51 protein-coding genes, 1 tRNA gene and 2 pseudogenes (1 of these 54 running past the window's edge) are annotated in these 57,671 nt (G+C 50.4%); 33 read left to right on the top strand and 21 right to left on the bottom strand.

What is annotated here, in order from left to right:
* From JK216_RS12020 to JK216_RS11985, 8 genes are all read left to right on the top strand, one after another.
* Nucleotides 1-1,893 carry the 3' portion of a glycosyltransferase gene (locus tag JK216_RS12020; protein ID WP_212711701.1) on the top strand. It extends 555 nt beyond the left edge of the window, so the window shows 1,893 of its 2,448 coding nt (coding positions 556-2,448); its start codon lies beyond the left edge, outside the window; its stop codon occupies nt 1,891-1,893.
* A gap of 13 nt (nt 1,894-1,906) precedes the next feature.
* A complete protein-coding gene (locus tag JK216_RS12015; protein WP_212711702.1) occupies nt 1,907-2,935 on the top strand; it encodes a dehydrogenase in 1,029 nt (342 codons plus the stop codon).
* Nucleotides 2,932-3,513, top strand: a complete 582-nt coding sequence (locus JK216_RS12010; protein ID WP_249213110.1) for a D-sedoheptulose 7-phosphate isomerase — start codon at nt 2,932-2,934, stop codon at nt 3,511-3,513. Before JK216_RS12015 ends, JK216_RS12010 begins: the two co-directional genes overlap by 4 nt.
* Nucleotides 3,514-3,517: 4 nt before the next feature.
* Complete coding sequence (locus tag JK216_RS12005; protein ID WP_212711704.1) at nt 3,518-4,198, top strand: nucleotidyltransferase family protein; 681 nt, start codon at nt 3,518-3,520, stop codon at nt 4,196-4,198.
* Nucleotides 4,161-4,748, top strand: coding sequence for a D-glycero-beta-D-manno-heptose 1,7-bisphosphate 7-phosphatase (gene gmhB / locus JK216_RS12000; RefSeq protein ID WP_343876664.1), 588 nt, complete (start codon nt 4,161-4,163; stop codon nt 4,746-4,748). Before JK216_RS12005 ends, gmhB begins: the two co-directional genes overlap by 38 nt.
* Nucleotides 4,749-4,826: 78 nt before the next feature.
* Nucleotides 4,827-5,663: a glycosyltransferase family 2 protein gene (locus tag JK216_RS11995; protein ID WP_212711705.1), complete on the top strand. Its 837-nt coding sequence runs from the start codon at nt 4,827-4,829 to the stop codon at nt 5,661-5,663.
* A 370-nt stretch (nt 5,664-6,033) separates the two neighbouring features.
* Nucleotides 6,034-8,823 (top strand): flavocytochrome c, encoded by a 2,790-nt coding sequence (locus JK216_RS11990; RefSeq protein ID WP_212710668.1) that lies wholly within the window; start codon nt 6,034-6,036, stop codon nt 8,821-8,823.
* A 37-nt stretch (nt 8,824-8,860) separates the two neighbouring features.
* Nucleotides 8,861-9,817 (top strand): FAD:protein FMN transferase, encoded by a 957-nt coding sequence (locus JK216_RS11985; protein ID WP_212708622.1) that lies wholly within the window; start codon nt 8,861-8,863, stop codon nt 9,815-9,817.
* Nucleotides 9,818-9,924: 107 nt separating this feature from the next.
* On the opposite strand, the gene JK216_RS11980 is transcribed toward JK216_RS11985, so the two are convergent.
* The 4 genes from JK216_RS11980 to JK216_RS11965 all read right to left on the bottom strand — a co-directional run bounded on the left by JK216_RS11980 (nt 9,925) and on the right by JK216_RS11965 (nt 13,455).
* Nucleotides 9,925-10,140, bottom strand: coding sequence for a DUF6500 family protein (locus tag JK216_RS11980; RefSeq protein WP_212708621.1), 216 nt, complete (start codon nt 10,138-10,140; stop codon nt 9,925-9,927).
* A gap of 61 nt (nt 10,141-10,201) precedes the next feature.
* Nucleotides 10,202-10,663: a hypothetical protein gene (locus JK216_RS11975; RefSeq protein ID WP_212708620.1), complete on the bottom strand. Its 462-nt coding sequence runs from the start codon at nt 10,661-10,663 to the stop codon at nt 10,202-10,204.
* Nucleotides 10,664-10,763: 100 nt separating this feature from the next.
* Nucleotides 10,764-11,876 (bottom strand): metallophosphoesterase, encoded by a 1,113-nt coding sequence (locus tag JK216_RS11970; RefSeq protein ID WP_343876666.1) that lies wholly within the window; start codon nt 11,874-11,876, stop codon nt 10,764-10,766.
* Between the two features lie 343 nt (nt 11,877-12,219).
* Nucleotides 12,220-13,455: a chloride channel protein gene (locus JK216_RS11965; protein ID WP_212708619.1), complete on the bottom strand. Its 1,236-nt coding sequence runs from the start codon at nt 13,453-13,455 to the stop codon at nt 12,220-12,222.
* Between the two features lie 541 nt (nt 13,456-13,996).
* Between JK216_RS11965 and lpxP the strand changes: the two genes are divergently transcribed.
* Complete coding sequence (gene lpxP, locus JK216_RS11960) at nt 13,997-14,917, top strand: kdo(2)-lipid IV(A) palmitoleoyltransferase (RefSeq protein WP_212708618.1); 921 nt, start codon at nt 13,997-13,999, stop codon at nt 14,915-14,917.
* Between the two features lie 223 nt (nt 14,918-15,140).
* Here lpxP and JK216_RS11955 read toward each other — a convergent pair whose 3' ends face one another.
* From JK216_RS11955 to JK216_RS11940, 4 genes are all read right to left on the bottom strand, one after another.
* Nucleotides 15,141-15,350: a hypothetical protein gene (locus JK216_RS11955; RefSeq protein ID WP_212711706.1), complete on the bottom strand. Its 210-nt coding sequence runs from the start codon at nt 15,348-15,350 to the stop codon at nt 15,141-15,143.
* Between the two features lie 28 nt (nt 15,351-15,378).
* Entirely contained in the window at nt 15,379-16,638 is a 1,260-nt protein-coding gene (locus JK216_RS11950) for a glycoside hydrolase family 68 protein (protein WP_212710670.1), read from the bottom strand.
* A 1,008-nt stretch (nt 16,639-17,646) separates the two neighbouring features.
* Nucleotides 17,647-17,946, bottom strand: coding sequence for a phage holin, lambda family (locus JK216_RS11945; RefSeq protein WP_212708616.1), 300 nt, complete (start codon nt 17,944-17,946; stop codon nt 17,647-17,649).
* Nucleotides 17,947-17,994: 48 nt separating this feature from the next.
* On the bottom strand, nt 17,995-19,242 hold the full coding sequence (locus tag JK216_RS11940; RefSeq protein ID WP_212708615.1) for a glycoside hydrolase family 68 protein: 1,248 nt from the start codon (nt 19,240-19,242) through the stop codon (nt 17,995-17,997).
* Between the two features lie 292 nt (nt 19,243-19,534).
* Between JK216_RS11940 and JK216_RS11935 the strand changes: the two genes are divergently transcribed.
* From JK216_RS11935 to JK216_RS11910, 6 genes are all read left to right on the top strand, one after another.
* Entirely contained in the window at nt 19,535-19,729 is a 195-nt protein-coding gene (locus tag JK216_RS11935) for an ogr/Delta-like zinc finger family protein (RefSeq protein ID WP_212708614.1), read from the top strand.
* A gap of 561 nt (nt 19,730-20,290) precedes the next feature.
* Entirely contained in the window at nt 20,291-22,645 is a 2,355-nt protein-coding gene (locus tag JK216_RS11930; protein WP_212711707.1) for a TonB-dependent receptor, read from the top strand.
* A gap of 64 nt (nt 22,646-22,709) precedes the next feature.
* Nucleotides 22,710-23,738 (top strand): ChuX/HutX family heme-like substrate-binding protein, encoded by a 1,029-nt coding sequence (locus tag JK216_RS11925; protein ID WP_212711708.1) that lies wholly within the window; start codon nt 22,710-22,712, stop codon nt 23,736-23,738.
* Entirely contained in the window at nt 23,735-24,556 is an 822-nt protein-coding gene (locus JK216_RS11920) for an ABC transporter substrate-binding protein (RefSeq protein ID WP_212711709.1), read from the top strand. The genes JK216_RS11925 and JK216_RS11920 overlap by 4 nt, the downstream gene beginning before the upstream one ends.
* The gene (locus JK216_RS11915) at nt 24,546-25,553 is read left to right on the top strand and encodes an iron chelate uptake ABC transporter family permease subunit (RefSeq protein ID WP_212708610.1); all 1,008 of its coding nucleotides are present in this window, start codon (nt 24,546-24,548) and stop codon (nt 25,551-25,553) included. The genes JK216_RS11920 and JK216_RS11915 overlap by 11 nt, the downstream gene beginning before the upstream one ends.
* Nucleotides 25,546-26,328, top strand: a complete 783-nt coding sequence (locus JK216_RS11910; RefSeq protein ID WP_212708609.1) for a heme ABC transporter ATP-binding protein — start codon at nt 25,546-25,548, stop codon at nt 26,326-26,328. Before JK216_RS11915 ends, JK216_RS11910 begins: the two co-directional genes overlap by 8 nt.
* A 53-nt stretch (nt 26,329-26,381) precedes the next feature.
* On the opposite strand, the gene JK216_RS11905 is transcribed toward JK216_RS11910, so the two are convergent.
* On the bottom strand, nt 26,382-26,537 hold the full coding sequence (locus tag JK216_RS11905) for a hypothetical protein (RefSeq protein WP_212710672.1): 156 nt from the start codon (nt 26,535-26,537) through the stop codon (nt 26,382-26,384).
* A 173-nt stretch (nt 26,538-26,710) separates the two neighbouring features.
* On the opposite strand from JK216_RS11905, the gene JK216_RS11900 reads away from it, so the two are divergent.
* Nucleotides 26,711-27,694, top strand: a complete 984-nt coding sequence (locus JK216_RS11900; RefSeq protein ID WP_212711710.1) for a Gfo/Idh/MocA family oxidoreductase — start codon at nt 26,711-26,713, stop codon at nt 27,692-27,694.
* A 30-nt stretch (nt 27,695-27,724) separates the two neighbouring features.
* On the opposite strand, the gene JK216_RS11895 is transcribed toward JK216_RS11900, so the two are convergent.
* Nucleotides 27,725-28,681 carry a LysR substrate-binding domain-containing protein gene (locus JK216_RS11895; RefSeq protein ID WP_212708606.1) on the bottom strand — a complete coding sequence of 319 codons (957 nt, stop codon included), beginning with the start codon at nt 28,679-28,681 and terminating at the stop codon, nt 27,725-27,727.
* A 303-nt stretch (nt 28,682-28,984) separates the two neighbouring features.
* On the opposite strand from JK216_RS11895, the gene JK216_RS11890 reads away from it, so the two are divergent.
* From JK216_RS11890 to JK216_RS11860, 7 genes are all read left to right on the top strand, one after another.
* A complete protein-coding gene (locus JK216_RS11890; RefSeq protein WP_212710673.1) occupies nt 28,985-30,616 on the top strand; it encodes a TIGR04028 family ABC transporter substrate-binding protein in 1,632 nt (543 codons plus the stop codon).
* 15 nt (nt 30,617-30,631) lie between these two features.
* Complete coding sequence (locus tag JK216_RS11885) at nt 30,632-31,576, top strand: ABC transporter permease (RefSeq protein ID WP_212708604.1); 945 nt, start codon at nt 30,632-30,634, stop codon at nt 31,574-31,576.
* 2 nt (nt 31,577-31,578) lie between these two features.
* The gene (locus tag JK216_RS11880; RefSeq protein ID WP_249213115.1) at nt 31,579-32,418 is read left to right on the top strand and encodes an ABC transporter permease; all 840 of its coding nucleotides are present in this window, start codon (nt 31,579-31,581) and stop codon (nt 32,416-32,418) included.
* A gap of 11 nt (nt 32,419-32,429) precedes the next feature.
* Nucleotides 32,430-34,040 (top strand): ABC transporter ATP-binding protein, encoded by a 1,611-nt coding sequence (locus JK216_RS11875; protein ID WP_212711726.1) that lies wholly within the window; start codon nt 32,430-32,432, stop codon nt 34,038-34,040.
* Nucleotides 34,037-35,062 (top strand): putative FMN-dependent luciferase-like monooxygenase, encoded by a 1,026-nt coding sequence (locus tag JK216_RS11870; protein WP_212711711.1) that lies wholly within the window; start codon nt 34,037-34,039, stop codon nt 35,060-35,062. The genes JK216_RS11875 and JK216_RS11870 overlap by 4 nt, the downstream gene beginning before the upstream one ends.
* Complete coding sequence (locus tag JK216_RS11865; protein WP_212711712.1) at nt 35,059-36,186, top strand: alkylhydroperoxidase domain protein; 1,128 nt, start codon at nt 35,059-35,061, stop codon at nt 36,184-36,186. The genes JK216_RS11870 and JK216_RS11865 overlap by 4 nt, the downstream gene beginning before the upstream one ends.
* A gap of 100 nt (nt 36,187-36,286) precedes the next feature.
* Entirely contained in the window at nt 36,287-36,844 is a 558-nt protein-coding gene (locus JK216_RS11860; protein WP_212711713.1) for a YceI family protein, read from the top strand.
* A gap of 86 nt (nt 36,845-36,930) precedes the next feature.
* On the opposite strand, the gene JK216_RS11855 is transcribed toward JK216_RS11860, so the two are convergent.
* The 10 genes from JK216_RS11855 to JK216_RS11810 all read right to left on the bottom strand — a co-directional run bounded on the left by JK216_RS11855 (nt 36,931) and on the right by JK216_RS11810 (nt 50,085).
* Nucleotides 36,931-38,535, bottom strand: coding sequence for a bifunctional aspartate transaminase/aspartate 4-decarboxylase (locus tag JK216_RS11855; protein WP_212711714.1), 1,605 nt, complete (start codon nt 38,533-38,535; stop codon nt 36,931-36,933).
* A gap of 58 nt (nt 38,536-38,593) precedes the next feature.
* A complete protein-coding gene (aspT, locus tag JK216_RS11850; RefSeq protein WP_212708598.1) occupies nt 38,594-40,285 on the bottom strand; it encodes an aspartate-alanine antiporter in 1,692 nt (563 codons plus the stop codon).
* A 702-nt stretch (nt 40,286-40,987) separates the two neighbouring features.
* Complete coding sequence (gsiD, locus tag JK216_RS11845; RefSeq protein ID WP_212711715.1) at nt 40,988-41,899, bottom strand: glutathione ABC transporter permease GsiD; 912 nt, start codon at nt 41,897-41,899, stop codon at nt 40,988-40,990.
* Nucleotides 41,900-41,908: 9 nt separating this feature from the next.
* On the bottom strand, nt 41,909-42,829 hold the full coding sequence (gene gsiC, locus JK216_RS11840) for a glutathione ABC transporter permease GsiC (RefSeq protein ID WP_212708596.1): 921 nt from the start codon (nt 42,827-42,829) through the stop codon (nt 41,909-41,911).
* A 46-nt stretch (nt 42,830-42,875) separates the two neighbouring features.
* Nucleotides 42,876-44,414, bottom strand: a complete 1,539-nt coding sequence (gsiB, locus tag JK216_RS11835) for a glutathione ABC transporter substrate-binding protein GsiB (RefSeq protein WP_212708595.1) — start codon at nt 44,412-44,414, stop codon at nt 42,876-42,878.
* 72 nt (nt 44,415-44,486) lie between these two features.
* On the bottom strand, nt 44,487-46,346 hold the full coding sequence (locus tag JK216_RS11830) for a dipeptide ABC transporter ATP-binding protein (RefSeq protein WP_212711716.1): 1,860 nt from the start codon (nt 46,344-46,346) through the stop codon (nt 44,487-44,489).
* A 9-nt stretch (nt 46,347-46,355) separates the two neighbouring features.
* Nucleotides 46,356-47,318 (bottom strand): isoaspartyl peptidase/L-asparaginase, encoded by a 963-nt coding sequence (locus JK216_RS11825; protein ID WP_212708593.1) that lies wholly within the window; start codon nt 47,316-47,318, stop codon nt 46,356-46,358.
* A 515-nt stretch (nt 47,319-47,833) separates the two neighbouring features.
* The gene (locus JK216_RS11820) at nt 47,834-48,628 is read right to left on the bottom strand and encodes a deaminated glutathione amidase (RefSeq protein ID WP_212711717.1); all 795 of its coding nucleotides are present in this window, start codon (nt 48,626-48,628) and stop codon (nt 47,834-47,836) included.
* A gap of 93 nt (nt 48,629-48,721) precedes the next feature.
* Complete coding sequence (gene deoR / locus JK216_RS11815) at nt 48,722-49,513, bottom strand: DNA-binding transcriptional repressor DeoR (RefSeq protein ID WP_212711718.1); 792 nt, start codon at nt 49,511-49,513, stop codon at nt 48,722-48,724.
* Nucleotides 49,514-49,692: 179 nt separating this feature from the next.
* Nucleotides 49,693-50,085, bottom strand: a complete 393-nt coding sequence (locus JK216_RS11810; RefSeq protein ID WP_212710676.1) for a phosphate-starvation-inducible PsiE family protein — start codon at nt 50,083-50,085, stop codon at nt 49,693-49,695.
* Between the two features lie 241 nt (nt 50,086-50,326).
* Here JK216_RS11810 and JK216_RS11805 point away from each other — a divergent pair.
* A tRNA-Ile gene (locus tag JK216_RS11805) sits at nt 50,327-50,402 on the top strand.
* Between the two features lie 132 nt (nt 50,403-50,534).
* Here JK216_RS11805 and JK216_RS11800 read toward each other — a convergent pair.
* A pseudogene (locus JK216_RS11800) lies at nt 50,535-51,619 on the bottom strand (transposase).
* A gap of 331 nt (nt 51,620-51,950) precedes the next feature.
* Between JK216_RS11800 and JK216_RS11795 the strand changes: the two are divergent.
* The 9 genes and pseudogenes from JK216_RS11795 to JK216_RS17045 form a co-directional block, all read left to right on the top strand.
* The gene (locus JK216_RS11795; RefSeq protein WP_212711719.1) at nt 51,951-52,187 is read left to right on the top strand and encodes a hypothetical protein; all 237 of its coding nucleotides are present in this window, start codon (nt 51,951-51,953) and stop codon (nt 52,185-52,187) included.
* Nucleotides 52,187-53,764, top strand: coding sequence for an S-type pyocin domain-containing protein (locus tag JK216_RS11790; protein WP_212711720.1), 1,578 nt, complete (start codon nt 52,187-52,189; stop codon nt 53,762-53,764). The genes JK216_RS11795 and JK216_RS11790 overlap by 1 nt, the downstream gene beginning before the upstream one ends.
* A complete protein-coding gene (locus JK216_RS11785; RefSeq protein ID WP_212711721.1) occupies nt 53,761-54,015 on the top strand; it encodes a hypothetical protein in 255 nt (84 codons plus the stop codon). The genes JK216_RS11790 and JK216_RS11785 overlap by 4 nt, the downstream gene beginning before the upstream one ends.
* Nucleotides 54,016-54,135: 120 nt before the next feature.
* On the top strand, nt 54,136-55,740 hold the full coding sequence (locus tag JK216_RS11780) for an S-type pyocin domain-containing protein (RefSeq protein WP_212711722.1): 1,605 nt from the start codon (nt 54,136-54,138) through the stop codon (nt 55,738-55,740).
* An 8-nt stretch (nt 55,741-55,748) separates the two neighbouring features.
* The gene (locus tag JK216_RS11775; RefSeq protein WP_212711723.1) at nt 55,749-55,994 is read left to right on the top strand and encodes a colicin E3-like toxin immunity protein; all 246 of its coding nucleotides are present in this window, start codon (nt 55,749-55,751) and stop codon (nt 55,992-55,994) included.
* Between the two features lie 111 nt (nt 55,995-56,105).
* On the top strand, nt 56,106-56,729 hold the full coding sequence (locus JK216_RS11770) for a hypothetical protein (RefSeq protein ID WP_212711728.1): 624 nt from the start codon (nt 56,106-56,108) through the stop codon (nt 56,727-56,729).
* Complete coding sequence (locus JK216_RS11765; protein WP_249213112.1) at nt 56,680-57,126, top strand: colicin E3/pyocin S6 family cytotoxin; 447 nt, start codon at nt 56,680-56,682, stop codon at nt 57,124-57,126. The genes JK216_RS11770 and JK216_RS11765 overlap by 50 nt, the downstream gene beginning before the upstream one ends.
* On the top strand, nt 57,123-57,377 hold the full coding sequence (locus JK216_RS11760) for a pyocin S6 family toxin immunity protein (RefSeq protein ID WP_212711724.1): 255 nt from the start codon (nt 57,123-57,125) through the stop codon (nt 57,375-57,377). Before JK216_RS11765 ends, JK216_RS11760 begins: the two co-directional genes overlap by 4 nt.
* Before the next feature lie 127 nt (nt 57,378-57,504).
* Nucleotides 57,505-57,671: pseudogene (locus tag JK216_RS17045) on the top strand (IS3 family transposase); the annotation flags it as partial.

The following is a 57,671-nucleotide window of genomic DNA, read 5'->3' as shown; positions in this document are numbered from 1 at the left end:
ATTCCTACCTATGGTAATCTTGAATTAACATTGAAATGTGTAAACTCCATTGCTAATAATCAGCCGAAGTGTCCGTTTGAGGTTATTGTAGTTGAAGACTGCTCGGGTGACAACGAGATAGATAAGCTTGAAAAAGTCGAAGGGCTTATTTATAAAAAAAATGAAAAAAATCTTGGATTTTTATTATCTTGTAACAATTCAGTAGACTATGCACGCGGCGAGTTTTTCTATCTTTTAAATAATGATACGTTAGTTACTGAAAACTGGCTTGACGCAATGCTGAAAGTTTTCGAAACACATGCAGACTGCGGTATGGTAGGGTCAAAACTGGTGTATCCGGATGGACGCCTACAAGAAGCTGGCGGGATCATGTGGCAGGACGGCTCAGCGTGGAATTTCGGGAGGCTTTCAGACCCGAATTTACCTGAATTCAATTATCTCAGAGAAGTTGACTACTGTTCCGGAGCCTCAATTCTGCTAAAAACGGCAGTATTCAAAGAGCTTGGACGTTTTGATAAACGTTATTTACCGGCTTATTGTGAAGACAGTGACCTTGCATTTAGTATCAGGAATGCCGGACTCAAAGTTTTTTATCAGCCAGAGTCAGTGATTATCCATTTCGAAGGATTATCTCATGGTACTGATACCGGAACGGGGATCAAATCTTACCAGATTGATAATCAGAAAAAATTTCGTGAAAAGTGGTCTGAGCAGCTTGCCAGTGAGCACTTTAAAAATGCTGAGCATGTTTTCCAGGCTCGTGATCGTAGCAGAAGTAAAAAAACAATTTTAGTTATTGATCATTATGTACCGCAGCCTGATAAAGATGCGGGGTCACGTACAATGATACATATGATAAAAATGTTTCTTTCCCAGGGATTAAATGTCAAATTCTGGCCACAAAATCTCTGGTATGATCCCGTTTATACACCACAATTACAGGCGATGGGGGTTGAAGTATTCTACGGATTTGAATTCGTGGGTAAGTTTGAATCATGGGTTGAAAATAATAAAGATTATCTTGACTTTGTTTTGCTTTCACGACCTTATGTTGCTCTGGAATTTATTGATGCGATCAAACGTCACTCAGAGGCTGAACTGCTTTATTATGGACATGATATGCATCATCTGCGTATTCAGGATCAGATGAAGTTTGAAGGAAAAACAGATAAGCTGGTCGCCGACTATAAAAAGATGTATAAGATGGAAACCAAAGTGTGGGAAATGGTAGATATTATTTACTATCCTTCACCGTCGGAAACCGAAGTGGTCAAAAATTACCTTGCTAAAAATAACCTCTCCGGGCAGGCGATGACGACCCCGATGAATGCTTTCGCCAATTTTACGGAAAATGCTTCGGAAAATCTATCTTTACGCAGAGATATTTTGTTTGTCGCTGGTTTTGGTCATCCACCTAACCAGGATGGCGCGTTATGGTTTGTAGATAATGTCTGGCCATCAGTGAAAAATGAAAATCCCGATATAAGGTTATTATTAGTAGGTTCAAACCCGACAGAAAAAGTACTGAATTTAGCCAGTGACAGTATCCTGGTTACCGGGTTTGTCTCTGATTTAGAACTTGAGAATTATTATAGTTGCTCACGGGTTGCAGTTGCACCATTACTGTATGGTGCCGGAGTTAAAGGTAAAGTCGTAGAAGCGATGAAGTTCGGTATTCCAATAGTGACGACAAGTGTCGGTATACAGGGCTTAACTCAGGATAAAGATATTATTTGTTTTGAAGATGACCCTGCTATGTTCGCCCGACGTATCAACCAGATAATTCGGGAAGATATAATATGGGAAAAATATTCGCAGAATCAGACTCTCTACGTTAAAGAGAATTTCTCTGAGGAAGCTATGAATAAAGCCTTTTCTATTTTAACTCAGTAACGGGTCATGACTTATGAAGATCAGGACAAAAGCACCTCTAAGGATAGGACTGGCGGGAGGAGGAACTGATGTTTCTCCCTTTTGCGATATTCACGGCGGCTGTGTTCTCAATGCAACCATTAATATGTATGCCTATTGTTCTCTGGAAGAGAAAAAAGATAACAGAGTAGAGTTTATTTCAAAGGATATTAATGTTTCTTTTTCTGGTGAATTAATAGATAATTACGAGCTGGATAATATATTAACATTACATAAAGCGGTTTATAATAGAATTGTCAGGCAATTTAATAATGGAAAAGCATTATCAGTAAAAGTAACAACCTGGACCGATGTACCGATGGGAAGTGGCCTGGGGACGTCTTCTACGATTGTTGTTGCTATTATTAGTGCGTACCGTGAATATCTGAACTTACCCCTTGGTGAATATGATATAGCTCAGCTAGCTTACGATATTGAACGTATCGATTGCCGGTTGAGTGGCGGTAAGCAAGACCAGTATGCTGCAACTTTTGGCGGTTTCAATTTCATCGAATTCTCGTCTGACAATAAAGTTGTTGTCAACCCTTTACGTATTAAACAGTCAACCCAATATGAGCTTGAAAGCCGTATGGTCTTGTACTATACCGGCCTTTCTCGTGAGTCGGCTAAGATTATCGATGATCAGGTAAAAGCGGTAAGCAGCTCATCGTCAAAAACATCGCTTAATGCGATGTTTGATCTAAAATCAGCAGCGATAAAGATGAAAGAGGCTCTGTTAAAGTCTGATATACAATCTATTATCCGGTTAGTTAAGGAAAGCTGGGAAGCTAAAAAAGCAACATCATCAGCGATTACTAATCCTCATATCAACAAAATAATAGAAAGATTTGAATCTCATGGAGTCCAGGCACTTAAACTATCAGGTGCAGGCGGGGGGGGGTTTATGTTGCTCTTTATTGAGCCAGAAGACAGGTTTGATATAGAAAATAGCGTCAGCGATTTGGGCGGAAAGTTTTTCAGGTTTCAATTCAAAAATGAAGGTGAGTGCTCGTGGAAAATATGAGTTACATTAAAGATTATATTCAATCATCTATCGCCGTAAAACAGAGCGTATTAAATGATACAGCATTGCTGAATACCGTCGCTCAGGTAGTGGAAAAATGTACTCTTGCATTAAATTCGGGTAACAAAATTCTGATTGCCGGTAATGGCGGCAGTGCGGCAGATGCTCAGCATATTGCTGCAGAATTCGTCAGCCGTTTTTTCTATGATCGCCCGGGCTTACCAGCTATGGCACTGACGACCGATACTTCTATCCTTACGGCTATCGGCAATGACTATGGGTACGATAAAGTATTCTCTCGCCAGATTCAGGCTATGGGTAATCCGGGGGATATATTCATCGGAATTACCACGTCGGGAAACTCGGTAAACGTAATAAAGGCTATCGAAGAAGCTAAGAATAAAGGTCTGTTTACTGTAGGTCTGTGTGGGAATAAAGGATCAATTATTGAATTGGCAGAGGTCTGTTTACCTGTTCCTAATGCAGTGACTCCCTATATTCAGGAGTGTCATATCATGCTGGGACACATTATTTGTGCAATGATTGAAAAAAATATTTTCCCTCAGGGTGAGGCTTAACTAAATGCTAACCGAGGCAATTATTCTGGCCGGTGGATTGGGTACACGTCTGAAAAGTGTTTCTGGTGAAAAACCTAAACCACTGGTCCCTGTATCTGGAAAACCATTCATTTATTATGTTATGGACAGTCTGACTAAACAGGGAATATCTCATATTATTCTCGCGGTGTCTTATAAAGCCGGCGTATTTTATGAAGAGATAGGTGATAGCTATAAAGGTATTAAGGTTTCTTATTCTATAGAGGAAACACCCCTTGGTACCGGTGGTGCAATAAAACAGGCTATGGATCTATGTACAACATCGTTGGTTGCGGTTGTCAATGGTGATACGATCCTGGATATTGATTTACAGGCATTAACTGAAAGCCACAAGGTTTCAGCCCGGGAGATTTCAATGGCCTTAGTTAATGTTGATGATGTTTCCAGATACGGTAGTGTTGAGTTGACGGAGGGACAAATAGCCGGATTTTCTGAGAAAGGAAAGTCCGGAGCCGGTTTTATAAATGGTGGAACTTACCTATTAACCATTCCGGGTGTAAATTTGCCTGAAGGTGCGTTCTCTTTTGAAGATGAAATTCTTAAGAAAAAGTATTCCGTAGTGAATCCATTCTTGTGTGAAAATTACTTTATAGATATTGGAATACCCAGTGACTATTACAAAGCCTGTCATACTTTCAAAAGCTAGCGCTGTATTTTTAGACCGTGATGGTGTAATTAATGAAGAAGTCAATTATTGCCATAAAATAAATGACTTCAGATTTGTTGACGGTGTAATAGAAACTTTACTGTTGTTACAGGAAAAGTTTACCTTTTTGATAGTTATAACCAATCAGGCCGGAATTGCTCGAGGATATTATAGTGAAGAGCAATTCAATGAGTTAACTGAGTGGATGAATTCCCGCCTTAAGAAGGCGGGTGTGAACATTACTCATGTCTATTATTGCCCTCATCATCCGGCAGGAATCTACCCATATAATATTGATTGTGAATGCCGGAAACCTAAGCCCGGCATGCTTATTTCAGCCATCAATGACTATAATATCGATCCGGATACTTCTCTTTTTATCGGAGATAAACGCAGTGATATTGAAGCGGCAATCGCTGCTGGAATATCGACGACATGGTTAATGGGGACTGGGCATCAGGTATCTCCGGACGATAAAGAACTCAGTGATGATTTTTTTTCGTCAATGAGAGATGTACAGGAGTATCTGACATTAAAAAATATTTTTTAGTATGACCATCTGCAGAATTTATTTATTAGCTACAAGTTAATTCCGCCTGCTACTTTAAGTTTATCTGGAAATATTTTTGTGAATATTATCGCCTCGATTGTGCTTTTCAAGCATAGTTATAAAGATATACAACCAACGCTGACGGCGCTACTTACAGAGGAAAGAATATCTCTGGTCGTTATTGTGGATAATGGCGGGCACTGTGACTGGCTTAATTCTTTTAAAAATGAGAAAGTTGAGGTTATACGTACGCCAGTAAATCATGGATTCGGAGCAGGCCATAATGCAGTATTTAAAAAATTCCATAATACTACTGAGTACTTTTTAATTTGTAACCCTGATGTTACTTTCGAAAACGGCGAGGTCAATGCATTATATGCATTCAGCCAGCGAGGAAATGTCGGACTTGCAATACCTAAAGTTATCTACCCTGACGGAAGTCATCAGTTTGCTTGTAAGCTTCTTCCGCAACCCTGTCAGCTATTCCTGCGACGATTTTTTATCTATTTCTCTCCTGAAATGAACCACAGATATGAACTACGTGATGCTGATTACGGAAAAGAATTCTTCGCCCCTTTCTTATCAGGTTGTTTTGTTCTTTTAAGCCATGAAGCGCTGATGCAGACAAATGGTTTTGATGAACGATTTTTCCTGTATATGGAAGATGTTGATTTAAGCCGCAGGGTTTGTCAGTCAGGGCTACCGGTCAGGTATTGTCCTGATGCGAAAGTCATTCATGAAGCTCAGTCCAGATCTTACCGTAGCTTAAAATTCCTGTACTACCATATGAAATCGGCAGTAAGGTATTTTAATAAATGGGGGTGGCTGAAAGACAGAGAGAGGGATAATTTAAATGCCTTTTGCTTGTCCGCGCTGCCTAAGATTAAAAATGAAGAAAGTGAGTGCCGGAAGTAAAAATAAATCATCATTAATATCTTTCAATTAACATATATGTTAAATTAATTTTCCATTCAGGCATAATGATGTCATTGGTGTATGTGTTTATTAAGTAGTTTGTTTTATGGATGTTACCCGAGGTGTTTAGTTTATAGGGTAAGTCACCCCCGTTAGTCGCCGGTATTTATTTCAGAGTGCCTTCAGGTAATCAGGCCGGACCAGATAATCAATATATTTAAAACTCTTTTTTTTGAGTTTAATTAATGTATGTCATAAGTTTTTACCGGGGGGTGTGATTGAATCCGGTCATCTGTTACGGGGGCGATAATACCGACCATCCCCGTGATATTCTGCAATAAAAAGCATCAGACATTTTCCGGAGTAGATCATGACATATCCTGATCCGCAGTTAGCGGAGCCGTTAACCCTGTCCTGTGGCACCGTGCTGAAAAATCGTTTAGTGATGGCCCCGATGACGACCTGTGCCGGATTTTATAATGGCAGTGTGACCAGTGAACTGGTGGAATATTATCGTCAGCGTGCCGGTGAAGCTGCGGTGATTATTGTTGAATGCTGTTATGTGGAAGATAACGGACCTGCCTTCCCCGGCGCTCTGGGGATTGACAGTGACATGAAAATTACCGGGCTGGAGAAAATAGCCTCCGCGATAAAACAGCGCGGTTCAAAAGCGGTATTGCAGATTTATCACGGTGGCCGGATGAGCGAACCCCTGCTGATTGGTGGCCGCCAGCCGGTCGCTCCCTCCGCGGTTGCTATTCCCCGGGAAGGGGCAGCCACACCACGGGCATTATCGGCTGAGGAAGTCAGTGGTATGGTGGAAAAATTCGGCCAGGCGGTTCGCCGCGCGATTGCCGCCGGATTTGATGGTGTGGAAATTCACGGGGCAAATACTTACCTGATTCAGCAGTTTTTCTCTCCCCATGCTAACCGCCGCGATGACCAATGGGGCGGTAACAGCGAAAAACGCGCCCGTTTTCCGCTGGCGGTGCTGGACATTACCCGTCAGATGGCCAGGCAGTATGCAGAACCGGGCTTTATTATCGGTTACCGTTTCTCTCCTGAAGAAACGGAGCAGCCGGGTATTCGCTTTGCCGATACCTTGTATTTGCTGGATAAACTGGCCACTGCCGGGCTGGATTATGTCCATTTTTCGATGAATCATATTTTGCGCAGTTCACTGGTGGATACCGCTGACCGGCAGCCATTAATTGATAAATATATGGCAGGGCGTTCAGCTGCCCTGGCGACAGTGCCGGTAATTGGTGTGGGCAGTGTTACCGGGCCAGAGGATGTAACACAGGCCTTTTCGCATGGTTATTCTCTGGTGGCTGTCGGCCGGGCAGCGATTGCCAGTCCGGCCTGGAGCCAGCGTTTACTGGCAGGAGAATCCCTGACATTAACTATCGATAATCGTCAGCGCGAGGCATTATGTATCCCTGAACCGCTCTGGTATTTCCCGCAGGTTGCCGCCATGGTACGGGATATGAGCCTCGCCACGGGCAAGTTTGCTGCCGGTAGCTTCCGTGAAACCCTGCAGGATGATCAAGGGGACAGTCAGCTTACCGTAGTCCTGTCAGAAGACCGCATTACCGATCTGATGCTTGATGCCGCGCCAGCGGAAGATGTCGAATTTACCACCCATTTTAAGCAACTGCGCTCGCGGATCCTTGATGCCAACAGTCCTTATGTGGATGCGGTGACCGGGGCGACGACCCGGAGTGAAGAGATTAAAAAAGCGGTAGCCAGGGTGATGATGACCTCAGCACGCCAAAGGTTACAGCAGGAAAACGGGGGTCAGCCAGCCTCTTATGATGTGGTGGTCATTGGCAGTGGCGGGGCCGGGTTAACCGCGGCCATTCAGGCCAGTGAGCTGGGGGCGAAAGTCCTGATTGTCGAGAAAATGCCGATCCCCGGCGGGAATACTCTGAAAGCGTCGGTCGGCATGAACGCAGCGGAAACCCGTTTCCAGACACTTAAAGGGATCAGCGACAGTAAAGAGCTGTTTTATCAGGAAACTCTGGCCGGCGGCCAGGGGAAAAATAATACAGTATTGCTGCATGAATTTGTGGAGCAGGCTCCGCAGGCTATCGACTGGCTGGCAGAGCGCGGCATTGTATTAAGTGATATCACTATCACAGGGGGGATGAGTATTGACAGAACCCACCGTCCGGCGGATGCCTCTGCGGTCGGGGGCTATCTGGTCAGTGGCTTACTGAAAAATATTCAGCAGCGGCCGGATATTGAAATTATGACGGATACCAGTGTGACCGGTATTTGTTGTCAGGACGGGCAGGTCTGCGGGGTAACCCTGATGAATACTCAGCAGGAAAGCCAGGATATCAGTTGCCGCAGCCTGGTGGTGGCGACTGGCGGGTTCAGTGCTAACCCGCAGATGGTGGTGCATTACCGCCCGGATCTGGCAGGGTTTGTGACGACCAATCATCCGGGGGCGACCGGCAGTGGTATTGCCCTGCTACAGACGCTCGGTGCCGGAACCGTGGATATGGGGGAAATACAAATCCATCCGACCGTCGAACAGACAACCTCCTACCTGATTTCTGAAGCCATACGTGGCGGTGGGGCGATTCTGGTCAGTCAGCAGGGACAACGGTTTATCAACGAAATGGATACCCGCGATAAGGTCTCGGCCAGGATTATTGGTTTACCGGAAAAAGCCGCATGGATTATCTTTGACCAGCAGATCCGTGAGCATAATAAAGCCACCGAAACCTATATTGCCCGCGGCTTTGTAATCAGTGCCGAGACCCCGGCAGCACTGGCTGCGGCACTGGCGATGGATACTGCTGCGTTACAGACCACCCTGGATCAGTATAATCGTGTCGTGACACATCAGCAGGCAGATATCTTTGGCCGTACCACGGCACTGCGGCAGCCGCTGGATCACGGACCTTACTATGCTATCCGTATCGCTCCCGGGGTGCATCACACCATGGGTGGCGTTACCATCAATACCCGTGCCGAAGTCCTCGGGCAGAACCGTCAGCCACTGGCCGGGGTATTTGCCGCGGGTGAAGTGGTCGGTGGTATTCATGGCGGTAACCGGATTGGCGGCAATGCGGTGGCAGATATTGTTATCTTTGGCCGTATGGCGGGTGAAAATGCGGCCGGGTATGCGCTGCGTCAGCAGCAGGACTGACGACAGGCCCGCAGATCACCGCAACGGGGTACAAACAATGGACAGGACACAGGGCAGTTACTGCTACAGAGCGGTAATGATGGGGACGGATATTGAATTACAACTGGCCGGCCATCAGCCTGAACTGGCACGGCAGGTTTTCCGTATCATTCAACAGCTGGAAAATCTGCTGACGGTTAACCGGCCAGATTCTCAGCTGATGGCGGTGAACCGCGCGGCGGGGCAGCATGGGGTAAGTGTTGACCGGCAGGTATTTGAGCTGATTGACTGTGCTCATCAGGTCAGCCTGCAGGGCGGCTGTTTTAATCTCGCCATTGGCCCGCTGGTGAAATGCTGGAAAATTGGCTTCAGCGGTGATTCTGTGCCGTCACCGGCAACCCTGAAATCGTTACTGAATCTCTGTGACCCGCGGGCAGTGGTGCTGGACAGGCAGCGCTGTTCGATTTTTCTGACCCGGCCCGGTATGGAAATTGACGCCGGGGCGATTGCTAAGGGCTATATCGCCGACAGGGTATGCGGGTTTCTGCAACAGCAGGGTACGCGACAGGCGCTGATTAACCTGGGGGGGAATATCAGGGTGACAGAGGCGGTTGCGCCGGCAACCGCGTGGTCAGTCGGGTTGCGTCAGCCCTTTTCTGAACACGGGGCCTTACTGGGCGTGATCACTGTGAATGACCGGTCGGTAGTCACCTCAGGTGTCAGTGAGCGCTATTTTATTTGTGGCGGCCGCCATTATCATCATATTCTCGATCCCCGCAGCGGTTATCCGCTGGATAATGATTTACTCAGTGTTACGGTGATCAGTGCCGACTCTGTCAGCGGCGAAATTCACAGTACACAATTGTACGGAATGGGGCTGCAACGGGCCGGTCACTGGCTGACAACCCGCCATGATATTGAAGCTATTTTTGTCACCCGTGACGGCCGGGTGGTCTGCCCGTCACAGCGGCAGTTCAGCTTCCGGCAAACGGCCGGCATGCCGGTAACCGGCTGAGCTGTCGCTGTGAAATAAGATTTCCGGGCGCTGATGCCCTGCGTGAACAGCGCCAGGCGGTACCGTCTGGCAGCATTGTCTGATGATCGGACGGATTCAGCAAAGAACTACAGGGCAGAGACGAGAGCTTTTATTTTCTCCGCTTTTTCAAAGTGATCCAGTTTCATCTCCATAATCCACCAGTGGGCGACCTCCATCAGCAGGTGCGGGTCATCATTTTTATTAGCAAAGAAAGCATAAAAAGACAGCCCGGCAGTACTGCCTCTGGTGGCGATTTTTGCTTCACAGATCCTGATAATCTTCTCTCTGAGGGCCGGGCGCATGATAATTCTCCGTGATGATCTTTGATCTGAAGGGGATGATAATTCAGGACTGTCAGAATATTTATCCATGCTTTATTTCCGGTATCACCTGTCTTTTCAGCTGTCTTCTGATTTCATCCTGTGTATTACTGAACTCAGGGAAATGATCTACCAGTTTATCCAGGTGGATAATCACTTCGAGCACCGGCAGGGAAAATACAGCATTTTTCTGTCCGGCAGTACGACATTCGCTTAATGCCGAGTCTATCTGGCTGATCAGAATATAATACCGTGAGATTGCCATCATCTCCGAATAGCGGGCTGTTTCTGCGTCGCTGATACGACTGTCGACATTTTTTACCGACGGCAGAAAATCAATAATATCTCTGGCTGTTTCATTTAACTCCCTTATTTTCCTGTCCCAGCGGTCTCTGTTCCATTGCCTGCTGCCATTCATAATAGCGATATACGAAATTATCGCTGCTGCAATGGCAATGGCAGCTGAGGTCACATCTGCGATAGCCGAAAACCACTCTGCTTTCATAACACCCCTTTATCTGATCCGCCCCACCCGTGTACCTGTCAGACAGAGACACCACTGGCGGGCTATTTTTCCCGGCAGACAGTCTCTCTGTGGTACAGGATCAGCCTTTCTGTAAGGTAAATAAGGTAATCTCTGACGGATGTCCCAGTCTGAGGGCAAACCCATTCCATAATCCGGTCCCGTTGCTGACATACAGCAGCATCCGGCCCAGCCGGTATTCCCCGGAATAAAATCCATGATTCGCCCGTTTCACCAGTAAGTCCAGCCCCGGGACCATACCGCCGTGAGTATGGCCGGACAACTGCAGGTCGGCTCCGGCCGCCGCATTCTGCCGGGCATTGACTGGCCGGTGATCGAGCAGAATCAGGGTATCACCGGCAGAAACGCCCTGCAGGGCTTCTGATAATGCCGGACCGGGCTGCGAAAAACGTAATGCGGCTTCATCGGTAACCCCTGCTACGACAATACTCTGATTACCGCGATAGATACGTACCGACTGATTAAGTAATTCCTGCATTCCCAGAGCGGCTGTTTCTTTCATCCATGCGGAAAAATTAACGTAATACTCATGGTTACCGGGGATTGCCAGTACCCCGTCTCTGGCATGTAATTGTTTTAACGGTGCAACATCTGCGCGGCGATTTTCGACAGTACCATCGGCAATATCACCGGTCATGGTGATTAAATCCGGCTGCAGGGCATTGGTACGCTGTACCACCTGCGCCATCCACCCGGCACGTAAGAGAGAACTGGCATGTAAATCGGTCAGCTGTACCAGCCGGTAGCCTTCAAATGCCGGGGGCAGGTGAGCAATGTTGACTGTCACATTTTTGACGGCAGGCACTTTGACGGCCTGCCAGGCGGCATAACCGGCGACCAGCAAAGAAATAATCAGCAGTCCGTGACTGACCGGCATTTGTCCGGTCAGAGGATGCCCTGCCAGCCGGGCGATGCCGCCGATCAGTGCCTGTATCAGCAGCAGTAAAGTGAACAGTATTTCTGCGCCAAACAGGGCATTGATCGCCACCATCATTGGTTGCGGGAATTCGGGGGAAAAGATATTACCGAACAGCAGCCGGTAAATCAGATGACATTCGGCGACCAGTAATACGGCAATAAAAAGAATGACTCTGAGGGCTGTCGGAAAGGGAAGGTGTAAAATAAAACGCCAGCCAATCACCAGCGCCATAATCGGGGTAATAAAAGGTAACACGTCCACTCCTGTCACTGGTTATCGTCAGTTTAACTCTAGCACTGCACAGGAAATTAGCACACGGATAATTCCGTACCCTGCGTCATCAGCCGGACAAAGTTTCGACAGGAACGGGTGGTGACAGGCCCGCGGAGAACCGTGCGTGTTTCACCCCGGCGGCAGCGGCTTATCGTCTGTGGCCGGTTAAATCAGCAGAATACAGGGAATAAGATAGCTGCCCCGCTGTGGTAGTTGCGGGCCTGAGAATGGCGGACATCGAAAACGGAAGCGGCCCGGCGGCGCTGCTCTTCGCGTCGTCAGACAGCAGGGATTCCGGGCGGCCTCCCCGCGATAAGCAATATCGTTATTTTAGTTTCTCTATGGCGTAACAGGTGGCAAACGAGCCTCCAACCGCCAGCATTATCGGGATCACCAGAGAACCGTCCGCATGGGTAAACTCAGCGGCCAGTGTAATGGCTGTCAGTGGCATTTGCATTGAGGATGCAAGAAAGGCTGCGGCACCGATCAAGGCAATTCCGGCCTGATCGCTGGCCGGCAGAAATGAAGAACAGCAACTGAACAGGATACTCGCCAGCAGGGCGCCGAGAGTAAAGCCGGGGGTTAATACGCCGCCTTCAGCCCCGGCGCGTAATACGGCACCGACTAAAATGATTTTCAGTACCAGTAAAATGACTGGTAGCATACCGCTCAGATCACCATACAACGCCAACTGGGTCGGGCCTTTACCATTGCCGGGTAACTGCGGAAACCAGACAGACAGCAGACCGGTCAGTCCAAAACTCATCAGGCATAACACCGGCATTTGCCAGTTTGTTTTCACCCCCTGACGGGCACGGGCGGTGTAACGGCGGAACAAATGGGCGGCGCAGCCGAAAAGGGGAGATGTCACTATCGCCCAGAGTATCAGAGAATGATCCGCGACAGGCGCTGTAAAATGATACTGAGAGCCGCTTCCCAGACCGAGACTGGCAACCAGTGCGGCAATGGCGGAGGTCACCAATGCCGCAAGTACACAGGACCCGCGGAAAGAAACCAACAGCACTTCCAGGGTAAACAGCGCCCCCGCCAGCGGGACGTTATAGACAGCGGCCAGACCTGCGCCTGCACCGCAGGCAATAATCACTTTACTTTGTTCCGCCGGCAGCTGAAAACGCCGTGACAGAGACGTTGCAGCCAGCGCACCGATTTCCCGCGGGGCAACTTCACGTCCGAGGGGAGAGCCCAGCCCGACGGTAATAATCTGCAATAAGGCATGGATCAGCGTAGTAATAAAAGGCATCGGATGGCGGATATCTTTTACGGCGGCAGCAACCGACACTCTGGGTTTACCGTAACGGGCCAGCAGCCACCAGCCGATTCCGGCAATCAGACCACCGCACAGCAGTGCAGTAACACGCCGTTCAGGGCTTGCAGCACTGACACCCTGTAAAAAGCTTTCTGCACTGATGATCATATGCTGGCTATAGCCAAAACCCAGATGTTGTACTGAGTGTAATAACATCGCCAGCAGCATGCCCCCCAGCCCGGATAACAGCCCGGTCAGTACAACGACTCCGGAAAATTTATATGACGTGATCATTCGGCAGCCTTTACACAATTAAACGTTAACCTGTTGAACAAACAGCAGTATGACAAAACCTGATGTCATCCTGCTTCAGCAACCGTGCTTTCGGCGGACTGGCAGCGAAAAAAAAGATATTGTTCTGATAAGTATCAGAATTTAATTAATTAAAATCATTAATGTCATATCGGCGTTATCTGAAGCTGATATTTACTGGTTTCGTTACCGTAATATAAAAACTTCCTGTCGGGGTGTCATTGTTCAGACGTTTACCGATAGTAACCATATTTTATAAATATTTTAATAAAACAAACGGATACATCTCTATAGTGCTCAGTATGTAACCACAGGGTGGCGAATAACCGCGGGTAATTCAATAATTATTCGTAACTGCTCATATTTCCTATATCATCTCGCCGTTAAAGACCATACCATTAGTTTCCGGAAAGATAGTCACGGACCTAAATTGTTACATTATGGTTTCTGAATTATTTATCCGCGGGCTTGTCTTAGTTAGTGGACGTAGCGCGATCTCTGCTTATGAATTGGTGGTACTGGTATGAAAAAGAGTCGTGGATTCAAACTTAGCTTCCTGAATCCCAAATATTTTATGTTATGGCTGGGTATGGGCATTTTGTGGTGCCTTGTTCAGTTGCCTTATCCGCTGCTACTGTGGCTGGGAAAATCGCTTGGTTCATGGTCACAGCCCTTCCTGAAAAGACGTAAATCTATTGCCCGCCAGAATATCCGGCTGTGTTTTCCGGGGATGAGTCAGCAGGACCAGGAAAAGTTTCTGCAACGAAATTTTGAATCTCTCGGACTGGGCCTTATCGAAACCGGTATGGCGTGGTTCTGGTCAGATAAACGAATCCGCAAATGGTTTGAGGTGGAAGGTCTGCAAAATCTGCAACAGGCTCAGGCTAATCAGCGGGGAGTCATGTGTGTGGGTGTTCACTTTATGTCTCTTGAGCTGGGTGGCAGGGTGATGGGGATTTGCCAGCCGATGATGGCAACGTATCGTCCGCACAATAATCCGCTGATGGAGTGGATACAGACCCGTGGTCGTTTGCGCTCGAATAAAGAGATGATTGACCGCAGGGATCTGCGCGGAATGGTCAGTAAACTGAAACAGGGTGAGGCCGTATGGTTTGCCCCTGATCAGGATTACGGCAGTAAAGGCAGTTCGTTTGTTCCGTTTTTCGGGGTGGATAATGTCGCCACCACTAACGGGACTTATGTGCTGTCGCGTTTATCCCGCGCAGAATTACTGACCATTACGCTGGTACGTAAATCGGACGGCAGAGGCTATAAATTACATATCGAAGCCCCGTTGCAGGATTTTCCTTCCACAGAAACCCTGGCAGCTGCGTATATGAACCGTGTGATTGAGAAAGAGATTATGCGGGCGCCGGAGCAGTATATGTGGGTTCACCGGCGTTTTAAGACCCGGCCGATGGGTGAAGCTTCGTTATATCTCTGACAAGGACTGGCAGGCGACGGGCCTGCCGTCTGTTCCTTTACTCTCTCTTTATTCTGTGAATAGTTAGCGGTTACTCTGCTCTTTTTACTGCACGCCTGTGATCCCCCCCTGTTGTAACAGAACTGTATTCGATGGCCGGTGAGTACTGCTATTTCGCCGGTTATCCGCCGTGTGGCAGAGACTGCCACAACGGGGAACCTGAGCTGATATACCGGCGACCCGTTCAACGGGTAATCCCTGCTGTCACTGCTTCGTGACCGGCGCTGGCAGGCAGATTTTTCCGGTGGCCTGCGGACTGGCGGATACGGATAGCGGTTAATCGCGCGGCGGGGGAAGAACTGTTTATGGCAGCGACCGGGCTGGCAGAGAACAACAGGAAACGGAATAACCGGGAAAAAAAATGGCTGAATGCAGAAAAATGCTGACGCAGCATTGGCTGCGTCAGCATTGAGAGAGGGGGGTTATTTAACGACTACGTTCTCCATTGGCGGAATAAAGCCGTAATCGAATTCTTTGACCATAAAGGTACGGTTGCCTTCGATTTTGATTTGTACGGTCGGCGCTTCAGTACCACCAATCCGGTACTCTCCGTCGTAGTCACCATTGCTGGCCGGTACGGTATCGATAAACGATGTCACCAGGCCATTTGGCATCACACAGTGTGAATAGGTCTGTAATGGCTGAGAGGACGGATTACCTAATACCAGTCCGGAACCGTTCAGCGGCTCATAAGGCCCGAACAGTGAATCACTGACAAAACCGTATACACCGTCAGGACCTGTCAGGTTATCCGCATAAGTTGATTTATGACTGATGGTGAACAGGTAGTATTTACCATCTTTAAACACAAAGTGTGGACGTTCAGTCTGGTCATTGACACCAACCGCAGTAATCAGCGGTGGCAGCAACTGCCAGTCATTACCTTCTTTATCTTTGGCGGCTGCCAGTCCGATACAACCGGTCTGATAGCGTGCACCACCGACATCGTCATAACCCGGGGGAATATCACCCATATCATCGCTGGTAATGACATGTGAACCGCGTTCTCCGGCGACGTTCCCTTCAAACACCATATACAGGTTGCCATCGTTCGGGTCGATGAACGGGCTCGGGTCGCGGAAACCCCAGTAAGGGTTTTGTTGTTCGGTCTGGTAGTAGAAACCATCGGCAGAAAACAGCTCGATAACTTCTTCGAAACCGGACAGCGTCACACCACGGTTATCGGCAGCAATTTTACCTTTAACTTTAACGATAGTCGCGCCCGGAGTGACACAGGTGTAATACAGCTCAATATCACCATCTTCGTTCAGCAGGATAGGAGTACCCGCCCATTCACGGGTGGTGGGTGATACACCTTCAGCCATTACCCGTCCGCCAAATGTCCAGTTAGTACTGTCTTTAGAGTACCAGTAACAGATACGGGCACGACCATGACGGTTGTTCCAGTCCGTATAAATGTCGTAATTACCGTTGGCATCCAGATATTCAGATGGCTGACGATCTGCGGTCAGGGTAAAAATAACTGACCAGCCATTCACTGATACAATGTTACCATCGTATTTACGCAGCGGCAGAGTATCCCAGATAAATACTTCATCGCTCATGACCGGGAAGTCAATGCTGACCACTGGCTGAGTGGTGGTAGGATCATCCGCTTTGACTTTAAGTGCATCCGCACGGCTCCAGGCAGTAGTCTGAACTTTATCTTGTAAATTTTTCATAATTAAAAACCTCCGTAGTTAAGTGAGGCTTCATAAAAACACGCCGAAGAAATAAAAAAAATCAGTCACTGATTTGCCAGCTTTCACACAACAAACACAATGAAAATTAAGGAGTTTATGTTGTGTGGTGGCAGGAACAAATAACATCGTTTGTGAATAAATAAGCGGGATGACATGCTGTTCTGTTTTTTTATTTTTCCTGCCAGAAAAATAACCCTCCCGTGATAAGAAATATTATTTTTCAGATAATCGGATGTCGTGAAATAGCCTGTTGCAGAAACAATAACGCAAAAAGACTTGCGGGCAGGAATGGTGAGCAGTTGCCTGATGGTGTCTTATCACCGACCAACACTGATTGCAGAGATCCGTACTTAATCCGGCTCGCGGCTCAGTACAATTCAGAATGAAGACTGAAAACGAAATTGTATTTCAATGGAATTGCCATCGGGAAAATGAATAGCCACCCGGCAGCCATAAAGTAAACCCGCTTAACGGAAGGTGGTGATGTGCGGTGGTCATTGATTGCGGGTGTCGGCCGGATAATTGCTGGCTGTTATGGGGTTTACGCGCCTTCCTGTGGTCATCCTTAGCGAAATCTTCCCTCAGTAAACACCTGAATGGACCATAAAGAGAGGGGGTTCCGGCAGTCGGCAAAACGATAATCGCGGTGTTTTATGATACGCCGGTGATAAAAGGAGAAGGGTCACTGAGCAGAGGCTGGTTTTCCGGACCCGGAGGAGGAAAAATATAAAAAAACAGGCCGGGAAAATTCCCGGCCTGATGCTGTAAGGCACTTACAGAGCCCGGTACTGTTACTGATAACAGACAGGGTACTCCGGGTGACTTATGTAAACCACGATGTTAACAAATATTAGAAATGCCCTATAATGTATAGGGTTATGTGGTGATAACTCAGTATTCCCCATAAAAATTTATAACCAAGGATGAGCACAGAGCCCCCTTACCCGGCCGGATATTTACCCGCAGCGATCAAGCACCGTGAAGAAATCAGATTCGTTTCATAATAATGCGATTGATCCAGAAGCTGATTTTTTTAACACCCATAAATCCGATAAAACCGCCAACCGAAACAGTCAGCTGGCTGGAAACACCTAAATAATTCATCAGAGATACGGAGACAAAGGTAAGGCAGCCACAGATCCCGCCTTCAAGTAAGGTTTCTATAATATTTCGTCCCGAATAGATCATCCGTAATAAAGCCATAAAGACGGAAATAAAAACCCCGAAAAAAACCGAATCTCCGCGAGCCACACCTTTAACCGCATTCACGATATTATTTATGTCCACAGTCATTTTCCTGATAAAAGCGCGACATCAGCCGCGCGGTATTGTTAATTACCTGACAACAACGTTTTCAGTTGGCGGAATAAAGCCATAATCAAGCTCTTTCACCATAAACGTCTGGTTGCCTTTTATTTTCAGCTGAACAGTCGGTGCTTCTGTCCCACCGACACGATAACCGCCATCGGATTCAGGCACACTGTCAATAAATGAGGTCACCAGACCATTAGGCATCACGCAGTGCGAATAAGTCTGATAAGGCTGAGAAGACGGATTGCCGAGAACTAATCCGGAACCATTTAATGGCTGGTAAGGGCCAAATAATGAATCACTGACAAAACCATAAACACCATCAGGGCCGGAAACACCATCACCGTAAGTATATTTATGGCTGATAGTAAACAGATAATACTTTCCGTCTTTAAATACAAAATGCGGACGTTCCGTCTGATCGTTAACCCCCACGGCAGTAATTAGTGGCGGTAATAATTGCCAGTCATTACCTTCTTTATCTTTGGCAACGGCAAATCCGATACAGCCGGTCTGGTAACGTGAACCCCCGACATCTTCGTAACCGGGAGGGATATCACCCATATCGTCGCTGGTAATAATATGTGACCCGCGCTCTCCGGCAACGTTGCCTTCAAATACCATATACAGGTTGCCATCTTTCGGGTCGACAAACGGGCTGGGGTCACGGAATCCCCAGTAGGCATTTTGCTGCTCTGTCTGATAGAGGAATCCGTCCGCAGAGAACAATTCGGTGACCTGAGTGAACCCTGAAAGGGTTACGCCACGGCCATCTGCCGCTATTTTTCCTTTCACTTTGACAATGGTCGCACCAGGGGTAACACAGGTGTAATACAGCTCAATATCACCCTGTTCGTTTACCAGTACAGGGGTACCGGCCCATTCACGGGTTGTCGGGGAAACCCCTTCGGCCATGACTTTCCCGCCATAGATCCAGTTCTTACTGTCTTTTGCATACCAGTAGCAGATACGGGCACGGCTGTGACGATTGGTCCAGTCACTGTCAATATCATAATTACCGTCAGCATCTTTATATACTTCTGGCTGACGCTCGGCAGTCAGGGTGAAAATGACAGACCAGCCGTTTACCGAAATAATATTCCCGTCATATTTCTTTAATGGCATTGTATCCCAGATAAAAAGCTCATCACTCATTACCGGGAAATCAAGGCCAACCAGCGGCTGAGTCGTTGTCGGATCATCACTGTGAACTTTCAGGGCGTCAGCACGGCTCCAGGCAGTCGTTTTCACTTTATCGATTAAGTTTTTCATTTTAAACCTCCGTAATTGAATGAGGTTTAATAAGAGCACGTCGGGAAATATAATTAAAACGTATTCTATTTTGTAATAACCCACACAACAAAACACGTTATAAAAAAATACATTGTTGTGTAGTGGGTGACAGACCAGATAATGATAGCTTTGTTTGGGAGGATAAATAAGTATCTACAGCCAGATAAAAAGAAGATAGAATCTTTAATTTATTAATAATCATTAATGCAGTGATTGATCAATTATACCTCTTTTTGTTTTAAAATTATTCAGTGAAAAATAGGTGGTACTTATGATGCGTTGCCCGATCTGTAACAAGCCGGCCCACACTCGTACAAGCCGTTACTTAACCGATACAACCAAGGAAGCATACTATCAGTGTCAGGATATAACCTGCTCCTGCACGTTTAAAACAATAGAGAGTCTGGAGCGAATTATATGTGCACCGATGGCAAGAAAGGAACAACGGACAATCGCTGCCATCTAGGAATAATCTTATTATTATTTTAATTTTGAACTTTTCATAATTTTTGAAAAAGGACAGGGTGTTAGTCGTAAGAAGTGATGGAATGAATTTTTTCCGGCCGGAAATGTAGCTACATTTTATCCTTCATTACCCTGGAAATGGCATTCACAGGGATAAACAGCAGTATAAAAACGACTGCTGTTTATTCATTTCAATAATTTAGTTTAATGAGTTGTTTTTATTTTGTTAATTATTGTTTTGTTTTGATTAAGTAATTCCCCGATAGTTTTAGTCTGCCAGCGATTATGTTAACCGCTTTTACTGTTCAATGGGTTGTCGGCCAATACTGCTACTGACAGCATTAACAGCCATGCCACAACCTCCCGCAGGCCCGGATGTCTGCAGCTGAGAGGTTCACAAATTTACCCCTCCCACTATTGATAATGGTTATCATTTTGATATAGATTATCATTCCCCAAAAAAGAGGCGAATAAACGCACAACCTATCAGGGGATAATCAAATCATTCGTTTGCATTTATCTGCCTGCAAACGACATTTTTGGCGTGTCTGGACTTTTTACTATGCATAAATTTATAAATCAGGGCAAAATCAAACCCGTATTATTTCAGGTTACCGCAATTGCGATCTCGGTACATGCTGCCTGTAGCTTAGCAGCAACGGACAGCCCCTCTGCCGGAGATGATCAGGACGCCGGGGCTCAAATTACCGTCCGGGCGGCAGCTCCACAGCTCAGGGCTGATAACCGGAAAACACTCACCGCAGAGCAGATGCAGAAACAGGGGGCGAATGATTTTGGCAGCTTAATGCGCTACCAGACGCTGGTCAGTGCGACCGGCGCCAGTGGCGGATCCGGTAACGGTAAGAGTGGCTTTGACCGCGGCGGCTATACGGGATACAACATCCGGGGCATGGAAAGTAACCGTGTCGGCATTGATGTGGATGGCGTGGAATTACCTTCAGCAACCGGCCGGGGGTATGTTGGTCGTACAGGAGTAAATACCTTTGGTATCGGGCGTGATTATATTGATCCCTATCTGTTCGGTGTCATGGATATTGATGCCGGCGCGACCGCGGTTTCCCAGCCGAATACCTCTATTGGCGGGATCGTATCTTTCCGTACCAAATCTCCTGATGATTATCTGAGTCCTGATAAATCAAGTTATTTTGGCTATCAGTCCGATTACGACTCTTCCGACCGTGGCTGGCACAACGGTATTACTGCGGCGGCGGGAGACGAAGCACTGCGCGGAATTTTTGTCCTCAGCCGGCGTGATGGCCAGCAAACCCGGAATAACAGCGGAACCCTGTCTGCCTATCCTGCTAACTGGCATTCGACGGCATTTCTGGCCACGGGTATCTGGCAGCCTGATGATTTGCACACACTGACAGGTACCTTCAGTTACTACGATAAAACCAATCACACCCACTATGATACCTGGGATTCCGGCGGTACCGCTGTTATTGGTACCAGTCACCAGTCCAGCGCGACCCGGCGTGCAGGGATAAATCTGCAGGATGAATATACGCCGTTAACTACGTGGATTGATTCACTGACCACCCGTTTTTACTGGCAAAAAACCCGTGCTCATGACAATACTCTGGCTCCCTACGATACCGGTGTGATTGGCCGGACTCATTCTGACTACAATACAGACAGTATCGGATTGAGCAGTGAATGGCGTAAAACTACAGGGCGTCATGAGCTGAGTGCTGGTCTGAATGCCAGCGAAGATACGACCAAACGCCCGTTCAGCCAGTCGCCGCTACCACTGGCCTATTATTCGGTAATGCAGCCTGAAGCAGACAGTAAATCTACCCGACTCGGCGCTTTTGTCCGCGATCGGATCAACTTTGCTATCCGGGAGCATAATTTCGCGATTACGCCGGGAGTCCGTGTTGCCTACCAGAAAACCAGACCACAGAACCTCTCTTCACTGACTGCCGGTAGTTCGGTACTGACAACGGACGCGGTCAGTACCCTGTACGGTTCAGGCAGCAGTGATACTCAGATATTACCGTCTCTGACCCTGCAATACTCCCTGAATCCGCAATTACTGACCTATATTAAGTATCAGCGCGGCGCTGAGTTTCCGGATGCCAGCCAGCTTTATGGCTCATGGAACCTGGGATCCAGTTATGCGGGACGCGGGCAATATGCCCTGATTGGTAATTCAGCCCTGAAAACCGAAACCAGTAATAACTTTGAATGGGGCCTGACCGGGCAATTGATCCCCGGGGTGACTTTCAGCGGTTCCTTGTTCTATAACCAGTACGATAATTTTATTGCTTATACACGTTATAACCGCAGCAGCTCACCGGGTATGTTCAGCCGTGTACCGTCCAATATCTACACTATTTACCAGGCCGAAAACCGGGATAAAGCCTTTATCTATGGTGGTGAAATCAATACCCGAATCAATATCGGCCACTGGATCGACTCTGCTGATGGTCTGAGCGCCAGTCTGGCGCTGGGTTATACACAAGGCAAATCGAAGTCCTCTCTGAGTGGTGACAGCTATACCGATCTGGACAGTGTGGCGCCGATGAAGGCCGTGGCGGGAGTGGCGTGGGATGATCCATCAGGCCGCTGGGGGAGTGCGGTAACCGCGACCTTTGTGAAGGGAAAACAGGCGCAGCAAACCACACGAGATACCATCACTACCGGTACGGTTACCTCACAGGACAGCCCTTATATGCGCATCCCGGGCTACGGTATGGTCGATGCCACCGCATACTGGCGGGTGACGAAAAATGTCAAACTGAGCGGTGGTGTCTATAACATTACGGACCGTAAATATATTGATTATCTGAGCAGCCGTGAACTGAAAACCTCCACGCCACAGGATCGTAATAATGTTGCGTTAGCCGTGATGCCGGGCCGTACTTTCCAGCTCGGACTGAACGTCGATTTCTGATTATTTATTATCTGCCTTGTCGCTGCGGCAGGGCACTCAGGGAACAGAGAAGTAAGGAGCCTATATGAACACAGTTTATCAGCAATATCTGCAATTAAAGCGACAACATCCGTCAGTCCGTGCACGGGATCTGGCAAAAATGATCGGTATCAGTGAGGCCGCACTGCTGCAGGCCAGAATGGCTGAAGGCGTACAGCAGTTGCGTGCCGATTTCCCGGCATTACTGGAGGCCCTGGAAGGGGTCGGGGAAACCAAAAATATTTCCCGCAATGAGTATGCGGTTCATCAACAGACCGGCAGCTACCATAATCTGCATATTGGCCCCTGGGCAGGGCTGGTCCTTAACCCGCGCCAGCTGGATTTACGTTTCTTTATCTCTGAATGGCAAAGTGCTTTTTATCTTCAGGAGCAGACAGCCGGTGGTGAACGGAAAAGTATTCAGATCTTTGATGATAAGGGAGCGGCAGTACTAAAAATTTATACCACCGGAAAGACAGATCTTCCGGCCTGGCAGGCACTGATCACCCGGTTTGTGCTGCCACATCCGCAAATACTGTCACTGAATACTACTCCGGCGGCAGAGTTTTCTGAGCAATTTGATGCACAACAGGTTGAGCAGGAATGGCGTGAAATGACCGATGTACATCAGTTTTTCCGTTTGCTTGGTCGTCATAATATCAGCAGACAGCAGGCTTTTTCGGCAGTCAGTAATGATCTGGCGCAACAGGTCGGCCCACAGGCACTGGGACAGTTGCTGGCACTGGTGCAGCAGGCCGGCAACGAAATTATGATTTTCACCGCTAACCGTGGCTGTACGCAGATCTTCACCGGCGTTATCGGGAACATCACCTCCCGGGAAGGCTGGCTGAATATATTTAACCGGGACTTTACCCTGCATCTTCAGGATCAGCAGATTGCGGAAAGCTGGATCACCCGTAAGCCGACCGCTGACGGACATGTCACCAGTCTGGAATTATTTGCTGCCGACGGCAGGCAGATAATCCAGCTTTATGGACAGCGCAGTGAGGGAAATCCGGAACAGCGGCAGTGGCGTGAGCAGATCGAATCCCTCACCGGAGACCTGGCCGTATGAAAATCGCCGGCCTGATACTGTGTCTGCTGGCATTACCGGTGTTTGCCACCCGGCACATTGTTTCCATCGGCGGTGATGTCACCGAAATCGTTTATGCACTGGGGGCCGGTCAGCAACTGGCAGGGCGTGACAGTACCAGTATTCGTCCGCTACAGGCCAGAAAATTACCGGATGTCGGTTATATGCGTCAGCTGAATACAGAAGGTATTCTGGCGCTGACACCATCGCTGGTTTTGGTCAGTGAACAGGCCAAACCTTCGCAGGTATTGGAACAGCTTTCACAGGCAGGGGTGAAGGTGGTGCCTGTGAGCGGAGAAAACTCACTGCCTGCCATATTGCAGAAGATCACCACTATTGCCGCCGCACTTAACGAAAATGTCGCGGCACAGCCATTATTACAGCAGGTCAGGCAGCAAACCGAGGCTATCCCGTCTCATCCCTTAGCTATCAGGGCGCTATATATTATGGCAAACAGTGGTATGACGACCCTGGTGGCCGGTAATCAGACCGCTGCAGATGTGGCAATCCGCAGTGCCGGACTGATTAATGTGATGGGCAGTGTGCCTCATTACCAACCGATGTCTGCTGAGGGCATTATTGCTGCCGCACCGGATCTGGTACTGATGGATGCCGGTGGCGTGGCGGCCCTGGGCGGGCCGTCTAACGTCTGGCAGTTGCCGGGCCTGGCCATGACGCCGGCAGGGCAGCATCAGCGGTTATTGTATGTTGACCAGATGGCCTTGCTGGGATTCGGCCCGGATACACCACAGGCAATACGCCGCTTACGCCAGGATGCAGAAAAAATTGATGCACAATAGTCAGCGCTCACTTCTCTGGTTAGGCACGCTGGGGCTGGTATTGCTGGTGACATTACTGGTGGCCAGTCAGTCAGGCGCAATAAAGTTATCCCTGGCCAGTTTATGGCATCAGGCCCCGGGGAGCCTGGAGCGTAATATCTGGCTGAATATCCGCTTACCCAGGGTATTACTGGCAGCCCTGGTCGGAATAGCACTGGCCGTATCGGGGAGTGTTATGCAGGGGCTGTTCCGTAATCCTCTGGCTGACCCCGGACTACTCGGGATCAGCAGTGGCGCAGGACTGGCTGTGGCAGTCGCGATAGTTATTCCGCTGGCACTCCCGCCGGTGCTGGTAATGTGGCTGCCGATGCTGGCGGCTTTTACCGGCAGCATGCTGGTCACGGTACTGATCTTTAAACTCAGCCGTGTTACCCGCGGACATCTGTCACGTTTATTACTGTTCGGTGTGGCGATCAATGCCCTCTGCGGATCCAGTGTCGGGGTGCTCTCATGGATCAGTAATGATCAACAATTGCGTCAGCTCTCCCTGTGGGGCATGGGCAGTCTCGCCCTGGCCAGTTGGCCAGCCCTGTCAGTCTGTGCGGTGCTGATCCTGCCTGCGGCAATCCTGAGTTTATGTTGTGCCGGACAGCTTAATATGCTGCAACTGGGAGAAGAAGATGCCCATTATATGGGGGTAAATGTACTGCGGACCCGGCGTCAGTTACTGGTGCTGAATGCCTTACTGGTCGGCACCGCGGTCTCGGTCAGTGGTGTGATTGGCTTTATCGGACTGGTGATCCCGCATCTGATGCGTCTGTGTTTTGGCAGTGACCACCGCATGGTATTACCTGCATCGGCCCTCAGTGGCGCTATCTTACTGCTGCTGGCGGATACCCTGGCTCGTACTCTGGTAACACCGGCCGAAATGCCGGTCGGGTTGCTGACCAGTCTGATCGGTGCGCCCTGGTTATTCTGGATGATTATCCGTCGGCAGCGGGAGAACGGGGATGTATGAACTGACGGCACGCTCGGTCGGAGTCATCAGCGGGCAACGCCAGCTGTTGTGTAATATCTGTCTGCAATTTGTCCCCGGAGAAATGGTCGCGCTGATTGGGCCAAACGGGGCCGGGAAGTCGACCCTGCTGCGGGTACTCAGTGGCTATCTTGCGCCGGACAGCGGACAGTGTCTGCTACAGGGTAAACCGCTGGCTGACTGGCCCGGCCGGTTGCTTGCCCGGCAGCGGGCAGTGATGCGTCAGCAAAATACACTGACATTTTCCCTGACGGTGCGCCAGGTCATCAGCCTTGGCAGGGCGGTCTGGCCACGCCAGCAACAGCCACAGCAGCAGATCGTCAGAGAAGTCGCCGCACTGACTGGTTGTCAGGTGCTGCTGGAACGCAATTATCTGCAATTATCCGGCGGTGAACAGCAAAGAGTACAGCTGGCGAGGGTACTGGCACAGCTATGGCGTGACGGCGAACCGCAGGGCTTTTTATTTCTTGATGAACCGGCTTCTGCGCTGGATCTCTACCACCAGCAGCAGATCCTTCGCTTACTGCACCGGCTGACACGGCAGGGAAAACTGATGGTATGCAGTGTACTGCATGATCTTAACCAGGCATCCTTATGGGCGGACCGGGTGTTACTGTTACATCAGGGATCGCTGGTGGCAGAAGGAACCGCGCAGCAGGTACTGAGAAAGGATATTTTAGAGCGCTGGTATCAGGCAGAACTCAGGGTCAGTACGGAAGGGCCGCAGCAGAAACCGCAGGTGATGCTACTGCCATAACCGCGGGTAACCGCCCGCATCACGGGCGGCAGAATACCACAGCAGTGGATCGGTTATTCATCAAAACAGAGTTCAGTGGCGCTGCCCTGATCATCATATTCTTCCCGGTCACGGGCCGCGGCCCGTTCCGGACTCAGCAGGTCATCGGACAGGTAACGCTGACCCGCCGCCAGGATATCTTCAATTTGCACCGCGTAAGTTGTCGCCATCAGGGAACCTCCAGGTTGCGAAATAATGAATCATCATGTTCAGCATGACAGCAGCAGATGACAGTTCTGTGATCCTTTTAGCTGAAACAGCACCGGTTGTGCCAGCAGCAAACGACTTCGGTAGTAATTAGCATTATGCTGAAGCGATACGCTATTTTTCGGGAGAGCATGCAATGTTACGTTTAGCGGTAATAGGTACTAACTGGATCACCGATAGTTTTGTGACAGCGGCACTGGAAAGCGGCTTGTACCAGCTGACTGCCGTTTATTCCCGTCGTCTGGCGCAGGCTGAATCTTTTGCAGCAAAATATGCAGACACGACTCTGTTTACCGATTTGCAGCAACTGGCCAAAAGTGACCTGTTTGATGCGGTATATATTGCCAGCCCGAATTCGCTGCACTGTGAACAGAGCTGCCTGTTTATGCAACAGGGTAAACATGTCATTTGCGAAAAACCGTTTGCTGCAGATATTCAGCAGGCTGAAAAAATGGTGGCCTGCGCCAGAGAGCATCAGGTGGTGCTGTTTGAAGCCTTTAAAACCGCCTGCCTGCCTAATTTTCGGGTAATTTATGAAACGCTGCCGCGGCTGGGAACGTTACGGAAAGTCCTGTTACAGTACTGCCAGTATTCTTCCCGTTATGGCCGTTATCTGGCCGGGGAAAATCCGAATACTTTTAACCCGGCGTTTGCCAATGGCTCGGTAATGGATATTGGTTTCTATCCGCTGGCCAGTGCGGTGGCCCTATGGGGCAAACCGCAGGGGGTGGTGGCTCAGGCCAGTCTGCTGGAGAGCGGTGTGGATGCCCATGGTTCGGTTATTCTGGAGTATGGCGATTTTGATGTAACTATTCTGCATTCCAAGGTCAGCGACTCTGTGCTGAGTAGTGAGATTCAGGGGGAGCAGGGATCACTGCTGGTGGATAAAATTTCAACCTGTGAAGGACTGACCCTGTATCCGCGCGGCGGTCAGCCGCAGGCTATCGGTGTCGCGCAATATGATAATTCGATGCGAAATGAGGCAGAAGTCTTTGCCGGGCTGGTGGCCGGCCTGCAGGTGGAACATCAGGGATTACAGGTCAGCCTGATCACCTCACAGTTACTGACAGAAATACGTCGCCAGACCGGTGTTCGTTTCCCGTCAGACGGTGAGGCCTGACAGGAAGGGCTGCCGCTCAGGCGGCAGCCGTCAGATTTCAAAGTTGTAGGCGGTTTCACCCGAGGCCGTGCTTTGCAGCGCGCTGGCTTTTAGTTCATCAACTGACAGGTTAGGGTTACACAGCATCATAAACTGCCACAGATAATCCCGTTGCAACTGGCCGCGTTTTACGGCCATCCAGACGGTACTGGCGGCAAACAGATGGCGGACATCGAGTGCGCTGATCCCCTCATCGGCATCAGTCACTGCCGTTTCTGCCACAATACCGATCCCCATGCCCAGTTTTACGTAGGTTTTTACGACATCCGAGTCCTGGGCACTCAGTACAATATCGGTTTTCAGGGAGGCGCTTTCGAAAGCCTGATCGATGGCTGACCGTCCTGTCATACCACTGCGATAGGTAATTAATGGCCAGGCGGCGAGGTGTTCCAGAGTCACATCGGGCTGGCCGGCCAGCGGATGCTGTCGCGGGATCAGTACTTTATGATTCCATTTAAACCACGGGAAGGCCCGCAGTGCCTCACTGTTTGACAGTACTTCGGAAGCAATCCCCAGGTCGGCAGTACCGGCACTGACCATGGCACGGATTTCTTCCGGCGTGCCCTGGTTCAGTACCACGCGAATATTCGGATAGAGTTCACGAAACAGTTTTATTTTATCGGGCAGTGAATAACAGGCCTGGGTATGGGTGGTGGCGATGGTCAGTATCCCGTCTTGCTGACCGGTAAATAATTCGCCTAACCGGCGTGCTTTACCGGCATCGTCAAGAATACGCCGCGCAATGGTCAGCATTTCTTTACCGGGTCCTGTCAGGCCAAGCATCCGTTTACCATGACGGATAAACAACTCCACCCCCAGTTCTTCTTCCAGTTCACGGATATGGCGACTAATTCCCGATTGTGAGGTATAGAGCGTTTTGGCCACTTCTGTCAGATTGAACTGGCACCGGGAAGCCTCCCTGATAATTCTTAGTTGCTGGAAGTTCATGATATTCACTTTTTTTAAGAGTTGCCCCGTTAAAATAAAAAAAATTATTTAGCGGGGTAAATAATTAAAACTTCGCATATATTCCTGAACGGTATATACAGCGGATATATCCACATCCTGACAGGCTTACATCTGCAATCCCCTAACAACCGGCGGGCAGAAAGGCACAACGTATGGCCGGAAAAGTATGACTTCCGGATAGTTTTTTTTCACACAAGCTATGCCATTTTTGTTATTTCAATTCTGAAAACAGTGGCTCTTATTATGAATAACGGTCTGAGTACAATAATAAAGAGGCAGTGGATGAAAAGATGGCGCGTCGCAGGATTTAAAAAACAGATACTGGTATCGCTGTTGGTGGCATCCCTGCCTGCCTGGTCAGCAGATAATCCACAGCACGGGGGAACGTTAATTTATCTGGAACAGCAGGCACACACTAACCTGTATCCTCCGGCGGGCGGCTTTTACCCTAATGGCGGTATCCTCAACCAGTTAACCGATAAACTGACCTGGCAGAATCCTAAAACACTGGCCATTGAACCCTGGATTGCCGAAAGCTGGAGCAGTAATCCGCAAAAGACGGAATGGACATTTAAATTACGTCCGGGAGTCACTTTTTCTGATGGTACTCCGCTGGATGCCGCAGCGGTTGCGAAAAATTTTGATACTTATGGTCTGGGAAATAGAGAAAAACATTTTCCGGTCTCAGAAGTGATTAATAATTACGATCATAGCCAGGTTATTGATCCGCTGACCGTAAAATTCTATTTTAAAAAGCCTTCACCAGGGTTTTTACAAGGGACATCGACCATAGGTTCCGGTCTGGTGTCATTATCCACATTAGATAAAAATTTCGATCAGCTGGGTGATGCACGCAATATTATCGGTTCCGGGCCTTTTGTGGTGAAATCAGAAACCCTGGGTCATGAACTGGATCTGGTGGCCCGTCCGGATTATCACTGGGGACCGAGTAATGATCCGCATCAGGGACCGGCTTATCTCGACGGGATTAAATTGATTGTGACGCCGGAAGATGGTGTCCGCATCGGTGCACTGCTGGCCGGACAGGCTGACTTTATCCGTCAGATACAGGCTTATGATGAGAAACGGGTTACAGCACAGCATCTGCCGGTCTATGCCGAAGCCACCCGTGGTGTCAATGACAGCCTGAGTTTCCGTCCGGATAACCCGCGGGTCTCTGATATTCGTGTACGCAAAGCACTTTCCCTGGCAACAAACCGCCAGCAAATTGTGGAAACCCTGTTTTCTGACAACTATCCGGCCGCAACCTCGGTACTGGCATCGACCGCCCCGGGGTATATACCGTTAAAAAACCTGCTGACCAGTGATCCTCAACAGGCGAAGAAATTACTGGATGAAGCCGGCTGGCTGCCCGGCAGCAATGGTATCCGTCAGAAGCAGGGAATACCGTTATCACTGAGTGTTTACGTTTCTCTGCCTCAACCCCAGAACAAGGAAGTCCTGCAGCTGATTGCCCGCCAGTGGCGTGAAATCGGCGTGGTACTGAATGTGCGTCCGGCTGATGCAGGGACAACGGTACTGAATAACCTCGACCCGCTGAAAGCACCGCTGACCGTTTCTGAGGTCGGCCGGGCGGATCCTGATGTGATTAAAAGTATGTTTTATCCGACAAACCGTGATGCACTGCTGCAAAAAGGTGGTCTCAGCGATAAGGTTAAACATTTCCGTGATGACAAACTCGATCAGCTGTTACTGAAGATCTCGCAGGAAACGGATAACGCTCAGCGTCTGAAACTGACCGGCGAGGCTCAGCGTTATCTGCTGGAACAGGCTTATGTAATCCCTGTCTTTGAAGAACCGCAGGTATTTGCCGGGGCTAAATGGCTGAAAGGGATCAGTTTTGAAGCCGTCGGACGTCCGTCATTTTACGATGCCTGGCTGGCTAAGAAATAAGCGGGAGACCGGATAATGGCACGCTATTTACTGCAACGGTTGTTACAGGGCGTTCTGGTGTTATGGGCGGCGTGGACACTGTCTTTTATTCTGCTGCAGCTACTGCCCGGCGACGCGATTATGATCAAATTCCTTGATCCTTCGCTGGGTTTGAGTGCGGAACAGATTGCTCAGATGCGTAAGTTATACGGTGAGGGGGTACCCGGCTGGCAGCAGTATATTTCGGCTTTACTGGCGATACTGCATGGTAATCTGGGCTATTCGGTCCAGCTGGGGGTGCCGGTCAGCCAGGTGCTGGCGACTAACCTGCCACAGACCCTGAAACTGGTGATCCCCGGTTTTCTGCTGGCGCTGGTGGCAGGCCCCGGGCTGGCGATCCTCGCCTGGTTACCGGGGCTGAACTGGCTGCGTAACATACTGCTTTCACTACCGTCATTACTGGTTTCTCTGCCTGTATTCTGGCTGGGGATCGTATTGATCCAGATCTTCTCTTTTCAACTGAACTGGGTCTCAGTGATCAATCCATCGCCGATCGGCGGAATGATCCTGCCGGTGATCACCCTGGCGGTCCCGATTGCCGCGCCGCTGGCACAGATTTTTATGCGCAGTATTGATCAGGTACGTACCCGGCCTTTTGTCGCCGCTGCCCGCGCCCGCGGAGCCAGCCAGCGTCGGGTGCTGTTTCGCCATATTCTGCGGAACGCCAGCCTGCCACTGCTGACGGTGGCCGGTCTGCTGCTCGGTGAGCTGATTGCCGGAGCACTGGTCACTGAAACGGTTTTCGGGCTGAACGGGCTGGGACAGGTGACCTGGCAGGCAGTCAACGCCAGAGACGAAAATGTATTACAAGCCATAGTGATGATATCAGCGCTGTCCTATGTGGTGAGTAATCTGTTGGCAGATCTGCTGACTCCGTTACTCGATCCGCGCCTGAATAGTCTGTCGGGGAGGAAACTATGAGTATGACCAGTCTGTTAAGCGTTTCTGCCCATAGCCCCCGGCGGCGTCCTGATCTCAAACCGGGATTACTGCTGGCCACCACTGTGATTGTACTGGCAATACTGGCTGCCCTGTTTCCCCAGTGGTTTACCCGCTACAACCCCTATGATGGTATTGCCGGTATCCAGCTGACCCCTCCCGACAGTCATCACTGGCTGGGTACCGATCAGCTGGGGCGTGACCTGTTAAGCCGGATTATTTATGGCACCCGCTGGTCATTATCGGCTGCGACTGCGGCGGTTGCTGTCGGGCTGGTGGCGGGCGGCGCTGTCGGCATGCTGGCGGGTTTCAGTCGTTTAAGGATAGACAACCTGGTTATGCGGCTGGTGGATGTACTGCTATCAATACCGGCACTGTTATTGTCGCTGAGCATTATTATCCTGCTGGGAGCCGGAACTCTGCATGCGGCGCTGGCCGTGGGCTGTGCTTCGGTGGCAAATTTTGCCCGTCTGTCGCGCACCGAGGTATTACGTATCCGTCATCAGGATTATATCGAGGCGGCATTTGGCAGCGGCGGGCACTTTTTATCGGTCTTTCTGCGACATGTCCTGCCAAATGCCTTACCCACGCTGCTGGCGTTTTCCGCCTTACAGTTTGGTCAGGCTATTCTGGCACTCTCAACCCTGAGTTTTCTGGGATTTGGCAGCCCGCCACCGGTACCGGAATGGGGATTATTGATTGCCGAAGGGCGTAATTATCTGGCAACGGCCTGGTGGCTGGCTGCTTTCCCGGGCGGGGTGGTTATTGTGGTGGTGCTGGCAGCTAACCGCATCAGCCGCTATTTTTCAGGAGAAGTCTCATGACCCTGCAGAGATTGCCGGTGTTACAACTGGAAGAGCTGAGTATTGCTTATCATTCCGCTGACCAGTGGCGGGAGACCGTCCATAGTATCAGCCTGACTCTGAATGCCGGTGAAATGCTGGCAGTGGTGGGTGAATCCGGGTCAGGAAAAACGACCACCGCTCAGGCGGTTATCGGTTTGTTAGCGGAAAATGGCCGCCGCAGCGCAGGCCATATCCGGTTTAATGGCGAAGATATCAGCCAGTGGTCTTCCGCCAGGCTGGACAGTTTGCGGGGATCGCAGATTTCACTGATCCCGCAGGATCCGGCTGACTCCCTTAACCCGTTAAAAACGCTGGGTGAGCAGGTGGGAGAAGTGCTGTTGCTGGGCGGGGATCGCCTGTCACGTCGTCAGCGCCGGCAGCGTGTGACAGAACTGTTCCAACGGGTCGGACTGAGTCATCCGCAACAGCGAATTCTTCAGTATCCGCATCAGCTGTCCGGGGGCATGAAACAACGGGTATTAATTGCTATTGCCATTGCTTTAAAACCGGCATTGATCATTGCCGATGAACCCACCAGCGCACTGGATGTTACGGTACAAAAACATATCATGACGCTGATTGATGAATTGCGACATGACTACGGGACTGCGGTACTGTTCGTTACCCATGATCTGGCCCTGGCCAGTGAACATGCAGACCGGCTGGCGGTATTCCGAGAAGGGCGGTTACTGGAACAGGGCACCACAGCGCAGGTGATCCGTCAGCCACAGCACCCTTATACTGCACAATTACTGGCTGATGTACGACAAAACTATACGGCTGTCCCGCTGCCGGTCGCGGAGCCTGACAGCCCTGCGGTAATCCGTATGCAGGCAGTCCGTAAGCGATTTTCTCTTAATCATCGCCAGCAGATGCAGGCGTTGCAGGATATTTCTCTGACAGTACTGCGGGGCACGACCCATGCACTGGTCGGCGAGTCAGGTTCCGGAAAAACCACTCTGGCCCGTATTCTGCTGGGATTTGAACAGGCAGACAGTGGCAGTATCGAAATCAGCGGACAGAGTGTCGCCAGCTTATCCCGCCAGGGCTGGCGGCAGTTACGACAGAAAATCCAGTTCGTGTATCAGAACCCTTTTTCATCTCTTGACCCGCGTCAGACCCTGTTCTCGGTGATTGAAGAGCCGTTACTCAATTTTCATAATCTGACACGACAGCAGCGTCAGCAACAGGTGGAAACCGCTGCGGCTCAGGTAGCCTTAGATCCGTCCCTGTTATCACGGCGGGCGCATCAGTTATCCGGAGGACAGCGGCAGCGGGTGGCGATTGCCCGTGCATTGATCCTCCGGCCGGAAATTCTGGTACTGGATGAGGCAACCTCGGCGCTGGATGTTACGGTGCAGTCGCAGATCCTGACATTACTCAGGGAATTACAGCAAAAGCTGTCACTGACGTATTTATTTATTACCCATGATTTACAGGTGGTACGCCGTATTGCTCATCAGGTCTCCGTATTACGTAACGGTCAGCTGGTAGAACATGGCAGTACCGAACAGCTGTTTTCTGCGCCACAGAACGAATACACCCGGCAGCTGATTACTGCGATACCCTCATTTACGCCAGCGCAGGAGGTGCATATATGACCGCAAAACGGATAGGTTTTTTTACCCGGTTACTGGAAAAAGCGCCGGCCGGAGAACGTTACCGGCTGGCAACAGAACAGGTCTGCCATGCGGAGGCATTGGGTTTTGACAGTGCCTGGGTCGCCCAGCACCATTTTCATGAGCATGAAGGCGGGCTGCCGTCGCCGTTATTATTCCTGGCCCATGCCGGTGCCCATACCAGGAAAATCCGTCTCGGGACGGCGATTATCACCCTGCCGATGGAAAATGCGATACGGGTGGCAGAGGATGCCGCGGTACTTGATCTGCTGATCGGCGGGCGCCTGGAACTGGGGCTGGGCTCCGGGGGAACCCCGGGCTCGTTTGAACCTTTCGGACAAACTTTTGATCAGCGGGCGGAGACGTTTGCCGCGAATCTGGCTGTTTTACAGCAGGGGCTGCGAGGGGCACCGTTACAGCAGACCGCGAATTGCCTGTACCCTGCGGCCCCGCAACTGATAGATAAACTCTGGATTGCCACTTTCTCCGCCGAAGGCGCGGAAAGAGCCGGTAAAGCAGGCCTCGGGCTGATGTTATCCCGTACCCAGCCGCGACCGGCGGGTCAGCCGGGACTGGCTCTGGATGAACTGCAAAATCCGCTGATTGATGCCTATCTGGCGGCTCTGCCTGCCGGAACTGAACCGCGGATTCTGGCATCCCGTACCGCGTTTGTCGCCGATGACCGGCAGTATGCCCGTAAGATTGCGTTACCTGGCCTGACGGCGCAGGCCGAAGGTTACCGCCAGTCGGGTCATCAGTTGCGGGGTGAAACCCTTGACGACTATATCGGGCAGTTTGATGCGCATATCGGCGACCCGCCGGATGTACTGGCATCTCTGCTGCGTGACAGTTGCCTGTCACGGGTCACGGATATCTCCTTCCAGGTTCATTCCGTGGAGCCGGAACACGGGGATGTACTGCGTTCGCTGGAATTACTGTCGCGTTATATTACCCCGGTGCTGCGTAATACTGCCCCGGAGTCTTTACCGGAGAGGTCTCTATGAGTGAAAATTATGATGTGGTTCAGTATTTAGCGGGTATCAGCGCCGGCTCTGAACTGGCTGAAAGCCGCGTAATCCGTCAGCAGGCAACCGAACATACACAGGGCAGTTATCAGGCGCTGTTCAGTCGCGGCAGTGATGACTTTCCGCTGGCCCTGCGTACCCTGATTGCGGCACAAGTGGCGGCCTGGCACCAGCTCACAGCATTACAACAACATTATGCGTCCCTGAGTCCGGCGGCGCAGCCTTCTGCCGCGCTGACGGCGGCCCTGAGTTTTGCCCGCCGGCTGACGTTCGAGCCGGTGGCGTGCGGGCCGGATGATATACAGCACTTGCAGCAGGCTGGCTGGCAGACAGACACTATTGTCACCCTGGCACAGCTGATTGCTTTTGTCAGTTTCCAGAGCCGGTTAATCAGCGGTTTCCGGTTACTGGCAGATCACCAGGCCCCTTCTGCCGGTGAGCCTAACCCTCTGGTGTGTGCAGGCCGCTGGCATACTCACCCGCAGACACAACAACAGCAACCAGCCCCGGTCGCGTTTACCCAGAAAACTCTTGGCTGGGAGCCCTGGTTAGCGCCAAAACCACTGACAGAGTTTACTCCGCAACAGCAGGAGATCCTGACAGGTTTTGGCCATCAGAACTCGGCATATTTCCGTTTACTGGGGCGTGATCTGCCGGTACTGGAACAGCGGACATTAACCGATAAAGGCATTTTTTATACGCCCGGCGGATTGCCCCGCGCCGAGCGTGAGCTGGCGGCAGCGGTGACCAGTAAAGTGAATGGCTGTATTTATTGCGCTTCGGTCCATGCCCGTAAGGCCAGCCAGTTGTCTAAGAAACGTGATGAAGTGGCACTGCTGCTACAGGTTCAGCCGGGAGACCCGTTATCCGCCGGACAGTCAGAGCGCTGGCAGGCCGAAATTGAGGCGGTTGCGGCCCTGTCTCTGACGCCTCCGCAACTGACTGCGACACACCTGCGGACCCTGAGTGATCTCTCTCTCCCGGTGCTGGAAATAACGGATCTGATTCAGTCAGCAGCTTTCTTTGCCTGGGCGAATCGTCTGATGCTGACTCTGGGGGAACCTTTTATTCTGCCACAAAACGCTGAGACAGCGGCCCGATAGCGGCCCGGAAACAGGCTGCCGCGGCCGGGAGCCTGTCGCTGTTAAATCCTACGCGAAGCGTTTATCATCGGAGTCTGTTAAGTTATCGGGCGGAAAAGGTATGTCCCCGGCCATAAAATTACTGGTGATGATTGTTGCCTGTCTCCCGTTAGCAGGGGTAGCCGGACAGTATCTGATTAATCCGCAGCTCAGCCATCTCGAATTATACTGGCAAATGATTGGGGTGCGGGAATACCATGCCCGTTTATCGGCTGTTCAGGGAGAGATAAATTTTGATCAACAGCAGGATTCACAAATTCGTCTGCAGGCCAGGCTACCGATTGCTGCACTGGACGCCAATAACTGGCTGCTGACCCGCGCATTAAAAAGTGCTGCTTTTTTTGATCAGGAAAAATACCCTGAAGCAGTGTTCAGCAGCAACCGGATGGTGGCACTGTCTGACGGACGTTACCGGGTATTTGGCAGTCTGCAGATCAAAAATGTCCGTAAGTCACTGATATTATTTGCTCAGCAACGCCGTGTGTCTGCACAGCGTATTCGTTTATCTGCACAAACCACCCTTTCCCGTCGGTCTTTTGCTATGGGGCAATATCCGGTAATTGTCAGTGATCCGATCCGCGTCGATATTGTGTTATATGCGGACAGTACCGGCGGATAATCAGCGGAAACGGGGAGATGAAACAGGCTGTCGTGTCCCGGCCCGCGGCAGGAAACACGACAGAATACCGTGAGTGCACGACAGGATTATCTGGCTGATCGTGAGCTCTGATAGCGCTGATAACTTTCGGCAGCGACTTGTTTCAGGGCTTTACCGATATTCACATAATCGTATTCATTCAGATTCGCCAGGGAAACGCGTCCGCCGGGCATCGGGGTGCCGAAGCCGGATGCCGGTAACATAACCACACCGGTTTCGTCGGCGATCCTGAACAGTAATGCATTAATGTCCACATTCTGCCGGGCCCACTGGCCGAATTCAGTGCCATATAACCGGCTGGCAATATCGACGAAATCAAGCAGGGTATAATATTCAACTTCCCACTTATCTTCCGGAATGGTCAGTTGCAACTGATGGTAGAGCGCATGGTGACGACGGCGGATCAGTTTTTTCAGTGCGGTTTTGTAATGCTCGTTGATATCGATTAATGAGAACAGGGAAAACAATACCATCTGTACCTGTTGCGGGGTGGATAACCCGGCGGTATGATTCAGGGCCACCACCCGGCTATCGGCGACCAGCCGGTCGATAAATTTTAGTTTGCTGCTGTCGTCAACAATGGAAGAGTAGCGCTTATTCAGCCGCTGATGAATGTCCTGCGGGAACGCGGTGATCTGTTTATCCAGAATATTGTCCTTATGCAGGGCGATAGCCCCCAGCCGCCAGCCGGTCGCACCAAAGTATTTTGACCAGGAATAGACCAGGGCGGTATTTTCAGGACAGTAACTGAATAACGAATTAAATTTATCAGCAAAGGTTCCGTACACATCGTCAGTCAGAATAAATAAGTCAGGGCGTTGTGTCTTCACAATATTTTTAATATAGCTGAGAGCGTGCTCACTCATGCTGACTGAAGGCGGATTACTCGGATTAACGATAAAAAATATTTTAATTTTATCATCTTTGAGTTTATCCAGTTCACTGTCCGGATATTGCCATCCCTGCTCAGCACAGGCATTAATAGTCACTATCTCCAGACCATACTCTTCCAGCAGCGGTATTTCGAAATAAGGTGTAAACGTCGGCATCCCGATCGCGACTTTATCCCCCTTACTGATCAGGTGATTCATTTTCAATGAGTTGAAAATGTAGGTCATGGCTGCGGTACCGCCTTCCACCGGAAATATATCGAATTCCTGGCCCTGCAGTTTATCGCTGCTCATTTCATCAGACAGATATTCATGAACGATCTTTTCACTCAGACTGAGCATTCTGGGCGGAATAGGGTAATTACAGCCAAGGATCCCTTCCACCATCTCATGAATAAAGGCATCAGGATCCAGCCCTAACTGGTCACGTACATAGCTGAGGCTTTTGTTCAGTAAATCAATCCCCGGCTGCCCCTGCTGCTGGTGGAGAAACCGCGTAAACCGGTGGCTGATACCTTCAGCCGCGGGGATCCCCCCCAGTTGCTGTTCCAGATAAGATAATGACAATTCCGCTTCAGCGGTGGCAAACAGGCCCAGCTGGAAAAACGCCTGGCGCGGAGTGGTGGCCAGAAAGTTAGGATTGCCGCGGCCGGCATTCAGCATAATACGGTTAGATTTGCCGCTGGCAACACTGATTAATACATCTTTCAGCTCAAACGGACTCAGGTTTGAGTATTTATTTAAATCATTATTCGTATTCATGGTTATTCCTGTATTAAATATAATGATATTTTCTCTGTAATAACGGGTTACCCGCTGATTACGAGAGGATCATAATCATCACCATGCCCCAGATAGTGAGCAGGGTATTACCTACGGCATAAGTCACGGTATATCCGAGCGCCGGAATATTACTTTTGGCAGCATCACAAATCATCCCCAGTGCGGCGGTAGTGGTTCGTGCTCCGGCAAGGCAGCCAAACAGTAATGCCGGATGGAAACGAAATATCCAGCGGCCGATATACATGGAAATAATCAGCGGAACCAGAGTGGAAAATATTCCCCACAGAAATAAACTGAGTCCCAGAGTCTGCAGGCCATGAATAAAGCCTCCGGCCGCATTTAAACCGACGACTGCAATAAAGACATTCAGACCGGCTGAATTCATAAACCAGACCGTGGGTTGCGGGATATGTCCGAAAGACGGACGCACCGAACGCAGCCATCCGGCAACCAGCCCGGCAATCAGAGTCCCCCCGGCGGTAGACAGGGTGACCGGAATACCTCCGATATTAATCACAATTGCCCCGATGACCGCACCGATAAAAATAACCAGACCGATAAAAGACACATCTGCCATATTGACCGGTTTATCCGCCACCCCTAAATCCCGTGCCGCCCGTTCAATATCTTTTGTCAGCCCGTGGATAGTTAACACATCTCCGCGGTGCAGGGCAGTCCCCGGTAGTACGGGAATCTCATGGGACAGTAAGCCGCGTTTAATTTTACGGATAAATACCCCGTGGGCTGTCGGACGGGATGCCAGTTCCTGCAGTGTTTTTCCATAGTAATTTTTATTGGTGACCAGTACATCGATACCTTCTTCCGGCAGAGCCAGCAGTACCGGATCTGCGATCTCATCAGCATGCTTAAGGACAGAAATAATACTCTGGTATGATCCGCCGACCGCCAGAATATCATCCTGCAGAATGCGTAAATCAGCGGTAATATTGAGTACTTCGCCATTACGGCGCAGTCCTTCAATAAATAACCGGTTATTATTATTTTCCTGTTCGACCTGTTTAATGGTTTTACCGGCGACCGGAGATTTAGCCGATATTTTATAAGCCCGCAGCACGTAATTATGCCAGGCAGTGCCTTCATCATCGATATTACCGGCACTGCCGCCGCCCAGTTTTGCTTCATAGTCTTTACAGGCAGAAGCCAGATCAATCCCCAGCATTTTCGGACCGATCAGCGCCAGGAAAACCGCTGAACCAATGGTGCCGAAAATATAGGTTACCGCGTAGGCAACCGGCATATCATTTAGCGCACCTTGTGTGCTACTGGCCGGTAACCCGAGCCGGTTAATAGCATCGGTGGCTAAGCCCATTGACGATGAGATGGTCTGCGAACCGGCAAATAACCCGGCGGCAGAGCCTAAGTTAAAGTGCGCAGCCCAGGCAGCAATTGCTGCACAGAGCAGACAAATAACGCATACCACCACCGCAAACAGCGCCTGCGGCAGCCCGTCTTTGGCGATACCCTGAACAAACTGTGGCCCGACACCATAGCCGACCGCAAATAAAAACATCAGGAAAAAGATACTTTTTACTGCCGCGGATATTTCGATACCGACCGAACCAATGATCAATGCAGCGATCAGTGTTGATGTCACTACCCCAAGACTAAACCCGCGATAACTTTTTCCGCCAAACCAGTAGCCTATCCCTAATGCTAAAAAAATAGCGATTTCAGGATAAGTACGTAACACGCCGACTATCCAGTTCATTATTCAGTCTCTGTATGAATGTTGAAGTAAGTGTTAATTTTGGTTATGGATTTATAAAATACTATTTTCTCCGGTGCGTTATGTTGTGAAGAAATTAAATATCAGCCACCCGCAGCTATTTTGTTATTTGATGCTTTATATTTCTTTCGGTTTTTATTATGAATGTCATTGTGTTTTTTTAACATTAACTGCTAGTCAGTCATATTATTCAGCAAATCACTGTTTAGTTATCGCTAAGCTGATGAAATTTAATTTCAATTTATTTTTCAGCGGTTAATTTTCATTACTGCTTAATTATATTGTTTTAATAATGATTTTACCGGGGGAATCAGCAATGTTTTTGCGTGTTTTTTTATTATGCTGTGATCTTTGTTGTATTGTGAGCTTAAGGAAGTTTAATGCATTATCGGTTTTTGGTTATTTAGCCGGCAAGACATAGCTGCCTCCCTGGCGGGGGATTAAGCGTGTGTTTCGTCATTCGGTTGTGACGGATTGTCTGTCTATAAATAATCAGTGACAGATTGATATTATTACTGCGGACGGATAGTGACTGACAATAATTAATTATCCTTCACCCCGGCAGAGAGCCGCTCCCCGGCCGGCATGCCATGGCCGGGGAAAAGCACATAAAGCGGCTACTGAGCAGGCCCGCAGAGAAAAGTAGCACAGCGTCTCGGTACTGCTGCCGCGGCTGAACGGAGGTTACCGGTGAGTACGCAGTTTCGGGTCAAGGGCATCACGTAACCCGTCACCCAGCAGATTAAACGCCAGTACTGTCAGAAATATCGCCAGGCAGGGGAACAGAGCGACATGGGGAGCCATCACCATATCAGCACGGGCTTCATTCAGCATTGCCCCCCATTCCGGGGTGGGGGGCTGTGCGCCGAGACCGATAAATGACAGACTGGCAGCCGAAATAATCGAAACACCGATACGCATGGTGAAATAGACGACTATCGACGACAGGGTACCCGGCAAAATATGCCGTAATATAATATGGTGGTCAGGGGCCCCGATACTGCGGGCCGCTTCGATAAAGGTCTGGCGTTTCAGTACCAGGGTATTGCCACGCACCAGCCGGGCAAAGGCCGGTATGCTGAACACCGCCACCGCCAGAATAACGTTAGACATACCGCTGCCCATAATCGCGACTATAGCTATTGCCAGCAGGATGCCGGGGAAAGCGAACAATACATCGCAGATCCGCATAATGATCCGGTCAGCCCAGCCCTGGTAATACCCGGCGATCAGGCCGAGCAGTGTACCTATTACCGAGCCAATCGCGACCGAGAACACTCCCGCCAGCAATGATATACGGGTACCGGCCAGTACACGGCTAAAGATATCCCGTCCCAGAGCATCGACACCGAACCAGTGCACCACAGTCGGTCCCTGATCGAGGCGGTCATAATCAAAAAAGTTTTCAGCATCATAGGGGCTGACCCACGGGCCAATTGCCGCGAGGATCAGTAGCAGTAAAATAAACACCGCAGCACCCATGGCTACCGGCTGCTGCTGAAAACGTTGCCGGAACTCCAGCCACGGAGTGCGTGGCTGATGTGCTTCGAGTAACGGCATTGCTTTCAGGGCTGCGTCACGTCGCCAGTTTTTCATTAAGTCCTCTCAGCGGTAACGGATAGCCGGATTAATCGCTGCATACAGCAGGTCAACCAGCAGATTTATCAGAATAAATTCAAACGAAAACAGCAGAACTTCGGCCTGGATCACCGGATAGTCACGCATAGAAACCGAATCAATCAGTAATCGTCCGAGGCCCGGCCAGTTAAATACCACTTCCACAACAATCGATCCCCCCAGCAGAAAACCGAATTGCAGGCCCATCATGGTGACGACCGGGATCATGGCATTACGCAGGCCATGTTTAAAAATAATCGCAAACTCAGATGCGCCTTTGGCGCGAGCGGTGCGCATATAATCTTCATCCATAATTTCGATAAAAGATGAACGGGTAAAACGCGCCATTACCGCCGCCACTGCCGCCCCGAGAGTCAGTGATGGCAGAATATAGTGCTGCCAGCTTCCGGCCCCGACGGTCGGCAGCCAGCCGAGCTGCACCGAGAAGATTTGCATCAGCAGAATACCGAGGGCAAAGGCAGGGAAGGAAATACCGGAGACCGCCAGCAGCATCCCGAGCCGGTCAGGCCAGCGGTTACGCCATACGGCCGATACAACTCCGATAATTAAACCACACAGGCAGGACCAGAACATGCTGGTCAGGGTCAGCAGCAGGGTGGGCATAAAGCGCATGGCAATTTCCTGGCTGACCGGGCGTTTCGAAACCATTGATTGTCCGAAATCACCCTGTATTAACTGCAGCAGGTAATGCCAGAATTGTACCGGCAGGGGTAAATCCAGCCCCAGCTGATGGCGCAGCATGGCGACCACGCTGTCGTCCGCATCGGCGCCTGCCTGTAACCGGGCCGGGTCGCCGGGCAGCATATGAACAAATAAAAAAACCAGTACCGCGACAATCATCAGTGTCGGGATCATACCCAGCAGGCGTTTGATAAAATAATTAAACATTCACTGTCCTGACGGAGGGGCTGGCATTGCTGCCAGCCCTGTTATTTTACTTCAGATCCGCATCGTCAAAATTAAACGAAGTATCCGGCATAATATAAAAACCGGTCAGATTTTTATTGTTGGCGGAGACCAGTTTTTCAACCACCAGTGGGATCCATGGCTGGTCTTTCCAGATAAGATTCTGTGCATCCTGATACAGGGCGGTTTTTTGTGCATCGTCGGTCGTTTTCAGGGCATCGGCCAGGTCTTTATCCACTTGCGGATTACTGTAAAAAGCCGTATTGAAAATCGCCGGTGGCCATGATGCGGTGGCAAACAGAGGTGTCAGTGCCCAGTCTGCTTCACCGGTGGAGGCGGACCAGCCCGTATAGAACATCCTGACTCCGCTCTCTTTCTGGCCTTTATCTTCGACCTGTGCAGCCCGTTGTCCGGCATCCATAGCCAGTACCTGTACTTTAACGCCAACCTGAGCCAGCTGCTGTTGCACAAACTGCAGTACTTTCTGTGCCGTCGTGTAGTTATGTGACGACCAGAGAGTGGTGGAAAAACCGTTCGGATAACCGGCTTCTTTCAGCAACTCGCGGGCTTTTGCCGGGTCATACACCGGTTCAGGGAAGGTCCGGGCGTAAGCGATGGCCGGAGGCACAATCCCGGTGGCGGGGGTGGCATAGCCGGAGAATGCCACTTTTACCAGGGCCTGGCGGTTGATTGCATAATTGAGTGCTTCACGGACTTTCGGGTTACTGAACGGTTTTTGCGTGACGTTCATACTGATATAACGCTGCATAATCGAAGGCCAGGTGACAACATCCAGTTTATTGTCTTTTTTCAGCAACGGTGCCTGTTCGTAAGGGATAGGAAAGGCCAGCGTTGCTTCGCCGGTTTGCAGCATTGCTGCCCTGGTATTGTTATCCACGACCGGACGCCAGGTGATTTCATCCAGTTTCGGGTAACCTTTTTTCCAGTAACCGTCCCATTTTTTAACTTTCATATCGTCAGTCTGGTTCCAGCTGACAAACTGATACGGGCCGGTACCGACCGGGTGGAAACCGATATCCTTGCCGTATTTTTTCAGTGCGGCCGGAGAGATCATCACTGCTGACGGGTGGGCCAGATTATTGATAAACGCTGAGAACGGCTGTTTCAGGGTCACTTTAACGGTTAAAGGATCAACGACATCGGTATGGGCGATATTTTTAAACAGATTGTAGCGTTTCAGGTGGCTGTCGGGGTTACTGGCGCGGTCAAGGTTCACTTTAACCGCCTCTGCCGTAAAGTCAGTACCGTCCTGGAATTTCACTGCCGGGCGCAGTTTAAACGTATAGGTCAGTCCGTCCTTACTGACGGTATAGCTTTCGGCCAGCACATTCTCCAGCTTCATATTTTTATCGAAGCCAAACAATCCCTGATAGAAAGATTTCGCCACACTCTGGGACAGGGTGTCGTTAGCATCGTACGGGTCCATAGTCGTAAAGCCGGACAAGACGGCAACGACAATATCTTTGGCGGCAAAAGCAGGCATGGCGACGGCACTGCTGCCGATAAGGCCGGCGGCAATCAGCCACTGAGCGGTTTTCTGGTTCATCGTCCTGTTCTCCTGTGATGATTATTATGCCTGGCGGGCTGTCGCGCGCAGAGGGCAGTATGTCGTGAAAGGTCAGCGGATCGGATCCGTACAACGTGCAACAAAATGCTGTGCAGCCACCTGCACCAGGGTCACCGGTGGCGGGGCCTCTCCGCGCCGGTAAATGGCATCCGGGATCTCTTCGACGCGGGTACTGCTGATATGGCGCGGCGCATCCGGATCGGCGACCGGCACCGCAGCCATCAGTTTACGGGTATAAGGATGCTGAGGATTTTCGAAAACCTGCTGACGGGTACCTATCTCAACGATCTGCCCGAGATACATGACAGCGACCCGATGACTGATTCGTTCAACCACCGCCATATCATGGGAAATAAACAGGAAAGCGATACCGTATTCCTGTTGTAAATCCATCATCAGGTTAATGATTTTTGCCTGTACAGAGACATCCAGTGCGGACACCGACTCATCAGCAATCACTACTTTCGGGTTTAAGGCCAGTGCGCGGGCAATACAGATCCGCTGTCGCTGTCCGCCGGAAAATTGATGGGGGTAGCGGCTGGCATGGGCTGCCTGCAAACCGACTTTGATCAGTAATTCTCTGGCCCGTTCGGCAGCAGCGGCGCGATCCATCACGTTATGTACCAGCAACGGTTCCATAATGGAAAAACCGACGGTCTGACGCGGATCCAGTGATGCGTAAGGATCCTGAAAAATAAACTGAATATCACGGCGCAGATGCGCCAGTGCCGATCCGCTGATTTGATCGATTCGCTGCCCGTTAAAGGTGATCGATCCGCCCTGGCTGTCGGCCAGTTTCAGCAGTGAACGGCCGGTGGTGGATTTGCCACAGCCGGATTCGCCGACCAGTGCCAGAGTTTCTCCGGCATACAGATCGAAGCTGACGTGTTCTACGGCATGTACCTGACGTTCGACCCGGTTCAGCCAGCCACCACGGATATCAAAACGGGTCACTAAATCCCGGACCTGTAATACGGGCGGAGCATTACGCTGTACGGTATCCGGCTGAAGTACCAGTGCTGAGTTACCTTCGTCGGGCAGTGGAAATTTTGCCGGTAGCGGCTGACCACGCATCGCGCCGAGAGCAGGGACTGCCGCGAGTAATTCGCGGGTATATTGCTGGCGGGGAGCCACAAATAACTGACGCAGTGGGGCGGTTTCCACCTGCCGGCCATGGTGCATCACCGTCACCCGATCGGCCATTTCGGCCACCACGCCCATATCGTGGGTGATAAAAATCACCCCCATATGCATCTCCTGTTGCAGTTCACGGATCAGATTAAGGATCTGCGCCTGGACGGTAACATCAAGTGCGGTAGTGGGTTCATCGGCAATCAGCAGTGCCGGGCGACAGCTCAGAGCCATGGCGATCATCACCCGCTGACGCATTCCGCCTGAAAGCTGGTGAGGAAAGCGTTGCATCGTATCTGCGGCGGCCGGAATTTTCACCCGTTCCAGTAATTCACAGGCTTGTTTACGGGCCTGTGCGGCGTTGTTTCCCTGATGCAGACGCAGAGATTCGGCGATCTGCTCTCCGACCGGAAATACCGGATTCAGGGAAGTCATGGGTTCCTGGAAGATCATTGCGATATCTGCTCCGCGGATCCTGCGCAGTTGCTGTTGATCGGCGCGGCCAAGATCAAACAGAGATCCGTTGCGCCGCCGCAGCCAGCGCTCACCGGAAACCTGAGCATCGTTCTGCCGGAGCAGACCCATCAGGGCGAGGGAAGTCACGGATTTACCGGAACCGGATTCGCCGACCAGGGCCAGTGTCTCACCACGGTTGACGGACAGTGATAAGCGATCAACGGCCTGAAAATACTGAGGGTTACCTCCGAAGGAAACGCTGAGATTTTCTGCCAGCAGTACCCGTTCCGGATCCCGGATCATTGCCCGGAGGAGATCAGTCATGGCCGTTCCTCAGATGTCTGATAGCTGGCGGTAGATAGCAACCTGCGGCGGGTTTTCGCCCTGAGCAGAGGCGCGGTACATTCCTTCGCTGTTAAAAGGCAGTGCGATATGACCACTGGCATCGACAGCGATCAGACCGCCTTCGCCGTCAAGTTGGCCAATGGTCCGCATCAGATGCTCACAGGCACTGTCCAGAGAGCGTCCGGCATACCTGATCTGTGCCGAAATATCGTAACCGGCCTGGGCCAGTATAAAGACCTCGCCGGTGCCGGTGCAGGAGACGGCGACCTGCTGATCGGCATAGCAGCCCGCGCCCGGCAGCGGAGTATCACCGATACGGCCGGCCCGTTTATTGGTCAGCCCCCCGGTAGACGTGGCTGAGGCCAGGTTGCCAGCGGCATCCAGTGCCACAGCACCCACAGTGCCGAATTTACTTTTCGGATCGATAGGATCACCGCCCTGCAGGGCAGCCGCATCATGGTCCAGCAGAATACCGTCACTCTGCAGGGCCTGTTGCAGCTGTGCGAAACGTTCAGCGGTAGAATAAAAATCTTTGCTGACCATCTCCAGACCTTGTGCGGCGGCGAAATCATCCGCTCCCGGACCCGCCAGCAAGACGTGGGGACTGTGTTCCAGCACGGCTTTGGCCGCCAGCACCGGATTACGTACCCTGCTGACCGCCGCAACGGCACCGGCCTGACGGGTGCGGCCATCCATCAGGCAGGCATCCAGTTCATGGGTCCCCTGATGGGTAAAGACTGAACCTTTACCGGCATTAAATAACGGACATTCTTCCAGCAGACGTACCGCTTCAGTGACGGCGTCTGTGGCGCTACCACCGGCGGTTAAAATATCCTGACCTGCGGTAATAATTTCCTGTAGTGCCTGGCGGTATTGCTGTTCTTTTTCAGGGCTCAGGGCACTACGGGTAATAGTCCCGGCCCCGCCGTGGATTGCAATTGCAGTTTTCACGCCTGTCTGTCCTGTATCCAAGGGAAATAATTTATAGTTATTTATGATTTTTATACATTTTGACTATAAAAATTGCAGAACAGCTTGTAAAGCCTGCTTTTGCTGTCGGTTAATACCCTTTTGTTATGGATAGTAAAAAAAAGACCTAACCGTCGGAGACTGGCACTCTGAAAGAAAATAAATCACCGTCAGTTGAACACAGTGGCTGTGATTTACCGTCGCAGAAGAAGGGCAGGTTAACGGTAAAGGATACCGCCATCGTTCAGAATGGGCTGGCCGGAAATGGCCAGCAAATGCGCCCGCACCGCGATATCCTGCGGCATTTATGTGCTGACGCAACGGTACCCCGGCATATTTTGTCGCGGGGAACAGTGACCGGCGGGCAGGGCTGTGTTATCAGCAGAGGTGATTTCGCAGGCGGTATGCCTGCAGAAAAGTGTCCGGTCTGCATTCTCTGCATATAAACCCGCGCGGTGGTGAACGGGTGAAGGCAGTGATAATCTTTCTGAGCGGCCTCAGTTGTCCCTGAGCTGTGGGGTGGCAAAACGGCGATTCTCCAGTACCGGGACGATTTGCCGTGCATAACGGATCCGCTGCGGATCAACGTCAGCAAACAGTAATCCCGCCGCTTCACCGGCACTGGCGATAATGACACCCAGCGGGTCAGCGACCAGACTGTTGCCGGTATTTTTCGGGCCACATTCCCCCACCGCCACCATATAGCAGGTATTTTCCAGCGCACGGGCACAGGTCAGTAACTCCCAGTGCCTTTCTTTTAGCGGGCCACGCAGCCAGGCTGAGGGCAGAACCAGTACATCGGCCCCTTCTGCAGCCAGCCGTCTGGCCAGTTCCGGAAAACGGATGTCATAACAGATCATCAGTCCGACCTGTAACCCTGCCACCGTAATCAGGGGAGGAACCTGATGACCCGCATCGACCCGGGCTGACTCCTGTACTGCAAAGGCATCATACAGATGCAGTTTCTGATAACGGGCGATAATCTCACCCTGACGGATGGCAAACAGCGTGTTCACTGCCCGCTGATCGGCGGCAGGAATATGCTGGGTAAAAATGGTGGTCACAGATAACCCGCGGCTGGCCGCCAGCAGCGTACTGAGAAAAGGCCCCTCTTCCGGCTGGGCGGCATCAATCACATAGCCTGGCTGGGTATTGTCTCTGGCCAGAATGGCTTCCGGAAGCACCAGCAGATCGGCTCCGCCATCAGTTGCCTGTTGCATCAGTTGCTGACAAGTGGCGGCATTTTCCTGCCATTCGCGGCTGACGGCAAACTGTCCGAGTGCAACTTTCATCACAGTATCCTCTGATAAGGGTGTCCGGGCCATCATAGATAACTCCCGGCGGGGACGCTATTACTGCTGTATAATATTCATCCCTGCGGCAGGTTATCGGTTGTTATCCGTGTCTGAACAGGGTGTTATAACCCGTACCGTAGCGGTAGCCAGTTGCTGTGCCAGGCCCGATGGCAGTGGCTGATCGGTGATTAGGGTATCAAAGGCGGTAATATCGGCGATCCGTGCCGGTAATACTTTGCCGAATTTACTGCTGTCCAGCACCAGTACTTTATGTCCTGCCCGCTGCAGCGCGCGATGTTTCATCGGTAATTCATTAAGGTTGTAACAGGTGACCCCCTGCCGCTCATCCAGACCCGCCGCCGAAATAAAAGCCAGCGCCGGGCATACCTCTTCCAGCTGCGGGTGTGCACCGACTGGCGTAAAAATCGCATTATCAGGATGAAATTCACCTCCGCTGAGGATCACCCGGCAGGCCGTTTTTTCCTGTAATGCCAGGAAAGTATTCATCGATGCCGTCAGTGCGGTAAAGGGCAGGCTATTATCAATGGCGGCAATAATACGTGGCGTTGTGGTTCCGCAGTCAAAAAATACTGTGTCCTGCGGACTGATCAGAGCAGCCGCCAGCCGGGCGAGCTGTTTTTTTTGCGCAGTATGCTGGGTTTGCTGATCAGAAATAAAGTAGTGAGCCGTTTGCTGGCGGGTGGTACTGACAATATAGCCACCCAGCAATAACAATTGCTGCGGGTAATGGCTAAGGTCACGCCGGATGGTCATTCCCGACACTCCCAGTAATGCGGCGGCCCGGCTCAGGTGGATCCGTTGTTCCCGCTTAATTTCCTGCAACAGGAGCTGTATACGTTGTTCGCGTCTGGTTTCCGTCATTCTGTCATTCCCTCACCGGTAATCTGTTGTTCTGGCGGCTGTACTGACAACAGAAGATAACGCTGAAGATTATGCGCATGTCCGGGCAGGAAGCACAAACGATACGGGCAGAAGAAAACATTTCTGCGGCGAGGGCCGGTCAATAACCGCCTGCCGGAGACCTGGCAGGCGGCGGGAGATCAGGTTTCTTCGTCTTCGTGTTTACGGTAGGGGAATTTAATATGGCCGTAGCGGACAATTAACACCGCAACACCCAGCAACACGATAGCCAGTGCATACCAGACAATTTCCTGAGGTTTAATATCGCTGGGCTCGGTCATCAGATGACGGGCGATACCGACCATCGCGATATACAGCGGCATACGTACCGGTAACTGACCCATTTTCCAGTAGGTTTCGGTCATTGAGATAAATTCGAGATACATAAACAGCAACAGGATATCGCTGACTGTGATGTGCCGGTTGATCACCATGGTCACCACATGGCTGAGTCCGGCAAAAATGGTTGAAAGCAGAATGATCACCAATCCGCCTTTTTCGATGACGGAATGGATACTGCGCGGGAACTTCATCGTTGTCTCCGAAATAAGTAATCGCCTGCGGGCGTAATTATCACTACAGGTGACTGATTTTAAAAAATACCGTCCGCAGAGGGAAATTAATTACTGCTACCGGGTATTGCAGCCAGTCCGGACAGGGCCTGCTGCTGCCCTGCATACCCTCTGCCGGTAAATGATTGCTGTAAAAAACAGCAACTAAACCAGAGGTGCTGGATAAGCAGCCACAGATACCTTATAATCCACGCCACTTAAAGGCCCCTTAGCTCAGTGGTCAGAGCAGGCGACTCATAATCGCTTGGTCGCTGGTTCAAACCCAGCAGGGGCCACCAAATAAAACAAAGACTCAGATAATAAATTATCTGGGTCTTTTTTTTGCTCGCTAACCAGTGCAGTAATAGGCGGGCAATCCCCGTGTTTAACGGAGGCGGTAAGTGTCGAGGTAGTTGTCACCCCCGGTTAATTTAAGCCGCCTGTTTTTCCCGTTCCGGGTTCAGGGTTACCGGACCTTCCGGCTGCCAGTTTCTTGTTTTACCTGACCATCGTTCAGGATGAGCCTGTCTCGCGCTCCGGTACAGTTCATCACGCTGTTTAAGAAGCACATGATCTTCTCCGCGCACCACCGACGGTAACCAGGTGATATCCCATGACCAGACCTGACAGGGTCCGGTGGCGGTATAGGTTGTCGGGACGGCGGCCTTTTGCTGACGTGCCTGACGCCCCCGGCAGTGCACTTCGCCTGACCGCCGCAGCACACGGTAAAATGTGGATTCACTCGCCAGGTAAATGCTTTTGTCGGCCAGCTGCGGCACGATTTGTGACGGCGGCAGGCTGGCATATTCCGGCTGATGGCAGACATCCCGTATCCGGCTTTCTTCCTCAGAGGATAACCGGTTAAACGGTACCGGCCTGAGGGCTTCAGGTCTGCCGTCACGTGGTGTTTTCTGCCAGCGGCGCCAGGTGCGCAGACTCAGCTGTACTTCCCGGCAGGCAATAACAAGCCGGGCACCTGAGCTGACAGCTTCATTAATCCACACAATAAACTGTTGTCGCTCATTGTACGGCGTCAGTCTTCCCCGCCGGTTTCCCCGTAGTAATCCGTAAGCTTTTTTCGCAGTACCAGTATGGCTGCCGCCTCCGCCAGGGCTTTTTCTTTGCGGAGCAGTTCTTTCTTCAGCTGCTTATTTTCTTTCAGGCTCTGTTTCAGGGCGGCTTTATCATTAGGGTTTTCAGTCTGCATAAAACCCTGTTTCCACTGAATAATCTGTTCCGGATACAGGCCTTTTTTACGGCAGTATTCTGCAGTCTCTGCCTCACTCAGTGTGGCGGTTTCGACTATCACGGCAAAGCGTGCTTCTGCTGACCATTGTTCACTGTTCTTTTCTGCACCGGGCACCGGTTTCCCCTCTGATTTAGCCTGATTACGCCAGTTATACAGGGTAGCTTCGGATATTCCTTCCATCTGTGCAACAGCCGTGACAGTCATATTGTAAGGCGGTAACAGTTTTGCCAGTGTTGCAGCCTTACGCTCCGGTGAAATACGTTTCATGTGTCACTCCATGCCCTCAGATTGATTTTTCAGAGGGGGTGACAACTATGCTGACACTGAGGGATATTCCCCGGCGAGGAGCGATTCTCTGCCAGAAGCTGAAGACGATTTGGACAGGGAGCCAATGGTCAATAACGACAGAAAATTCGTTCCCGGACTCGGCCAGATAAATAAAGAAGCGATAACACCATTAATCCCTTAAGCCGAAGTCCCTGTTATAGTTTTTTCTTCTTTAATATCCTTCATATCATGACGGGCATCTCTTTTCAGTCAAATTACAATCCGGTTAATATTGCATCAGTTACCCCCTGACGCTGACAAGGAAAAGCAAATGGATCGTCAATACAACAATGGACTGACCGCAGAACAACGGCTTTCAGCCACAGTGCAATCCCTGTTTACGGCGGAAGCACCGGCCACAATTACTGAGGCAGCGCGTGTGCTTATCGCTGGCCCGCAGGCATATTGCTGGCAGCATGCTGTTAACACCCTGTACCGGGCTACAACAGAGGGCAGACAGAGTAATCTCGTGCCGGAGGATTTCCTGTCATCCTGTGAGGTGGCGTAATGGGAAACCGTTCGAACTGTTATGGCCGGGGAACCGCACTGGAGGGTGATAAAACCACCACCGGTGCTGTGTGTATTGCCTCCATGTCCAATGATACTGAACACGGACGCAGGGTGGTTCGTGTCGGGGACAAAACCACCCCCTGTCCTGTATGCGGTGAGGCAGGGGTTATCGTCTCCGGTGAACCCCGTGATACCAATCATGGAAAAATAGCAGCGGTGGATGGTTCAGTTGTGCGCTGTGGCTGCCCGTCAGGGTCTAACCGGATTATCGCGCCGGCAGGACAATGGGTTGGCAGGGGCCCGGACCCTTCTGTTGCAGCCCTTGCGGCACTGGTTGCTGAACGTCAGGCCGCAGCAGAAGAAAGAACTAAACAACTGGCTGAAGAACGTGACCGCAATCGTGTGTTTGCCAAATCCTGCCTGCGGGGTGAAGGTTGTAATGATGCCGGGGAAGAGCAGGAACCCCATACTCATTTTGCGGCAATGGCATTTTATCAGGCCGTTCCCCCTGCTGATCCAGCTTCCGATACTGATGTTCCCCAACATGCTCAGACCGCCAGGAAAAACAAACCTGCTGAAGATATTCCACAGCCGAAAAAGCGAAGCGCCCTGTATAAATGGTGGTTCGGTAATTATGAAGAAATCGAATACCAGCGGGCAACAGCCGCAGCGACAAGTGCTGCTAATGCTCAGACGGCTGTTGAAGGAGCCAGTGTTCTTACCCTGATTGGTGGAAATGCCATTACATCAGGAACGTGGGCGGTAAAACTGGGTGAGTTAGCACGCGGAGTTGGAAGAATAGCGGCCAGCGGCCCCGGTGCTCCCATCGCGGCAGTCGTGTTGGGAATGATGCCCGGCAGACTCAATGATGGCGAACAGGACTTTATTGACCGGATGCGTCTGGAACAGATGCGTGAAGCACCAAGCCGTGTGCGTTATACCTGGGAGCAGGATGATAAAGGCAATCCTGTTCCTCATGGCTGGCATACGCCACCGGGTAAAGACAGGGTGCGTGTGCGCAAAATGGAGTGGGACAGCAGCCGGAAAGCGTATACATTCACCACAGAGGAAGATCCGCGCATCACCATCATCTGGACGCCCGACAGTTCAGGTGTCAATGCGCCTTCAAATACAGGCAACCGGCACCCGGTAAGGATACCAAACCCTGTTATTGTTGATCCGCTGCCGGAAAATACCCGTATTGAGGCGACAACCACACCGGCACCGGAAGAGAAGACATTTGCGGATTATATTCTTGTTCTGCCAGTGTCGGATATTCCGCCGATTTATGTTTATATAAACGCGGATCATAAATACTACACTGCGCCGAAAGAAAATCCTCCGCTACCTGCGTATCCTGATGCCAAAAAAGCGCAAGCTAAAACACCTGTTAAGGGCGGTGGGAAACTACGTAATCGTTGGAAAGATTCAAAAGGAAAAATCTATGAGTGGGATTCTCAACATGGCACGGTAGAAGTTTATGATCGTTCAGGTCGCAATCATTTAGGTGAATTTAATCATATCACTGGTGAGCAAACAAAACCCGCGGACCCAACAAGAAAGGTGGAAAAATGACGATAGCGTATACTATTGATGTATATAGTAAAGTGGATGAGACGTTGCTTCTTGAAATTGAAATCCCAGAGAATAAACTGTCAGATGTAGCTGAAATTATGGGATGGAGTGAAGAGGATAAAAAGGAATTTTCATTAGGAATTGGTGTTTATAATATTAATGAAAGCCAAGCGATTAAATTAGAGAACTTACTATGTAAAAAATTCTATTCCTCTGATAACTCTCTACAGATTTCAGGCGGCAGTGTCTAATACATTACAAATATCTCTGAAGCAGCACGAAATACCTTGGGAGGGATTACCGCCGATGATTGCAGGTCGTGAAGGAGAAGAGATGCCGGAGGAGTTCCTGCCACCCTGTGAGGTGGCGTAATGGGAAACCGTTCGAACTGTTATGGCCGGGGAACCGCACTGGAGGGTGATAAAACCACCACCGGTGCTGTGTGTATCGCCTCCATGTCCAATGATACTGAACATGGGCGCAGGGTGGTTCGTGTCGGGGACAAAACCACCCCCTGTCCTGTATGCGGTGAGGCAGGGGTTATCGTCTCCGGTGAACCCCGTGATACCAATAATGGAAAAATAGCAGCGGTGGATGGTTCAGTTGTGCGCTGTAGCTGCCCGTCAGGGGCTAACCGGATTATCGCGCCGGCAGGACAATGGGTTGGCAGAGGCCCGGATCCTTCTGTTGCAGCCCTTGCGGCACTGGTTGCTGAACGTCAGGCCGCAGCAGAAGAAAGAACTAAACAACGGGCGGAAGAACGTGACCGCAATCGTGTGTTTGCCAAATCCTGCCTGCGGGGTGAAGGTTGTAATGATGCCGGGGAAGAGCAGGAACCCCATACTCATTTTGCGGCGATGGCATTTTATCAGGCCGTTCCCCCTGCTGATCCAGCTTCCGATACTGATGTTCCCCAACATGCTCAGACCGCCAGGAAAAACAAACCTGCTGAAGATATTCCACAGCCGAAAAAGCGAAGCGCCCTGTATAAATGGTGGTTCGGTAATTATGAAGAAATCGAATACCAGCGGGCAACAGCCGCAGCGACGAGTGCTGCTAATGCTCAGACGGCTGTTGAAGGAGCCAGTGTTCTTACCCTGATTGGTGGAAATGCCATTACATCAGGAACGTGGGCGGTAAAACTGGGTGAGTTAGCACGCGGAGTTGGAAGAATAGCGGCCAGCGGCCCCGGTGCTCCCATCGCGGCAGTCGTGTTGGGAATGATGCCCGGCAGGCTCAATGACGGTGAACAGGACTTTATTGACCGGATACGTCTGGAACAGATGCGTGAAGCACCGACGCGTGTGCGTTATACGTGGGAACAGGATGATAAAGGCAATCCTGTTCCTCATGGCTGGCATACGCCACCGGGTAAAGACAGGGTGCGTGTGCGCAAAATGGAGTGGGACAGCAGCCGGAAAGCGTATACATTCACCACAGAGGAAGATCCGCGCATCACCATCATCTGGACGCCCGACAGTTCAGGTGTCAATGCGCCTTCAAATACAGGCAACCGGCACCCGGTAAGGATACCAAACCCTGTTATTGTTGATCCGCTGCCGGAAAATACCCGCATCGAGGCGACAACCACTCCGGCGCCGGAAGAGAAGAATTTTGCGGATTATATTCTTATTCTGCCAGTGTCGGATATTCCGCCGATTTATGTATATCTTAGTCAGGGATGTTCAGGTATTCCTGATAAAAATCATGATTATCATCCAGCCCCGGAAACTAGTGAAATTGGTATTCCAGGTCTCAGACAGGCTAAGAAAAAAACACCTAAACAAGGTGGGGGTGGACTTAGAGAGCGCTGGGTTGATGCTAAAGGTAGGAGGATTTACGAATGGGATTCTCAGCACGGTGAGCTTGAGGAATACAGGGCAAGCGATGGTGAGCATTTAGGGTCTGTAGATTATAAAACAGGTAAGCAGTTAAAACCTGCAGTTAAAAGCCGAAATATTAAAAGATACCTTTGAGGTGAAAGATGGGACTGAAATTAATATTAGAATGGTTTGATAAAACAGATGATATTTTGATCAATAAAGAGACCTCTGCAGATTTAGGTCAGGATGGGAGTCTAATCAAAAAATTTAATTTACCATTTGATGGAAGAATATATGACGGCGGATTCGATGTATTAAGTTCGTGGAAGAATGATTTACAACCATTATTTTCACACCACATTGATTTCGATAAATATGACTACCAGCTGGTATTTAAACGAGATTAATAAAATAATATAGGTTTTCTATTCTAGTACTTAGCACTCGGTAGTTGTTTAGTCGCAGCACACTGTTCTTTATGTGCTGCTCAACGGGCGGAAGAGCGTGATCGCAATCGTGTGTTTGCCAAATCCTGCCTGCGGGGTGAAGGTTGTAATGATGCCGGGGAAGAGCAGGAACCCCATACTCATTTTGCGGCGATGGCATTTTATCAGGCCGTTTCCCCTGCTGATCCAGCTTCCGATACTGATGTTCCCCAACATGCTCAGACCGCCAGGAAAAACAAACCTGCTGAAGATATTCCACAGCCGAAAAAGCGAAGCGCCCTGTATAAATGGTGGTTCGGTAATTATGAAGAAGTGGAATACCCGCGGGCAACAGCCGCAGCGACAAGTGCTGCTAATGTTCAGACGGCTGTTGAAGGAGCCAGAGTTCTTACCCTGATTGGTGGAAATGCCATTACATCAGGAACGTGGGCGGTAAAACTGGGTGAGTTAGCAAGCGGAGCAGGAAGAATAGCGGCCAGCGGCCCCGGTGCTCCCATCGCGGCAGTCGTGTTGGGAATGATGCCCGGCAGGCTCAATGACGGTGAACAGGACTTTATTGACCGGATACGTCTGGAACAGATGCGTGAAGCACCAAGCCGTGTGCGTTATACGTGGGAACAGGATGATAAAGGCAATCCGGTTCCTCATGGCTGGCACACGCCACCCGGTAAGGATACCAAACCCTGTTATTGTTGATCCGCTGCCGGAAAATACCCGCATCGAGGCGACAACCACTCCGGCGCCGGAAGAGAAGAATTTTGCGGATTATATTCTTGTTCTGCCACTGCCTAATATTCCACCAATATATATTTATCTGAATGCTGATCATAAATATCATGTGGCTCCAAAGGGAAATCTTCCATTACCTGCCTTCCCAGATGCTAAAACAGCTAAAAAAAGGACCCCGGTTAAGGGCGGGAGATCATTGCGTTCAAGATGGAAAGATTCTAAAGGGCGTATCTATGAATGGGATTCACAACACGGTACGGTCGAAATTTATGATCGTTCAGGGCGCAATCATTTAGGCGAGTTTGACCCAATAACAGGTGAGCAAACTAAACCAGCAGATCCGACAAGAAAGGTAGAAAAATGACAATTATTTATACTATTGATGCTTTCGAACGTGTAGATGAACTACTCGTCTTCGAAATCGATATACCAAAAGAAAAACTCCCGGAAATAGCTAAAGTCATGGTTTGGACGGATGAAGACTATAGTGACTTTACTGCAGGGATCGGTGGATGGGATCTTACCAGCCAACAGGTCAAGGCAATTGAGAAAATCTTGGATAAAAACTTTTTCCAAGAAAATTTGGATTTTCAAATATCAGGTGGGGAACTCTGAAATAGAGTTATCCTCGCTTTAAAGCGCGTTTTCAATTATCTATCCAACCCCTCAGTGTCAGCATAGTTGTCACCCCCTCTGAAAAATCAATCTGAGGGCATGGAGTGACACATGAAACGTATTNGCTACCCTGTATAACTGGCGTAATCAGGCTAAATCAGAGGGGAAACCGGTGCCCGGTGCAGAGAAAACAACAGACCAATGGTCAGCAGAAGCACGCTTTGCTGTGATAGTCGAAACTGCCACGCTTTCCGAGGCTGAAGTGGCAGAATACTGCCGTAAAAAAGGCCTGTA

It is taken from the genome of Tatumella sp. JGM94 (assembly GCF_018257595.1).
Taxonomy (GTDB): Bacteria; Pseudomonadota; Gammaproteobacteria; order Enterobacterales; family Enterobacteriaceae; genus Tatumella; species Tatumella punctata.
Note: the sequence above shows the minus strand (reverse complement) of the source record. Positions and strands in the feature narration are given on the sequence as shown.

Excerpts from the sequence above, each read along its gene's own strand:
- JK216_RS12015 (WP_212711702.1), top strand. The coding sequence starts at position 1,907 with ATGAAGATCAGGACAAAAGCACCTCTAAGGATAGGACTGGCGGGAGGA.
- JK216_RS12010 (WP_249213110.1), top strand. The coding sequence starts at position 2,932 with ATGAGTTACATTAAAGATTATATTCAATCATCTATCGCCGTAAAACAG.
- JK216_RS12005 (WP_212711704.1), top strand. The coding sequence starts at position 3,518 with ATGCTAACCGAGGCAATTATTCTGGCCGGTGGATTGGGTACACGTCTG.
- JK216_RS11990 (WP_212710668.1), top strand. The coding sequence starts at position 6,034 with ATGACATATCCTGATCCGCAGTTAGCGGAGCCGTTAACCCTGTCCTGT.
- JK216_RS11985 (WP_212708622.1), top strand. The coding sequence starts at position 8,861 with ATGGACAGGACACAGGGCAGTTACTGCTACAGAGCGGTAATGATGGGG.
- JK216_RS11980 (WP_212708621.1), bottom strand. The coding sequence starts at position 10,140 with ATGCGCCCGGCCCTCAGAGAGAAGATTATCAGGATCTGTGAAGCAAAA.
- JK216_RS11975 (WP_212708620.1), bottom strand. The coding sequence starts at position 10,663 with ATGAAAGCAGAGTGGTTTTCGGCTATCGCAGATGTGACCTCAGCTGCC.
- JK216_RS11965 (WP_212708619.1), bottom strand. The coding sequence starts at position 13,455 with ATGATCACGTCATATAAATTTTCCGGAGTCGTTGTACTGACCGGGCTG.
- lpxP (WP_212708618.1), top strand. The coding sequence starts at position 13,997 with ATGAAAAAGAGTCGTGGATTCAAACTTAGCTTCCTGAATCCCAAATAT.
- JK216_RS11955 (WP_212711706.1), bottom strand. The coding sequence starts at position 15,350 with ATGCTGCGTCAGCATTTTTCTGCATTCAGCCATTTTTTTTCCCGGTTA.
- JK216_RS11950 (WP_212710670.1), bottom strand. The coding sequence starts at position 16,638 with ATGAAAAATTTACAAGATAAAGTTCAGACTACTGCCTGGAGCCGTGCG.
- JK216_RS11940 (WP_212708615.1), bottom strand. The coding sequence starts at position 19,242 with ATGAAAAACTTAATCGATAAAGTGAAAACGACTGCCTGGAGCCGTGCT.
- JK216_RS11935 (WP_212708614.1), top strand. The coding sequence starts at position 19,535 with ATGATGCGTTGCCCGATCTGTAACAAGCCGGCCCACACTCGTACAAGC.
- JK216_RS11930 (WP_212711707.1), top strand. The coding sequence starts at position 20,291 with ATGCATAAATTTATAAATCAGGGCAAAATCAAACCCGTATTATTTCAG.
- JK216_RS11925 (WP_212711708.1), top strand. The coding sequence starts at position 22,710 with ATGAACACAGTTTATCAGCAATATCTGCAATTAAAGCGACAACATCCG.
- JK216_RS11920 (WP_212711709.1), top strand. The coding sequence starts at position 23,735 with ATGAAAATCGCCGGCCTGATACTGTGTCTGCTGGCATTACCGGTGTTT.
- JK216_RS11915 (WP_212708610.1), top strand. The coding sequence starts at position 24,546 with ATGCACAATAGTCAGCGCTCACTTCTCTGGTTAGGCACGCTGGGGCTG.
- JK216_RS11910 (WP_212708609.1), top strand. The coding sequence starts at position 25,546 with ATGTATGAACTGACGGCACGCTCGGTCGGAGTCATCAGCGGGCAACGC.
- JK216_RS11905 (WP_212710672.1), bottom strand. The coding sequence starts at position 26,537 with ATGGCGACAACTTACGCGGTGCAAATTGAAGATATCCTGGCGGCGGGT.
- JK216_RS11900 (WP_212711710.1), top strand. The coding sequence starts at position 26,711 with ATGTTACGTTTAGCGGTAATAGGTACTAACTGGATCACCGATAGTTTT.
- JK216_RS11895 (WP_212708606.1), bottom strand. The coding sequence starts at position 28,681 with ATGAACTTCCAGCAACTAAGAATTATCAGGGAGGCTTCCCGGTGCCAG.
- JK216_RS11890 (WP_212710673.1), top strand. The coding sequence starts at position 28,985 with ATGAAAAGATGGCGCGTCGCAGGATTTAAAAAACAGATACTGGTATCG.
- JK216_RS11885 (WP_212708604.1), top strand. The coding sequence starts at position 30,632 with ATGGCACGCTATTTACTGCAACGGTTGTTACAGGGCGTTCTGGTGTTA.
- JK216_RS11880 (WP_249213115.1), top strand. The coding sequence starts at position 31,579 with ATGACCAGTCTGTTAAGCGTTTCTGCCCATAGCCCCCGGCGGCGTCCT.
- JK216_RS11870 (WP_212711711.1), top strand. The coding sequence starts at position 34,037 with ATGACCGCAAAACGGATAGGTTTTTTTACCCGGTTACTGGAAAAAGCG.
- JK216_RS11865 (WP_212711712.1), top strand. The coding sequence starts at position 35,059 with ATGAGTGAAAATTATGATGTGGTTCAGTATTTAGCGGGTATCAGCGCC.
- JK216_RS11860 (WP_212711713.1), top strand. The coding sequence starts at position 36,287 with ATGTCCCCGGCCATAAAATTACTGGTGATGATTGTTGCCTGTCTCCCG.
- JK216_RS11855 (WP_212711714.1), bottom strand. The coding sequence starts at position 38,535 with ATGAATACGAATAATGATTTAAATAAATACTCAAACCTGAGTCCGTTT.
- aspT (WP_212708598.1), bottom strand. The coding sequence starts at position 40,285 with ATGAACTGGATAGTCGGCGTGTTACGTACTTATCCTGAAATCGCTATT.
- gsiD (WP_212711715.1), bottom strand. The coding sequence starts at position 41,899 with ATGAAAAACTGGCGACGTGACGCAGCCCTGAAAGCAATGCCGTTACTC.
- gsiC (WP_212708596.1), bottom strand. The coding sequence starts at position 42,829 with ATGTTTAATTATTTTATCAAACGCCTGCTGGGTATGATCCCGACACTG.
- gsiB (WP_212708595.1), bottom strand. The coding sequence starts at position 44,414 with ATGAACCAGAAAACCGCTCAGTGGCTGATTGCCGCCGGCCTTATCGGC.
- JK216_RS11830 (WP_212711716.1), bottom strand. The coding sequence starts at position 46,346 with ATGACTGATCTCCTCCGGGCAATGATCCGGGATCCGGAACGGGTACTG.
- JK216_RS11820 (WP_212711717.1), bottom strand. The coding sequence starts at position 48,628 with ATGAAAGTTGCACTCGGACAGTTTGCCGTCAGCCGCGAATGGCAGGAA.
- deoR (WP_212711718.1), bottom strand. The coding sequence starts at position 49,513 with ATGACGGAAACCAGACGCGAACAACGTATACAGCTCCTGTTGCAGGAA.
- JK216_RS11810 (WP_212710676.1), bottom strand. The coding sequence starts at position 50,085 with ATGAAGTTCCCGCGCAGTATCCATTCCGTCATCGAAAAAGGCGGATTG.
- JK216_RS11795 (WP_212711719.1), top strand. The coding sequence starts at position 51,951 with ATGGATCGTCAATACAACAATGGACTGACCGCAGAACAACGGCTTTCA.
- JK216_RS11790 (WP_212711720.1), top strand. The coding sequence starts at position 52,187 with ATGGGAAACCGTTCGAACTGTTATGGCCGGGGAACCGCACTGGAGGGT.
- JK216_RS11785 (WP_212711721.1), top strand. The coding sequence starts at position 53,761 with ATGACGATAGCGTATACTATTGATGTATATAGTAAAGTGGATGAGACG.
- JK216_RS11780 (WP_212711722.1), top strand. The coding sequence starts at position 54,136 with ATGGGAAACCGTTCGAACTGTTATGGCCGGGGAACCGCACTGGAGGGT.
- JK216_RS11775 (WP_212711723.1), top strand. The coding sequence starts at position 55,749 with ATGGGACTGAAATTAATATTAGAATGGTTTGATAAAACAGATGATATT.
- JK216_RS11765 (WP_249213112.1), top strand. The coding sequence starts at position 56,680 with ATGGCTGGCACACGCCACCCGGTAAGGATACCAAACCCTGTTATTGTT.
- JK216_RS11760 (WP_212711724.1), top strand. The coding sequence starts at position 57,123 with ATGACAATTATTTATACTATTGATGCTTTCGAACGTGTAGATGAACTA.